This window comes from Micromonospora sp. LHW51205 (assembly GCF_003315815.1).
Classification (GTDB): domain Bacteria; phylum Actinomycetota; class Actinomycetes; order Mycobacteriales; family Micromonosporaceae; genus Micromonospora; species Micromonospora chalcea.
This window is the reverse complement of the sequence record NZ_QMEZ01000003.1, coordinates 339,575-395,522: the sequence shown is the minus strand read 5'-3', so window position 1 is coordinate 395,522 and position 55,948 is coordinate 339,575. Positions and strand designations below refer to the sequence as shown.

Annotated in this window: 55 protein-coding genes (2 of these 55 cut by a window edge); 41 read left to right on the top strand and 14 right to left on the bottom strand. The window is 74.4% G+C overall.

Annotated elements, in window-relative coordinates:
* Positions 1 to 330: the 5' portion of a rhodanese-like domain-containing protein gene (locus DQE82_RS14145; RefSeq protein ID WP_113973101.1), read on the bottom strand. Its footprint begins 15 nt before the window's first position; 330 of the gene's 345 nt are visible here — the first part of the coding sequence; it begins with the start codon at positions 328 to 330; its stop codon lies off the left edge, out of view.
* A 341-nt stretch (positions 331 to 671) separates the two neighbouring features.
* Here DQE82_RS14145 and DQE82_RS14135 point away from each other — a divergent pair, with 341 nt between their 5' ends.
* From DQE82_RS14135 to DQE82_RS14125, 3 genes are all read left to right on the top strand, one after another.
* Positions 672 to 1,322: a cyclopropane-fatty-acyl-phospholipid synthase family protein gene (locus DQE82_RS14135; RefSeq protein WP_113972923.1), complete on the top strand. Its 651-nt coding sequence runs from the start codon at positions 672 to 674 to the stop codon at positions 1,320 to 1,322.
* Positions 1,323 to 1,407: 85 nt separating this feature from the next.
* On the top strand, positions 1,408 to 2,022 hold the full coding sequence (locus tag DQE82_RS14130) for a superoxide dismutase (protein WP_064445658.1): 615 nt from the start codon (positions 1,408 to 1,410) through the stop codon (positions 2,020 to 2,022).
* Between the two features lie 4 nt (positions 2,023 to 2,026).
* Positions 2,027 to 2,293, top strand: coding sequence for a hypothetical protein (locus DQE82_RS14125; RefSeq protein ID WP_064445659.1), 267 nt, complete (start codon positions 2,027 to 2,029; stop codon positions 2,291 to 2,293).
* 16 nt (positions 2,294 to 2,309) lie between these two features.
* Here DQE82_RS14125 and DQE82_RS14120 read toward each other — a convergent pair whose 3' ends face one another.
* The 7 genes from DQE82_RS14120 to DQE82_RS14095 all read right to left on the bottom strand — a co-directional run bounded on the left by DQE82_RS14120 (position 2,310) and on the right by DQE82_RS14095 (position 8,394).
* Complete coding sequence (locus tag DQE82_RS14120) at positions 2,310 to 3,509, bottom strand: sugar efflux transporter (RefSeq protein ID WP_113972922.1); 1,200 nt, start codon at positions 3,507 to 3,509, stop codon at positions 2,310 to 2,312.
* A 92-nt stretch (positions 3,510 to 3,601) separates the two neighbouring features.
* Positions 3,602 to 3,907: a DUF2470 domain-containing protein gene (locus tag DQE82_RS14115; RefSeq protein ID WP_013286808.1), complete on the bottom strand. Its 306-nt coding sequence runs from the start codon at positions 3,905 to 3,907 to the stop codon at positions 3,602 to 3,604.
* Complete coding sequence (locus DQE82_RS31115) at positions 3,904 to 4,569, bottom strand: heme oxygenase (biliverdin-producing) (RefSeq protein ID WP_233514664.1); 666 nt, start codon at positions 4,567 to 4,569, stop codon at positions 3,904 to 3,906. Before DQE82_RS31115 ends, DQE82_RS14115 begins: the two co-directional genes overlap by 4 nt.
* A 3-nt stretch (positions 4,570 to 4,572) precedes the next feature.
* The gene (locus DQE82_RS31110; RefSeq protein WP_233514663.1) at positions 4,573 to 5,442 is read right to left on the bottom strand and encodes a heme ABC transporter ATP-binding protein; all 870 of its coding nucleotides are present in this window, start codon (positions 5,440 to 5,442) and stop codon (positions 4,573 to 4,575) included.
* Entirely contained in the window at positions 5,439 to 6,539 is a 1,101-nt protein-coding gene (locus DQE82_RS14105) for an iron ABC transporter permease (protein WP_113972921.1), read from the bottom strand. Before DQE82_RS14105 ends, DQE82_RS31110 begins: the two co-directional genes overlap by 4 nt.
* Positions 6,536 to 7,570: a hemin ABC transporter substrate-binding protein gene (locus tag DQE82_RS14100; protein ID WP_233514662.1), complete on the bottom strand. Its 1,035-nt coding sequence runs from the start codon at positions 7,568 to 7,570 to the stop codon at positions 6,536 to 6,538. The genes DQE82_RS14105 and DQE82_RS14100 overlap by 4 nt, the downstream gene beginning before the upstream one ends.
* Entirely contained in the window at positions 7,567 to 8,394 is an 828-nt protein-coding gene (locus tag DQE82_RS14095; RefSeq protein ID WP_064445663.1) for a neocarzinostatin apoprotein domain-containing protein, read from the bottom strand. The genes DQE82_RS14100 and DQE82_RS14095 overlap by 4 nt, the downstream gene beginning before the upstream one ends.
* A 193-nt stretch (positions 8,395 to 8,587) precedes the next feature.
* Between DQE82_RS14095 and DQE82_RS14090 the strand changes: the two genes are divergently transcribed.
* The 3 genes from DQE82_RS14090 (at position 8,588) to DQE82_RS14080 (ending at position 12,266) form a co-directional block, all read left to right on the top strand.
* The gene (locus DQE82_RS14090) at positions 8,588 to 10,081 is read left to right on the top strand and encodes an HtaA domain-containing protein (protein WP_113972920.1); all 1,494 of its coding nucleotides are present in this window, start codon (positions 8,588 to 8,590) and stop codon (positions 10,079 to 10,081) included.
* A 95-nt stretch (positions 10,082 to 10,176) separates the two neighbouring features.
* Positions 10,177 to 11,367 carry a WxL protein peptidoglycan domain-containing protein gene (locus DQE82_RS14085; RefSeq protein WP_113972919.1) on the top strand — a complete coding sequence of 397 codons (1,191 nt, stop codon included), beginning with the start codon at positions 10,177 to 10,179 and terminating at the stop codon, positions 11,365 to 11,367.
* Positions 11,364 to 12,266 carry a hypothetical protein gene (locus DQE82_RS14080; RefSeq protein WP_113972918.1) on the top strand — a complete coding sequence of 301 codons (903 nt, stop codon included), beginning with the start codon at positions 11,364 to 11,366 and terminating at the stop codon, positions 12,264 to 12,266. Before DQE82_RS14085 ends, DQE82_RS14080 begins: the two co-directional genes overlap by 4 nt.
* Here the strand turns inward: DQE82_RS14080 and DQE82_RS14075 are convergent.
* Entirely contained in the window at positions 12,263 to 13,837 is a 1,575-nt protein-coding gene (locus DQE82_RS14075) for an FMN-binding glutamate synthase family protein (protein WP_064445667.1), read from the bottom strand. The genes DQE82_RS14080 and DQE82_RS14075 overlap by 4 nt on opposite strands.
* Positions 13,838 to 13,877: 40 nt before the next feature.
* Here DQE82_RS14075 and DQE82_RS14070 point away from each other — a divergent pair, with 40 nt between their 5' ends.
* The 4 genes from DQE82_RS14070 to DQE82_RS14055 all read left to right on the top strand — a co-directional run bounded on the left by DQE82_RS14070 (position 13,878) and on the right by DQE82_RS14055 (position 16,383).
* Positions 13,878 to 14,489, top strand: coding sequence for an RNA polymerase sigma factor (locus tag DQE82_RS14070; RefSeq protein ID WP_069088477.1), 612 nt, complete (start codon positions 13,878 to 13,880; stop codon positions 14,487 to 14,489).
* Positions 14,482 to 15,195, top strand: coding sequence for a hypothetical protein (locus DQE82_RS14065; protein WP_113972917.1), 714 nt, complete (start codon positions 14,482 to 14,484; stop codon positions 15,193 to 15,195). Before DQE82_RS14070 ends, DQE82_RS14065 begins: the two co-directional genes overlap by 8 nt.
* A gap of 65 nt (positions 15,196 to 15,260) precedes the next feature.
* Complete coding sequence (locus tag DQE82_RS14060; RefSeq protein ID WP_113973099.1) at positions 15,261 to 15,785, top strand: hypothetical protein; 525 nt, start codon at positions 15,261 to 15,263, stop codon at positions 15,783 to 15,785.
* Positions 15,786 to 15,822: 37 nt separating this feature from the next.
* Entirely contained in the window at positions 15,823 to 16,383 is a 561-nt protein-coding gene (locus DQE82_RS14055) for a DUF5872 domain-containing protein (protein ID WP_043323404.1), read from the top strand.
* A 64-nt stretch (positions 16,384 to 16,447) separates the two neighbouring features.
* On the opposite strand, the gene DQE82_RS14050 is transcribed toward DQE82_RS14055, so the two are convergent.
* Together DQE82_RS14050 and DQE82_RS14045 are read right to left on the bottom strand one after the other, a co-directional pair.
* Positions 16,448 to 17,641 (bottom strand): endo-1,4-beta-xylanase, encoded by a 1,194-nt coding sequence (locus tag DQE82_RS14050; protein ID WP_043323406.1) that lies wholly within the window; start codon positions 17,639 to 17,641, stop codon positions 16,448 to 16,450.
* A 202-nt stretch (positions 17,642 to 17,843) separates the two neighbouring features.
* Positions 17,844 to 18,848: a LacI family DNA-binding transcriptional regulator gene (locus tag DQE82_RS14045; protein WP_113972916.1), complete on the bottom strand. Its 1,005-nt coding sequence runs from the start codon at positions 18,846 to 18,848 to the stop codon at positions 17,844 to 17,846.
* A gap of 177 nt (positions 18,849 to 19,025) precedes the next feature.
* On the opposite strand from DQE82_RS14045, the gene DQE82_RS14040 reads away from it, so the two are divergent.
* The 31 genes from DQE82_RS14040 to DQE82_RS13890 all read left to right on the top strand — a co-directional run bounded on the left by DQE82_RS14040 (position 19,026) and on the right by DQE82_RS13890 (position 54,329).
* Positions 19,026 to 20,294, top strand: coding sequence for an ABC transporter substrate-binding protein (locus DQE82_RS14040; RefSeq protein WP_223201002.1), 1,269 nt, complete (start codon positions 19,026 to 19,028; stop codon positions 20,292 to 20,294).
* On the top strand, positions 20,291 to 21,289 hold the full coding sequence (locus DQE82_RS14035) for a carbohydrate ABC transporter permease (protein WP_043323411.1): 999 nt from the start codon (positions 20,291 to 20,293) through the stop codon (positions 21,287 to 21,289). The genes DQE82_RS14040 and DQE82_RS14035 overlap by 4 nt, the downstream gene beginning before the upstream one ends.
* The gene (locus tag DQE82_RS14030) at positions 21,286 to 22,152 is read left to right on the top strand and encodes a carbohydrate ABC transporter permease (protein ID WP_113972915.1); all 867 of its coding nucleotides are present in this window, start codon (positions 21,286 to 21,288) and stop codon (positions 22,150 to 22,152) included. Before DQE82_RS14035 ends, DQE82_RS14030 begins: the two co-directional genes overlap by 4 nt.
* Positions 22,153 to 22,191: 39 nt before the next feature.
* Positions 22,192 to 24,516: a glycoside hydrolase family 3 N-terminal domain-containing protein gene (locus tag DQE82_RS14025; protein WP_043323415.1), complete on the top strand. Its 2,325-nt coding sequence runs from the start codon at positions 22,192 to 22,194 to the stop codon at positions 24,514 to 24,516.
* A 149-nt stretch (positions 24,517 to 24,665) separates the two neighbouring features.
* Positions 24,666 to 25,769, top strand: coding sequence for a glycosyltransferase family 39 protein (locus tag DQE82_RS14020; RefSeq protein WP_113972914.1), 1,104 nt, complete (start codon positions 24,666 to 24,668; stop codon positions 25,767 to 25,769).
* Positions 25,770 to 25,870: 101 nt separating this feature from the next.
* Positions 25,871 to 27,724, top strand: a complete 1,854-nt coding sequence (locus DQE82_RS14015) for a glycosyltransferase family 2 protein (RefSeq protein WP_113972913.1) — start codon at positions 25,871 to 25,873, stop codon at positions 27,722 to 27,724.
* Positions 27,718 to 28,848: a glycoside hydrolase family 26 protein gene (locus DQE82_RS14010; protein ID WP_043323419.1), complete on the top strand. Its 1,131-nt coding sequence runs from the start codon at positions 27,718 to 27,720 to the stop codon at positions 28,846 to 28,848. Before DQE82_RS14015 ends, DQE82_RS14010 begins: the two co-directional genes overlap by 7 nt.
* Before the next feature lie 41 nt (positions 28,849 to 28,889).
* Positions 28,890 to 29,771: a DUF1963 domain-containing protein gene (locus DQE82_RS14005; RefSeq protein ID WP_113972912.1), complete on the top strand. Its 882-nt coding sequence runs from the start codon at positions 28,890 to 28,892 to the stop codon at positions 29,769 to 29,771.
* Between the two features lie 154 nt (positions 29,772 to 29,925).
* On the top strand, positions 29,926 to 30,816 hold the full coding sequence (locus DQE82_RS14000) for an alpha/beta hydrolase (RefSeq protein WP_113973098.1): 891 nt from the start codon (positions 29,926 to 29,928) through the stop codon (positions 30,814 to 30,816).
* A 93-nt stretch (positions 30,817 to 30,909) separates the two neighbouring features.
* Complete coding sequence (locus DQE82_RS13995) at positions 30,910 to 33,627, top strand: LuxR family transcriptional regulator (RefSeq protein ID WP_113972911.1); 2,718 nt, start codon at positions 30,910 to 30,912, stop codon at positions 33,625 to 33,627.
* A gap of 555 nt (positions 33,628 to 34,182) precedes the next feature.
* The gene (locus DQE82_RS13990) at positions 34,183 to 36,450 is read left to right on the top strand and encodes an FAD-dependent oxidoreductase (RefSeq protein WP_233514661.1); all 2,268 of its coding nucleotides are present in this window, start codon (positions 34,183 to 34,185) and stop codon (positions 36,448 to 36,450) included.
* Positions 36,447 to 36,767: a putative quinol monooxygenase gene (locus DQE82_RS13985; protein WP_043323424.1), complete on the top strand. Its 321-nt coding sequence runs from the start codon at positions 36,447 to 36,449 to the stop codon at positions 36,765 to 36,767. Before DQE82_RS13990 ends, DQE82_RS13985 begins: the two co-directional genes overlap by 4 nt.
* Positions 36,764 to 37,990 carry a cytochrome P450 gene (locus tag DQE82_RS13980; RefSeq protein ID WP_043323426.1) on the top strand — a complete coding sequence of 409 codons (1,227 nt, stop codon included), beginning with the start codon at positions 36,764 to 36,766 and terminating at the stop codon, positions 37,988 to 37,990. The genes DQE82_RS13985 and DQE82_RS13980 overlap by 4 nt, the downstream gene beginning before the upstream one ends.
* 52 nt (positions 37,991 to 38,042) lie before the next feature.
* Positions 38,043 to 38,708 carry a TcmI family type II polyketide cyclase gene (locus tag DQE82_RS13975; protein ID WP_043323429.1) on the top strand — a complete coding sequence of 222 codons (666 nt, stop codon included), beginning with the start codon at positions 38,043 to 38,045 and terminating at the stop codon, positions 38,706 to 38,708.
* Positions 38,709 to 38,801: 93 nt separating this feature from the next.
* Positions 38,802 to 39,185 carry a DUF1622 domain-containing protein gene (locus tag DQE82_RS13970; RefSeq protein WP_113972909.1) on the top strand — a complete coding sequence of 128 codons (384 nt, stop codon included), beginning with the start codon at positions 38,802 to 38,804 and terminating at the stop codon, positions 39,183 to 39,185.
* 55 nt (positions 39,186 to 39,240) lie between these two features.
* A complete protein-coding gene (locus DQE82_RS13965; RefSeq protein ID WP_113972908.1) occupies positions 39,241 to 41,370 on the top strand; it encodes a heavy metal translocating P-type ATPase in 2,130 nt (709 codons plus the stop codon).
* Between the two features lie 94 nt (positions 41,371 to 41,464).
* Positions 41,465 to 41,863, top strand: coding sequence for a molybdopterin-binding protein (locus DQE82_RS13960; RefSeq protein WP_043323433.1), 399 nt, complete (start codon positions 41,465 to 41,467; stop codon positions 41,861 to 41,863).
* 53 nt (positions 41,864 to 41,916) lie between these two features.
* The gene (modA, locus tag DQE82_RS13955) at positions 41,917 to 42,642 is read left to right on the top strand and encodes a molybdate ABC transporter substrate-binding protein (protein ID WP_199496013.1); all 726 of its coding nucleotides are present in this window, start codon (positions 41,917 to 41,919) and stop codon (positions 42,640 to 42,642) included.
* The gene (locus DQE82_RS13950; RefSeq protein WP_069088484.1) at positions 42,639 to 43,436 is read left to right on the top strand and encodes an ABC transporter permease; all 798 of its coding nucleotides are present in this window, start codon (positions 42,639 to 42,641) and stop codon (positions 43,434 to 43,436) included. Before modA ends, DQE82_RS13950 begins: the two co-directional genes overlap by 4 nt.
* Entirely contained in the window at positions 43,433 to 44,488 is a 1,056-nt protein-coding gene (locus tag DQE82_RS13945) for an ABC transporter ATP-binding protein (RefSeq protein ID WP_069088485.1), read from the top strand. The genes DQE82_RS13950 and DQE82_RS13945 overlap by 4 nt, the downstream gene beginning before the upstream one ends.
* 104 nt (positions 44,489 to 44,592) lie before the next feature.
* Positions 44,593 to 44,856 carry a hypothetical protein gene (locus tag DQE82_RS13940; protein WP_233514660.1) on the top strand — a complete coding sequence of 88 codons (264 nt, stop codon included), beginning with the start codon at positions 44,593 to 44,595 and terminating at the stop codon, positions 44,854 to 44,856.
* 49 nt (positions 44,857 to 44,905) lie between these two features.
* Complete coding sequence (locus DQE82_RS13935) at positions 44,906 to 45,925, top strand: zinc-binding alcohol dehydrogenase (RefSeq protein ID WP_369830112.1); 1,020 nt, start codon at positions 44,906 to 44,908, stop codon at positions 45,923 to 45,925.
* A 2-nt stretch (positions 45,926 to 45,927) separates the two neighbouring features.
* The gene (locus DQE82_RS13930; protein WP_043323437.1) at positions 45,928 to 46,326 is read left to right on the top strand and encodes a 6-carboxytetrahydropterin synthase; all 399 of its coding nucleotides are present in this window, start codon (positions 45,928 to 45,930) and stop codon (positions 46,324 to 46,326) included.
* Positions 46,327 to 46,330: 4 nt separating this feature from the next.
* Positions 46,331 to 47,368 (top strand): glycosyltransferase family 4 protein, encoded by a 1,038-nt coding sequence (locus tag DQE82_RS13925; protein ID WP_113972905.1) that lies wholly within the window; start codon positions 46,331 to 46,333, stop codon positions 47,366 to 47,368.
* Positions 47,365 to 48,174, top strand: a complete 810-nt coding sequence (locus DQE82_RS13920) for a class I SAM-dependent methyltransferase (protein WP_113972904.1) — start codon at positions 47,365 to 47,367, stop codon at positions 48,172 to 48,174. Before DQE82_RS13925 ends, DQE82_RS13920 begins: the two co-directional genes overlap by 4 nt.
* Before the next feature lie 147 nt (positions 48,175 to 48,321).
* On the top strand, positions 48,322 to 49,218 hold the full coding sequence (locus tag DQE82_RS13915; RefSeq protein ID WP_233514685.1) for a lysylphosphatidylglycerol synthase transmembrane domain-containing protein: 897 nt from the start codon (positions 48,322 to 48,324) through the stop codon (positions 49,216 to 49,218).
* A gap of 69 nt (positions 49,219 to 49,287) precedes the next feature.
* Complete coding sequence (gene ribA / locus DQE82_RS13910) at positions 49,288 to 49,917, top strand: GTP cyclohydrolase II (RefSeq protein WP_030499246.1); 630 nt, start codon at positions 49,288 to 49,290, stop codon at positions 49,915 to 49,917.
* Complete coding sequence (locus DQE82_RS13905) at positions 49,914 to 50,603, top strand: RibD family protein (protein WP_043323447.1); 690 nt, start codon at positions 49,914 to 49,916, stop codon at positions 50,601 to 50,603. The genes ribA and DQE82_RS13905 overlap by 4 nt, the downstream gene beginning before the upstream one ends.
* A gap of 107 nt (positions 50,604 to 50,710) precedes the next feature.
* Positions 50,711 to 52,390, top strand: coding sequence for an extracellular solute-binding protein (locus DQE82_RS13900; protein ID WP_113972902.1), 1,680 nt, complete (start codon positions 50,711 to 50,713; stop codon positions 52,388 to 52,390).
* Positions 52,387 to 53,412, top strand: a complete 1,026-nt coding sequence (locus DQE82_RS13895) for a sugar ABC transporter permease (RefSeq protein WP_064445683.1) — start codon at positions 52,387 to 52,389, stop codon at positions 53,410 to 53,412. The genes DQE82_RS13900 and DQE82_RS13895 overlap by 4 nt, the downstream gene beginning before the upstream one ends.
* Positions 53,409 to 54,329 carry a carbohydrate ABC transporter permease gene (locus DQE82_RS13890; protein WP_043323451.1) on the top strand — a complete coding sequence of 307 codons (921 nt, stop codon included), beginning with the start codon at positions 53,409 to 53,411 and terminating at the stop codon, positions 54,327 to 54,329. Before DQE82_RS13895 ends, DQE82_RS13890 begins: the two co-directional genes overlap by 4 nt.
* Positions 54,330 to 54,338: 9 nt before the next feature.
* On the opposite strand, the gene DQE82_RS13885 is transcribed toward DQE82_RS13890, so the two are convergent.
* The 3 genes in view from DQE82_RS13885 to DQE82_RS13875 are tightly spaced (at most 38 nt apart) and all read right to left on the bottom strand, a layout consistent with a single transcriptional unit that may run on beyond the window.
* A complete protein-coding gene (locus DQE82_RS13885) occupies positions 54,339 to 55,082 on the bottom strand; it encodes an amino acid ABC transporter ATP-binding protein (protein ID WP_113972901.1) in 744 nt (247 codons plus the stop codon).
* Positions 55,079 to 55,855: an amino acid ABC transporter permease gene (locus DQE82_RS13880; RefSeq protein WP_069088490.1), complete on the bottom strand. Its 777-nt coding sequence runs from the start codon at positions 55,853 to 55,855 to the stop codon at positions 55,079 to 55,081. Before DQE82_RS13880 ends, DQE82_RS13885 begins: the two co-directional genes overlap by 4 nt.
* Before the next feature lie 38 nt (positions 55,856 to 55,893).
* Positions 55,894 to 55,948, bottom strand: the final stretch of a protein-coding gene (locus tag DQE82_RS13875; protein ID WP_113972900.1) for an ABC transporter substrate-binding protein. It continues 800 nt past the right edge of the window; only the last 55 of its 855 coding nucleotides appear in the window; its start codon lies off the right edge, out of view; it ends in the stop codon at positions 55,894 to 55,896.

The following is a 55,948-nucleotide window of genomic DNA, read 5'->3' as shown; positions in this document are numbered from 1 at the left end:
CGGCCTGCCGCCCTTGGCTCGTACCGCCAGCCCGGCGCTCGCCCACGCGCGCATGCCGCCGGTCAGGTCGTGCACCTCGTGGCCCGCCGCGGCGAGCAGCTTGGCCGCCCGCCGTGACCGCGCGCCGGACCGGCAGACGGTCACCACGGGCCGGTTCGCCGGCACCTCGGCCAGCCGCTCCGCGAGCTGGCCGAGTGGGATGTGGCGGGCGCCGGGGGCGTGTCCGGCGCGCCACTCGGCGGGCTCGCGCACGTCGAGCAGCAGCGCGCCCGCGCCGGACAGCGCCGCCGCCTGCGCCGGGCCGACCCGGGCGACGCGGGGCCCGAGCAGGCGGCGCAGCAGGCCGGTACGCGGGGCGGCTGTCGTCTCCGGCCGGGCGGTCACGGCCGGCTCCCGGCGGTCTCCCGGACGTCGATGACCGTCGCCCCGTCGGCGTGGGCGATGGCGAACGTGGTCAGGTCGACCTCGCGCATGGGCGTTCTCCTTCCGGATCGGATATACCCCCCGGGGTATCTGCTCCCGACGGTAGCGCGGCGTCCGGCCGCCTGCCAACCCCGCTCGTCCGGTTCTGCCTCTTTGCCGGAACGGCAAGGTTCCTTGCTGCCCGATGGCCCCCGGCGCACGATGGCGAGGGCCCGGGCGGGCAGACGCCCGGCGGCGAGGAGGCGGACATGACGGGGCACCACCACGAGCACCCGGAGGCGGACACCGACCCGGCCCGGTTCTGGGACGAGCGGTACGGCCAGCGGGACCGGATCTGGAGCGGCCGGGTGAACCCGGTCCTGGCCGAGGTGGCCGGCGCGCTGCCCCCGGGCACCGTGCTCGACCTGGGCTCCGGCGAGGGCGGCGACGCGGTGTGGCTGGCGTCGAAGGGATGGCGGGTCACCGCCGTGGACATCTCGTCCGTCGCGCTGGACCGCCTCGCCGTGGAGGCCGAGCGGGCCGGGGTGGCAGACCGGATCACCACCGTCCGGCACGACCTCACCCAGGGCTTCCCGCCCGGCCGGTACGACCTGGTGTCCGCGCAGTTCTTCCAGTCGCCGCTGGTCCTGCCCCGGGAGACGGTGCTGCCCCCGGCGGCCGAGGCGGTCGCGCCCGGCGGCCGGCTGCTCGTCGTCGAGCACGGCGCGCCGCCGCCGTGGGCCGGGCCCGACACCGGCCACCACCGGTTCGCCGAACCGGAGGAGATCCTGGCCGCGATGAGCCTCGACCCGGACGGCTGGGACACCGAGCGGCTGGGCGCGGCGCGGCGTACCGCCACCGGCCCGGACGGCCGGACCGGCGAGCTGATCGACCACGTGGTGCTGGTACGGCGCCACTGACCGGACGCGCGGGATGGGAGCACCGTCGGCCACCTTGTTGCACTATGTTGGCAACAGCAAAGATGCAGCAACAAGTGGAGGATCGATGGCGCTCTACACCCTGCCCGACATGCCCTACGACTACGGCGCCCTGGAGCCCGCCATGTCCGGCGAGATCCTGGAACTGCACCACAGCAAGCACCACGCGGCGTACGTCAAGGGCGCCAACGACGGCCTGGAGCAGCTCGCGGAGGCGCGTGCGAAGGGCGACTTCGGCCGGCTGGTCGGGCTGGAGAAGACGTTCGCGTTCAACCTGTCCGGGCACGTGCTGCACACGATCTTCTGGGGGAACCTGTCGCCGGACGGCGGTGACCGTCCGGACGGCGAGCTGGCCGCGGCGATCGACGAGCACTTCGGCTCGTTCGACGCGTTCGCCGGGCAGCTGTCGGCGGCCACGAAGAGCGTGCAGGGCTCCGGCTGGGGCGTACTTGCCTGGGAGCCGCTGGGGCAGCGGCTGATCGTCGAGCAGGTCTACGACCACCACGGCAACGTCGGCCAGGGCACCACGCCGCTGCTGGTCTTCGACGCCTGGGAGCACGCCTACTACCTGCAGTACCGCAACGTGCGCCCGGACTACGTGGACCGGCTGTGGAACCTGGTGAACTGGTCGGACGTGATCGCGCGCTTCGACGCCGCCCGCGCCGCGACGCCGAAGATCTGATCCGGTGAGCGGGCCCACCCCCGAGGCGGCGGAACTGGTGCAGCGCGCCGCCGGGGTGATCGCGGCCAAGCACCGGGGTGACCTCGCCGGCGCCGAGGACCTGCTCGCCGCGTTCCCCGGTGAGCAGGCCCGGACCCTCGGGTTCTACCTGCTCGCCGACCTGGCTCTCGGCCTGGTGCGGGCGAGCAGTGGGCAGAGCATGGACGACCTCGTCCGGGAGTTGTCCCTGCTGATCGCGGCCACCGCCGGCCGGCCGCCCGCCCCGAGCTGATCCCGGTGCCCGTGGGTCAGCCGCCCACGGGCACCGGTCCGGCCCGGGCCCGCGGCCGGGTCAGCAGCAGCACCAGCAGCCCGGCCGCGCACAGCGCGGTGCTCATGCCGTACGCCCACCGGTAGCCGACCTGCGCGGAGAGCCCGAGCAGCGGCCCGGCGAGCATCGCGCCGATCGGAAACGTGTTGGTGAACAGCGTGGTGGCCCGGCCCGGCTCGCCCGGCAGCAGATCCTGCACGTAGGCGATCCCGACGCCGGACACCGCGGCGATGAACAGCGCGTTCACCGGCTGCGCGAACAGCAGGAACGGCACGCTCGGCGCCAGCGCGGCGGCCGCGTAGTAGGCGACCCCGCAGCCGCCGCCGACCAAGATCAGCGGCCGCAGCCGGACCCGCGCGGTCAGCGCGCCCAGCCCGAGGATCAGCGGGATCTCCAGCGCCGCGCACAGGCCCAGCACCAGCCCGGCGCGGGAGGGGTCGTCGTGCAGTTCGGTGTCGATGAACAGCGGCATCGCCTGCACACCGACCGTCAGCGGACACTGAAGCAGCACGAACGTGAGCGCCGTCAGCGCCAGCCGCAGCCGGGACGCGCCGCGCGGGCCGGGCGTGGCGCCGTCCGGATCGGCCGCGACCGGCCGCGCCGGCAGCGGCAGCTCCTCCAGCCGGAACGCGGCCACCAGCGCGGCCAGCGCGTACATGACGGCGGCCATGCCGTAGACCAGGCGGAAGCCGCCGACGTCGAGCAGCACCGCGGCCAGCGCCGGCCCGGCCACCCAGGCGACCGAGAACACGGTACGCATGAGGCTGACGCCGAACGCGGCCCGCGCCGGATCGTCCCTGTCGAACAGCGCCCGGGTGTACGCGAACGACTGCGGGAACAGCGAGTTCGCCAGCGCGGTGGCGGTCGCGGTCAGCCCCAGCAGGATCCAGTAGTCCCGGACGTACGCGGTCAGGCCCGCGCCCAGCACGCCGGCCAGCGCGGCGCCGACCAGCAGCGCGCGCCGGATCGGCAGGCGGTCCGACAGCCGGCCGATCAGCGCGGAGGCGACCACCCCGGACAGCGGCGCGACGACCAGGAACACGGTCACCCGTACCGGACTGGCGTGGACCTCCCGGTCGAGGAACAGCGACAGGAACGGCAGCACCACGGCGGTGGACAGACCGACGGTCAGGAAGACCACACCCAGCGGGAGCAGCCGGAATCGGCCGGCGCGCACCGCCGGCCTCGTGTCCACAGCCATGCGGCGGACTGTACGCCGCGGCGGCGCGGCGGCCGACCGGGTTTCCGCGGCCCGGACGGTCCCGGCGCTCAGCCGGCCGGGCGGGGCGGTACGCCGGCCCGGTCGCAGGCCTCCCGGTACATGCGCACCACCTCCCGGCGGATCTGCGCCCGTTCGGTGAGCCGGTGGGCGAACGGGACGCGCACCGGAACCTCCGTGCCGCCGACGGTGACGGCGAAGTCGATGCCGTCGGCGTCCAGGCCGGTGGTGCGGGCCGCGGTGGCGTCCGGCCGGCCGCCGAGCGTACGGCAGATCAGCAGCGCGTCCCCGGCGTGGTCGTCGTTCATGTGCCGGCTGACGGCGGCGACCACCTCCGGCGGGAAACCGGCGCTCACGCGGCGCCCTCCCGGCTGCCCGCCGCCACCAGGCGACCCAGGTCGGTGAAGACCGCGATGTTGTGCTCGTACGCCACCAGCACCTCGTCGCGCAGCGCCGCCCGGCCGGTCTCGTCCAGCGCGAGCGCGTCCAGCCTCGCCCGGTAGGCGTCCTTGTACGACTTCGGATCGGTGATCCGCGGGAAGCGGTAGAACGACGCCCCGGCCTCGCCGGTCACCCCGTAGTACCGGGCCACGCAGCGCCCGATGTGCCGCCCGCCGGACAGGTCGCCGAGATAGCGGATGTAGTGGTGCGCGATGAACCGCTCGGGCGATCCGGCGCAGGCCGAGGTGATCCGCGCGGCGTACGCGACAGCGGCCGGGACCGGCTCCATCACCTCGCGCCAGCGCGGGCCGAGCAGGAACCGCAGGTCGGCGGCGAGCGCGGGCAGCCGGTTCAGCGCGTCGTCGACGAACGGGCCGGCCAGCGGGTCCTCGCGCATCGTCTCCGCGACGCCCTCCAGCGCCGCGTAGATGCCGTGGTGCGCGACGACGAGCGCGGTGTAGCCGGCCACGTCGAGCTCACCGGCGGTGAGCGCGGAGACGTACCGCTGGGACTCGGCGCTCTGGTGCGCGTCGCGGGTCTCGGCGCGCAGCCGGGCCGCGAACGTCTGTGTATCCATCTGCTATCTCTCCTCGTCGGCTGACGGTCTTGCGGGCCGGCCGCGTCGGGGCACGATCAGCGGCAGCCCGTCACGCGGGTGGGGGACGACGTCGATGTCGTACCGGTAGACCCCGCTGAGCAGCGGGGCGGTCAGCACGTCGCGCGGCGCCCCGGCGGCGCGGACGCGACCGTCGCCGAGCAGGGTCACGGTGTCCGCGTACGCCCCGGTCAGCGTCAGGTCGTGCAGCACCACGACCACGGCGTCCCCGGCGCGGGCCCGCTCCCGGGCGATGTGCATGACCAGTTCCTGGTGCCGCAGGTCGAGCGCGGCGGTCGGCTCGTCGAGCAGCAGCGTGGTGGCCCGCTGCGCCAGGACCCGGGCCAGCGCGGCGCGGGCCTGCTCGCCGCCGGACAGCGCGGGGTACGGCCGGGCCGCGAAGCGGGCGACGTCGCAGCGGTCGAGCACGTCGGCGACGACGGCCTCGTCCTGGTCCCGCTCGGGTCGCCCGGCCCACGGCGCCCGGCCCATCCGCACCACCTCCCCGACGGTGAACGGGAAGCTGAGCGTGTTGCGCTGGGCGAGGACGGCCCGGCGCCAGGCCAGCTCCACCGGGCTCCACGACTCGCGGGGCAGCCCGTCGACCTCGATCCGGCCGGCGGCGGCCGGCACGTCACCGCTGATCGCGCCGAGCAGCGTCGACTTCCCGGCGCCGTTCGGCCCGACCAGGGCGTGCACCTCGCCGGCGCGTACCTGAAGGTCGATCCCGTCGAGCACGGTCCGGCCGGCGCGTTCGACGCGCAGCCCGGCCACCCGGATCCGGACGTGCCCGGCGGGCGCCGGGCGCGGCGGACGGGCGGCGGCGAACCGGCGCGGTGTACGCGGAAGGCTCATCCCCAGCCTCCGGCCCGGTCGCGGGTGCGGCGCAGCAGCCAGAAGAACGCCGGGCCGCCGATGACCGCGGTGAGCACGCCGAGGGGCAGCTCCTGGTGTTCGACGAGGGTACGCGCCGCGAGGTCGGCGCCGATCACCACGACGGCCCCGCCGAGCGCGCTGGCGACCAGCAGCACCCGGTGGCCCGGTCCGGCGACCATCCGGATCAGGTGCGGCACGACCAGTCCGACGAAGCTGATGATGCCGGTGAACGCGACAGCGGCGGCGCCGAGCAGCGCGGTGACGACGATCAGCCGCAGCCGCAGGCGTTCGGTGTTCACGCCGAGGTGCCGGGCGGCGGGTTCGCCGAGCGCGAGCAGGTCGAGCCGGCGCGCGTCGGCGCAGGCGACGGCGAGGCCGACGAGCAGGCACGGCGCGGCGAGACCGACGGCCGTCCAACTGGCCTGGGCGAGGCTGCCGAGGTTCCAGAACGCGATGGCCTGCACGCCGGACTGGTCGGTGACGAACATGAGCAGCCCGATCACCGAGCCGGCGACCGCGTTGACCGCGACGCCGGTCAGCACCAGCGTCACCACCTCGGTCCGGCCGCCGGAGCGGGCCAGCGCGTACACCAGATAGGTGGTGGCGAGGCCGCCGGCGAAGGCGGCGAGCGGCACGGTCCATCCGCCCAGGACGGTGACGCCGGTGACGATGGCCAGGGCGGCGCCGACGGCGGCGCCGGCCGACACCCCGATGACGCCGGGCTCGGCGAGCGGGTTGCCGAAGACGCCCTGCATGACCGCGCCGGCGCAGCCGAGGGCGGCGCCGACGACGGCCGCCAGCAGCACCCGGGGGAAGCGGACGATCCAGAGCGCGTTCTCGCCCTGCGCCGCCGACGGCAGCGGACCGAGGTCCAGCCCGAGGCGGTGCAGCACGGAGCCGAGCACCTCGGCGGGGGAGATCGCCACCTGGCCGCGCCCGGCGGCCAGCAGGGCGACGAGCACGAGGGCGGCGCCGAGCCCGGCCACCAGGACGGCGCCCCGCCGGCCGGGCGACCGGGGCGCGCCGGTGACTGGCGCCGGGGCGGCGGGTGCGGGCCGCTTCCGTAGCGTGGTCACGACGGGTCCTCGCACGAGTAGACGGCGCGGGCCAGGGCCTGGACGACCCGGCCGGAGCGGACGCCGAAGGTGAGCAGCGTGCCGTCGGCCATGTCGACGACGCGCCGGTTCGCCCCGGCCGGCGTCTGCGCCACGCCGGGCAGCTTCACCAGGCCGTCGACGCCGCCGACGGAGGCGAGCCCGGCGCTCATCACCAGGATCACGTCGGGCGCGGCGTTGATGAGGCCCTCGCTGGTCAGCGGACGGAACTTGGACAGCCCGGCGGCGCTGCCGGCGTCGACGCCGCCGACCGCCTCGATCATCGCGTCGGACCCGGCGCCCCGGCCGCCGATCAGGTAGACCCCGGCGGTGCCGCGTAGGTAGAGGAACGCGATCCGTGGCGCGCGGCCCGCCGGGGCGGTACGCCGGGCCTCGGCGATCTCGCTCCGCACGCGGGTCACCAGCCGTTCTCCGGCCTCGGGCACGCCGAGCGCCGCCGCGATCGCGCGGATGTGCGCCGGTACGCCGTCGAGCGTCGGCTCGGCAGGTACCCGCACGACCGGGATGCCGGCGGCGCGGAGCTGGCGCAGCACCTCGGGCGGCCCGACGCCGTCGTCGACGAGCACGACGCTGGGGTCGAGGTCGAGCACCGCCTCGGCGGAGAGGTCGTGCCCGCCCGGGGTGACCACCGGCAGGTGCGCGGCGGCGGGGAACGTGGTCGAGGTGTCCCGCCCGATGACGTTGCCGCCCAGGCCGAGGCCGAAGACGATCTCGGCGATCGAGCCGTGCAGGTTCACCGGGAGGATGCGGCTGACGTCGTCGACGGTCACCGTCGTGCCGTCGCCGGAGCGTACGGTGGCCGGCAGCGCGGGCGTGGGCGTCGGGCGGACCGGCTCGACGTCGGCGTCGTCCACTGTCGCGGTGACCGGGCCGCAGCCGGCGGCGGACGGCGTACCCGATCGGCCCGGCGCGGCGCAGCCGGTCGCCGCCAGGGTCACCGCGAGCAGCGCGACGAGTGGTCCCCGGCCCGGTCGCCGGTGCGGGCGGCTCACCGGCCGGCACCGCGACGGCGCCGCCAACGGCCGAGGCCGAGCAGGACGACCAGGGCCAGCGCGGCGGCCACCACCCCGACGGTCCATCCGCGTCCGGCCCCGGAGGTGTCGCTGACCCGCGTGACGTGGAGGTCGGAGGCCGCGGCCTGCGACGGCGCCCCGGCCCCGGGCGCGGCGCCCGTCACCCCTGCCGCCCCCGCTGCGGCCGGCGGGTTGCCGGAGGCGGCCGGGGCCGGCGCGTCCTGTCCGGTGGTGGTCCGGGGCGTGGCGGCGGGCGTGGTCGCCTTCGGCGCCGGGCCGGCCTTCGGCGGGGCGCTCGTGGCGCCGGCGGCGAACGTGACCGGCACCCGCACGTCCTGGGACCGGTCGGAGGCCCGGGTGTGGTCGGCGCGGGTGACGACCGCGCACCGCCGGACGGTGCAGTCGACGTCGCCGATGGTGGGGGTCACCTTGACCGTCACCGAAAAGGAGCCGCCGGGGCCGTACGGCTCGGGCAGGCCCTCGGCGTAGGCGGGCGGGTTCGACGAGATCCACTGCGAGGCGCCGAGGCTGCCGGTGGTGTCGGCGCCGCCGCCGCACGGGGTGGCCGCCACGCCCGGTCCGTTGTCGACGCAGTACGCGACGTAGATGCCCTTGTCGACGTCGTAGCCGCGCCCGGAGACGGACACGGTGGCGCCGGAGCGGCTCAGGCCGGTGCTCGGGGTGACGGTGAGCTTCTGGCCGCCGCTGCCGGTGGCGGTGCCGGCGTGGGCCGGCGCGGGCGTGGCGACGACGGCGGCGGTGAGCAGAACGGTGGTCCAGATGGTGCGGCGCCGTGCTCGCATCGGGCTCCTCACACGACAGGTCCGGCCGGACGTGCCGGCCGAGCGGTTACTTAGGTTTGGCTAACCTAAGTGGCGAACGCGCAGGTGGCAAGGGGTCCGTTCGGCTGAAGATCTTGGGACGCTTCGTGGATCACCCGATCATCTTAGGTTTGCCTAACCTAATGCCTTCGCTTCCCCTCCCGAGAGGAACAGCATGTTCAGATCCAGAGCCGGAGCCCTCCGGTCGATGCGCTGGGCGGCGGTGCTCGCCCTCGGCGTGTCGAGTGCGCTCGTGGGCACCGGACCCGCCTCGGCGGCCGAGGCCGAGATCGCCAGCGGCAGCCTGACCTGGGGTTTCAAGGCCAGCTTCCGCAACTACGTCAAGGCCGGCAACGGGGACCCGCCGATCGCTGTCAGCAACGGCGCCACCGTCAACGCCGACGGCACGTTCACGTTCCCGTCGACCGGCGGCACGCACGACGCCGCCACCGGTACGACGAACGCCACGTACGGCGGCACCGTGGTGTTCTCGTACCCGGCGCACCTGCTGACCATCACGCTGGCCAACCCGACTGTCGCCGTCTCCGGCGGCACCGCCTCGCTGAAGGCGGACGTCGACCTGGCCACCACGATGACCGAGCCGGTCTCGGTGAAGCAGGCCACCATCGCCACCCTCACCGGCGCTCCCGCCACCAGCGGGAACACGGTGACCGGCAGCAACCTCGCCGCGGCGCTCACCAGCGTGGGAGCCGGCGCGTTCAACGGCTTCTACGCCGCCGGTGAGGCGCTGGACCCGGTGTCGTTCACGTTCACCACGGCAGGCGGCACCGCGCCAGCGACCCCGGCGGTGACCGTCGACCCGGCCCAGGGCCTCGACCCCGCCGGCGCGACTGTCACCGTACGCGGCACCGGCTTCGACCCGGACTTCAACAACGGGGCCGGCATCTACGTCTCGTTCGGACCGAAGGTCGACGAGCACTGGGCCAACGCCGGCGTCCTCCAGGTCACCAAGTGGGTCAACAAGACCAACGAGCCGACCGACGCCCGGGACCGGATGGCCGCCGACGGCAGCTTCACCACGACGCTGCCGATCAGCGCCGTCTACACCGACCGCAACGGCGACGAGGTGGACTGCACCGAGGTGCAGTGCTACGTCATCACCTTCGCCGCCCGCGGCTCGGCCGACCGCCGCCAGGACACGTTCACGCCGATCACCTTCACCCGTACCGGCGCGGGTGGGAACTCGGCCCAGCAGCGGATCACCAGCACGGTGACCGGCGGCCCGCTCAGCCTGAGCGTGGCCGGCGCGAACGTCGCCCTGCCGCCGGTCGGCAAGGGCGAGTACGCCCGGGCGCCGCTGAACACCGCCACGGTGGCCGACCTGCGCGGTGCCGGCACCGGCTGGAGCCTGGTCGGACAGGTTTCCGACTTCACCTCCGCCGCCGGTGGCGTCATCGCCGGGAACTACCTCGGCTGGGCGCCGACCGCGAACGTGGTGGACGACCCGCTGGGCGGCACCACCGGCGCCGTCACCCCGGGTGCGGTGGCCGCTCCCGGCGCCGGTCTCGGTGAGGCCCGAGCGTTGTGCACGGCCGGCGCCGGGACCAGCAACGGCGTCTTCGCCTGCGGCGCCGAGCTCAACCTCGGTGTGCCGGCGTCCGCCGCGGCGGGCGACTACGTCGCCACGCTCACCCTGACCCTCTCCTGATTCACCGACCGGGTCGGCCCTGGTGGGGCGCGGGCACGTCGCCCGTGCCCCACCAGCGGCGTCCGCCCGGCGACCACCTCGCAGCGGAGCACGGTATGCCCCTCCTCACGCCCTCCACCCGCATCCCGGCCGCCCGGATCGGCGCCGCGCTCGCCGCCGTGCTGCTCGCGGTGCTGCTCGGGTCACCGTCGCGCGGCGAGGCGGCCCCCCGGCCGGCGCCGTCCGCCGACCCCGGCGCCGCCCGCTGGGCGGTCCAGCCGTCCGGGCCCGGCGGGCCGACCGGGCGCAACTACTTCACCTACGACCTGGCGCCGGGCGCCACGATCACCGACCACGTCGGGGTGACCAACCTCGGTGACCGGCCGCTCACCTTCGCGGTGTACGGCACCGACGCGTACACCACCACCGACGGCGCCTTCGCGCTGCTGCCCTCCGACCGGGCCGCCACCGACGTCGGCGCCTGGATCGGCGTCGAGCGGCGGAACTGGACCGTCCAGCCCGGCCGGCGCGCGGACATCCCGTTCCGCCTCACCGTGCCGCGCGACGCCACGCCGGGCGACCACACCGGTGGCGTGATCGCCGCGGTCGCCCAGGACGGCGTCACCGCCGACGGGCAGCGGGTCCGCCTCGACCAGCGGATCGCCGCCCGGGTCTACCTCCGCGTGGCCGGCGAGGTCCGCCCCGCCGTGACCGTCGAAACGGTACGCGTCGACTACGACACCCCGCTCAACCCGATCGGACGCGCCGACCTCACGGTCACCTACCGGATCCGCAACAGCGGCAACGTCCGCGTCGGCGGCACCGGCGCGGTGGTCGTCGACGGCCCGGGTGGCTGGACGCTGTCCCGGACCAGCCCGGTCGACCTGCCGGAGCTGCTGCCCGGCGCCGAGTTCACCGTCACCGAGCGGGTCACCGGGGTGCCGCCCGCGCTGCGGCTGACCGCGACAGTGGACCTCGCACCCACCACCGTCGACACCGCGCTGCCCCCGGTGCGGCGCACCGCGAGCGTGTGGGCGCCGCCCTGGCTGCTGATCGCCGCTCCGGCGGCCGCGGGAGCCTGGCTCCTCCACCTGCGCCGTCGTCGACGCCGCCCCACCTCGGCCGCGCCCTCCACCACGCCCGGGCCGGCGCCGGTGTCCGAGCCTCCGGCGACGGTTGCACCCGCCGGGCCGGCGTCGGTGTCCGAGCCCTCGGCCGCTCCCGGCGGGCCGGCGGATGCGTCCCGGGCCCCCGTCGCGGGACCGGCCGAACCCCCGGCGGGCGGCACGGCGGCCGGTGCCCGGTGACCCCGGTCCTGCCGGCCGCCGCCGCGATCCTCGCGCTGGCCGTGCCGGTCCCGGCACCGCCGTCCACGCCGGACGGCGCCGCCGTCTCCGCCCCGCCCGCGCCGTCGTCCACTGCGGCCTCCGCGCCGCCGCGGCCCGCTGTCGTCGTGCCGTCCGGCCCGCTGACTGTCGGGCAGCGGGTCACCGTCACGCTGCGCGGCTGGCCGGCCGGCCCGGTCCACCTCACGGTCTGCGGTAACGACGCCCGCCGGGGCGCGCTCGACTGCGCCAACGAGCAGGCCACCACCGTCCAGGTGCCGGCGGGCACGACGGCGGCGCCGATCGCGCTGGCGGCGCCGCCGGTCGCCTGTCCCTGTGTGCTGCGGGCCGCCGACCTGAGCGGCGCCGCGCAGGTCACCGCCGCCCTGCCGCTGAGCGGCGTGACCGCCGCCCCGGCGCCCGCGCCGGCCGCCACGCCGCGACTGCACCTCGACGAGCTGCGCGTCGCCGGCCGCCGCCCGCTACGGGAATGGTTCGGGCTGCCCGAGACGCTCACCGTACGCGTCGCGCTGCGCAACCCCGGCCCGGCCGACGTGGTCGACCCGCCGTTCACGCTGCTGCTCGGCCGGCCCGGACGGGCGCACACCATCGTCGCCGCCCCGCCCCTGGGCACCATCGGCGCCGGGCAGGTCCGGACGTACGAGATCCCGGTGCCGGTGGACGTCGCCGTGCTCGGGGCACACGAACTCCACGGCCGCGTCGACCTGCCGGAACGGCCGGTCGCCTTCGTGGTCGAGACCAGCCGCCACCCCTGGGGACTGCTCGGCGCGGCGGCGGTCCTGGTGGTGGCGCCGATCGTGCTCCGCCCGCGCCCGCCGCGCCGCCGGGGGCGGCACCGCACCGGCGAGGGAACCGGCTAGCCGACGGCGGTGGGGGAGGGCGGCGCGCTGCCGCCCTGCGGCGCCTCGGCGGTCATCAGCCGCACGATCTCCGCCCGGTCCGCTGCCGACGGCATCCCCCACTCCGGCCGGTAGCCGAACGCCCGGTCCAGCGGGATCGACGAGGTGCGGCCGTCGAGGATCTCCACCGCGTCGGTGCCGATCAGCCCGGGATGCTCGACGCCGCACGCCTCGGCCACCTTGACCAGGTCGCGGCGCAGCGTACGGATGTAGTTCGCGGCCCGCACCGACTTGCGGGCCGGGTCCAGACCCCGGGCCAGCCACGCGTTCTGCGTGGCGACGCCGGTCGGGCAGGTGTCGGTGTGGCACTTCTGCGCCTGGATGCAGCCGATCGCCAGCATCGCCTCCCGCCCGACGTTGACCATGTCGGCGCCGAGCGCGAACGCCACCACGGCGTTGTCGGGCAGGCCGAGCTTGCCGGCGCCGACGAACACCACCTTCTCGTGCAGGTCGCGTTCGGCGAACGTGCGGTAGACCCGGGAGAAGCCCTGCTGGAACGGCAGCGAGACCGAGTCGCTGAAGATCAGCGGCGCGGCCCCGGTGCCGCCCTCGCCCCCGTCGACGGTCACGAAGTCCACGCCGCGCCCGGTGTCGCGCATCAGCGTGGCCAGATCCTCCCAGAACCCGAGGTCGCCGACGGCGGACTTGATGCCGACCGGCAGACCGGTCTCGGCGGCGAGCAGCTCCACCCAGTCGAGCAGGCTGTCGCAGTCGGAGAACTCGGCGTGCCGGGACGGGCTGACGCAGTCCTGACCGGCCGGGACGCCCCGGGTGGCGGCGATCTCGGCGGAGACCTTCGCCGCCGGCAGCAGGCCGCCGAGGCTCGGCTTGGCGCCCTGGCTGAGCTTGATCTCCAGCGCGCGTACCGGCGCCGACGCCACCAGGTCCTTGAGCCGCGGCAGGCTGAACCGGCCCTGCTCGTCGCGGCAGCCGAAGTACGCGGTGCCGAGCTGGAAGACCAGCTCACCGCCCATGCGGTGGTACGGCGACAGCCCGCCCTCGCCGGTGTTCTGCAGACAGCCGGCCAGCGCCGCGCCCCGGTTGAGCGCCTCCACCGCGTTGGCGGACAGCGAGCCGAAGCTCATGCCGGAGACGTTCACCACCGACTCGGGGCGGAACGCCCGCGCCCGGCCGCGCGCCGCGCCGAGCACCTTGGCGCAGGGCAGCGTCACGTCGTGCCCGGCGGTCGGGGCCGACGGCGGCACCGCCCGGCCGAACGTGCGGTGCTTGATGATCGGATAGCCGGAGGTGTGCTCGATGTCGTTGTCGGTGCCGAACCCGAAGTAGTTGTTCTCCTGCTTGGCCGAGGCGTACACCCAGCGTCGCTGGTCGCGGGTGAAGGGCCGCTCCTCGTCGTTGCCGGCCACGATGTACTGCCGCAGCTCCGGTCCGATCGACTCGATCAGGTACCGGGCCCGGCCCAGCACCGGGAAGTTGCGGCGCAGCGCGTGGTCGCGTTGCAGCAGGTCCCGCGCCGCCAGCGCGGCGACGGCGGCGACGGCTGCGGGTACGGCTCTTCTCGCCCAGCTCATCCCGCCACTCTTTCCGGCACGGTCACCGGTCAAACGCCTGATGGAACCCGGCCGCCCCGGGCGGTGTCATGGAAGCGGACCGACGGCGGAGGCTGCCCTGGACGACGACGACCTCGTCACCCGCGTACGCGCCGGCGACCGGGAGGCGTACGACGCCCTGGTCGCCCGGCACACCGCGTCCGCGTACCGGACGGCGGTGCTGCTGGGCGCCGGTCCGGACGCCGAGGACGTGGTCCAGGAGGCGTTCGTGAAGGCGTACCGGAAACTGTCCCGCTACCGGGCCGAGGCGTCGTTCCGGTCCTGGCTGCTCGCGATCGTCGCCAACGAGACCCGGAACCTGCACCGGACGCGCAGCCGGCGCGACGGGCTGACGCTGCGCGCGGCGGCGGCGGAACCGGTCGTGGCCGGCGGCGCCGACGACGGGCTCGACGCGGTGCTGGCGGCCGAGCGCCGGGCCGCGCTGGTCGGAGCGCTGCGGCTGCTGCCCGTACGCGACCGCGAGGCGATCGTCTGCCGCTACCTGCTGGACCTCGGCGAGGACGAGACGGCCACGGTGCTGGGGCTGCCCCGGGGCACCGTGAAGTCGCGGACCCACCGGGCGCTGGCGAAGCTGCGTGCCCTGCTGGACCGGGAGGTGGCGCACCGTGGATGACCTGGAGCGGGAGCTGCGTGACCTGACCGGCTGGCTGGAGCCGGCGCGGACGCCCGACGTCGCCGCGCGGGTCCGCGCCCGGCTCGACGCGCCCGCGCCGCGCCGCCGCCGGCGGTACGTGCTGGCCACCGTGCTCGCCGCGCTGCTCGTGGTGGCGCTGCCGCCGGGCCGGGCCGCGCTCGCCGACGCGGTGACCGGGCTGCTGCGGTTCTCCGGCGTGGTCATCGACTCCGCGCCCGCCCCGCCGCCGACCGGCACGCCCTCGCCACTGCCCGCGCAGCGGCACGTCGCCCTCGCCGAGGCGCAACGCCAGGTCCGCTTCCCGATCCGGGTGCCGTCCCGCCTGGGCGCGCCGGAACGGGTGCTGGTGGCCGACCCGGACGGTGCCGGCGGCCACCGGGTGGTCAGCCTGCTCTACCGGGGCGGCACGGTACGGCTGGACGCCTTCGACGGCTCGCTCGACATCGTGTTCCACAAGCGGTCACTCGGCGCGGACGTGACGCTCACCCAGGTCGGTGGCGAGTTCGCGATCTGGGTCGGCGGTCCGCACGCGCTGGCGTACGTGGACCGGTCGGGCACGGAACGGGTCGCCACCGCGCGGTTGTCCGCGGCCACGCTCATCTGGGAGCAGGGCGGGCTGAGTTACCGGCTGGAGGGCGACCTCACCCGTGAGCAGGCGCTGGACGTCGCGGCCTCGCTCCGGTGAGCGACGGGAACCCGGCGGCCCCGGCCGGTGTCCTGTTGACGAGAGCCGTCGACGGGGAGGCCGCGATGTTCGTTGCGAGAAGAGTCCTGCTGGTGCCGGTCCTGCTGCTGGCCGGGTGCTCCGGTCCGGCCACGGTCCCGGCCGGAGCGCCGGTGACCTCGGCGCCGGCGGCCACCGAGCCGGCCGCGCCGGCGGCCTGCGCCGAACGGGTGGAGACCGGCCGGTTGCCGGACTGGGCGGACGCCGGGTTCACCGGCGACACCCGGATGCGGCACGTCTTCGGCGCCCGGGGCGACATCGTGGCGATCCTGTTCGCGTACCCGCTCGTGCACGCCCGGGGCGACGGTGCGAACAACAAGATCCTCTGGGTGGCGCGTCCCGAGGAAGGCCGCTCCGAGCCGGCGCCGCGGACGCCTCTGGTGATCACCGCGACCCGGGACGGGACGGGCGCCCCGGTCGTCCGCGAGGTGGACGGCGGGCCCGGGCCGTCCATCGTCGACCTGCCGGCCGCCGGGTGCTGGCGGCTGCGACTGGACTGGTCCGGCCGCACCGACACGATGGATCTGGTCTACCGGCCGGGACCCGGCTGACCGGCATGGCCGCCGCCGGCGCGGGTAACGCTGCGTCATGGCGAAGTACACCGAGCCGGAACTGCGCGAGCGCCTCAAGGCCGAGATCCGCGCCTCCGACAAGGGCGGACGGCCGGGGCAGTGGTCGGCCCGCAAGTCGCAGCTGCTGACGAACGAGTACAAGAAGGCCGGCGGGGGATTCGAGGGCCCGAAGGACGCACGGCAGCGGTCGCTGCAACGCTGGGGCGGCGAGAAGTGGCAGACCCGCAGCGGTGACACGCGCGCCCGCAACGGCGGCGAGACCCGTCGTTACCTGCCCGAACAGGCGTGGAAGGAGCTGTCGGAGGAGCAGCGGCGCGACACCGACACGCGCAAGCGCCGCGCGTCGCGCTCCGGCCGCCAGTACGTGCCGAACACCGGCCCGGCGAAGCGGGCCCGCCGGGACGCCACCGCCGCGGAGCAGATGACCGAGCTGCCGGTGACCGAGGCGGTCAAGCTCGTGCGCGACCTCGACACCCGTCAGCTCGACGCGGCGCTGCGCCGGGAACGGCGTGGCAAGGCCCGCAAGACGCTCATCGGACGGCTGGAGTCGGAACTGGGCCGCCGCCGGGCGGCGTGAGCGTGATCCCGTGGCGTACCGCGACGCAGGGGCCGGCCCGAAGGCCGGCCCCTGCGCGCGACAGTCAGCGGCGCGGGTGCTGCGGGATGCGCGGCAGCACGTAGGGCGGACCGGAGAACATCAGGTCTGCCTTGAGCTCGTGGTAGGCGAGCTTGGGCTGGTAGTTCTCGTCGTACACGGTGGCCAGGCCCTCCGGCGGGTCGGAGAACGCGCCGGGCACCCAGGAGTGCTTGTCGGTGAAGCCCCAGAGCGTGAACGACAGGCAGTGCCGCTCGGCCAGGCACGCCTGCATCAGCACGCTGAAGCCCGCCGCGGACGCCTGCAGGCGCGGGTTGATCTCGGCGGAGTCGCCGGCCTCCACCCCGTCGGTGATCTGGCTGCGCACGTCCACCTCGGTGAGCGCCGTGGCCAGCCCGAGCCCGGCGAACTTGCGCAGGGCCGCGACCACCTGGAGCGTGCTGAAGTTGCCGTACTGGGTGCCCAGGTGGCCCTGCGCGCCCACGCCGTCGATCGGCACGCCCTTGGCCCGCAGGTCACGGACCATGTTGTAGACGAACTGCGTCTTGTCGTCGGCCGGGTTGCCGGAGCCGAACGCCTCGATGTTGTAGTCGTTGTAGAACAGCAGCGCCTTCGGGTCGGCGGCGCGGGCCCAGCGGAACGCGTCGGCGAGGTAGCCGGGCCCGAGGTTCTGCGCCCAGAATCCCTTGTAGTGCAGGGTGGACGGGGTGTCCCAGGGGTCGCTGACCGCCTCGTTCACCACGTCCCACTGCCAGATCTTGCCCTTGAAGTGGGTGACCACCGCGGTGATGTGGTTGCGCAGGATCTGGCGCAGCTCGGCCTTGCTGATCGAGCCGTCCGCGACGCCGCTGGTCAGCCACGCCGGCAGCTGGTTGTGCCAGACCAGCACGTGGCCCCGGACCCGCTGGTTGTTCTTGCGGGCGAACTCGATCAGCTCGTCGGCCGGACCCCAGTTGTAGGTGCCGCGGGTGGGCTCCAGGCTCTCCCACTTCATCACGTTCTCGGCGGTGACGGTGGAGAACTCGGACGCGGCCAGCTCGCGGTACCGCGGCTCGGCGGCGTCGTTGAGGGCCGCCATGTCCACTGCGGTGCCCACGTACAGGCCGTGGCGCTTGGCCAGCTCGCGCAGGCTCTGCGCGGCCGGGTCGTACGGGCGTCCCGCCGTCGCGGGGACGACGTTGAGGGCGGTGGCGGTCACGACGGCGACCGCGCCGGCGGCGAGCCAGCGTCTCAGCTTCATCTCGTTCCTTCCGGGCAGGTGCGCTCGGCCCGAGGGCCGGCGGTGGCGGTGCCGGGGCCGCCGCGACGTGGAACGGAGCGGCGGGTGCCCGGGCGGGCGGTGCGGCTTCCGAAACTTCCGGGGCATCTTCCGGAAGTAGCCCGAAACCTTACGGACCTCGATAGCCGCCCGTCAATCGCCGTTCGGGTAGGAGCGGGGCGTCTCAGCGCAGGGGCGCGCAGGAGGCCCGCACGACCAGCTCGGTGGGGAGCTGGATGTGGGTCTCCCGCTCGGCGCCGGCGATCAGGTCGATCAGCAGGCGCAGTGACTCGGCGCCCATGCGTTGCAGCGGCTGCCGGATCGTGGTGAGCGGCGGGTCGACCAGCGCCGACTCGGGGATGTTGTCGAAGCCGATGACCGACAGGTCGTCCGGTACGCGCAGGCCGAGGTCGCGGGCGACGTCCACGGTGGAGATGGCGGAGAGGTCGTTGCCGGCGAAGATCGCGGTCGGCCGGTCGGGGAGGGCGAGCAGTTCGGCAGCCGTGCTGGCGGCGCTCTCGGTGCGGAAGCCGCCCACCCGCACCAGCCGCTCGTCCACCGGCGTGCCCGCGTCGGCCATCGCCTTGCGGAACCCGGCCTCGCGCAGGCGGGCCGACTCCAGGTCGGGGCGGCCGCTGATGTGCGCGATCCGGCGGTGCCCGAGCGACAGCAGGTAGTCGGTGGCCAGCACCGCGCCGGCGAAGTTGTCGGAGTCGACAGTGGGCAGGCCGGACGGGCCGGTGTGCGGGTCGACGGCCACCACGTGGAAACCGTGCTTGGTCTCGACCACCGTCGGCGTCACGATCACCGCGCCGTCGATGAGCGTGCCGGACAGGCGTGCCAGCGAGCGCCGCTCCCACCCTATGGCCGCGCCCTTGCCGTCCCCGCTGGAGTAGGCGAGCAGTTGGTAGCCGCTGCCGGCGACCTCGCGGGAGGCGCCCTTGAGCAGCTCGGTGGAGAACGGCTCGAACTCGGCGACCAGGATGCCCAGCACGTTCGTCCGGTGGCTGCGCAGGCTCTGCGCCCCCAGGCTGGCCTCGTATCCGAGTTCGTGGATGACCTGCTGGACGCGCTCGACGGTGGCCTGTGCGACGCCGTACCGACCATTGACAACTTTCGATACGGTTGCCACCGAGACGCCGGCTGTACGGGCCACGTCTGACATCTTGACGCGCTGCGGGAACACCACGCCGACGATGATAGAGGGCCTTCCCGGGGTGATCGAAGACGTTTTCGAAAACGTTATCGATACCGATTGACTTCACGTTACGGCCCTGTAAAACTCCCCGGCAGGTAACCCGACTAAGTGGTCGAGGAGACATCTATGGCGATGAAGCGCCGTGCTGGCGCCGTCCTGGCACTGTTTGTGACAAGCGCTCTGCTGGCCTCCGCGTGCAGTGGAGGTGGCGACGACGACAAGGCCGCCGAGAGCGAGCTGTACAAGAACCCGGTGACGCTGACCTGGTGGCACAACGCCTCGCAGGACGGGCCCGGCAAGACGTACTGGGAGAAGGTCGCCAAGGACTTCTCCGCGGCCCACCCGACCGTCAAGATCGAGATCGAGGCGATCGAGACGAACCAGCTCCAGCGCACCCGGCTGCCCGCCGCGCTGCTGAGCAACGACCCGCCGGACATCTTCCAGGCGTGGGGTGGCGGCGAGATGCGCGAGCAGGTCGAGGCCGACTACCTCAAGGACATCACCGACCAGGTGAAGAGCGAGGTCGCCGACATCGGCAGCGCCTCCGAGATCTGGCAGGTGGAGGGCAAGCAGTACGGCCTGCCGTTCCGGATGGGCATCGAAGGCATCTGGTACAACAAGGACATGTTCGCGAAGGCGGGCATCACGGCGCCGCCGACCACCTTCGAGGAACTCAACGCCGCGGTCACCAAGCTCAAGGCCATCAACGTCATCCCGATCGCCCTGGGCGCCGGAGACAAGTGGCCGGCCGCGCACTGGTGGTACAACTTCGCGCTGCGCGCCTGCTCGGTCGACACGCTGAAGAAGGCGACCAAGGACCGGACCTTCGACGACCCGTGTTTCGTCAAGGCCGGCCAGGACCTGAAGAGCTTCATCGACACCAAGCCGTTCCAGAACAACTTCATCGCCACGCCGGGCCAGAACGACCCGACCAGCGCCAACGGTCTGCTCGCCAACGGCAAGGCCGCGATGGAACTGATGGGCGACTGGAACCGTGGCACCCTGGACACCGTCGCCACGGACAAGGCGGCCCTGGGCAAGTTCCTGGGCTGGTTCCCGGTGCCGGCGATCTCCGGCTCCGCCGGTGACCCGAAGGCGGCCCTCGGCGGCGGCGACGGCTTCGCCTGCTCGAAGAACGCCCCGGCCGAGTGCGTCGAGTTCCTCAAGTACATCGTCAGCCCCGAGGTGCAGAAGGGCTACGCCGCCACCGGCACCGGCCTGCCGGTCGCCAAGGGCGCTGCCGACGGCGTCACCGACCCGGCGCTGAAGTCCATCCTGGAGGCCACCTCCTCGGCCACCTACGTGCAGCTCTGGCTGGACACGGCCTTCGGCAGCACCGTCGGCACCGCGATGAACGACGCGATCGTCGCGATCTTCGCCGGCAACGGGACACCTGAGAAGGTCGTCTCGGCCATGAAGGCGGCCGCAAGCAAGTGACGTCCGCATCGCAGACCCGTACGCCCGCCGACGGCGCTCTCGCGCCGCCGGCGGGCCTCCGGCCCGGCGCACGAGCCGCCTCACGCCGCGCCGAGACCCGCCGCAAGTGGTACGAGATCATCGGCCTGACGACGCCGGCGGTCCTCATCTACGTGCTGTTCGTGCTGGTGCCGATGGGCTTCGCGTTCTACTACAGCCTGTTCCGCTGGCGCGGGGTCGGCCCGCCCACCGAGTACGTCGGCTTCCGTAACTACACGCTCGCGTTCCAGGACCCGATCTTCCTCGACGCGCTGCGCAACAACGCCATCATCGTCTTCGGGTCGCTGCTCATCCAGGGGCCCGTCGCGCTCGGCATCGCCCTGCTGCTCAACCGCCGCTTCCGCGGGCGCTCCGCGTTCCGCCTGCTGGTCTTCGTGCCGTACGTGCTCGCCGAGGTCACCGTCGGCATCATGTGGAAGCTGATCCTGACCGACGGCGGCACGCTCGACGCGCTGCTGCGGTCGGTCGGGCTGGGCGGGCTGGTGCAGGCGTGGCTGGCCGACCTCGACGTGGTCATCTGGACCCTGCTGTTCGTGCTCACCTGGAAGTACGTCGGCTTCGCCATCATCCTGCTGCTCGCCGGCCTGTCGAACGTGCCGCCCGAGCTGAACGAGGCCGCCGAGATCGACGGCGCGAGCTGGTGGCAGATCCAGCGTCACGTCACGTTGCCACTGCTCGGCCCGACCATCCGGATCTGGATGTTCCTGTCGATGATCGGCTCGTTGCAGGTCTTCGACATGGTCTGGGTGACCTCCGTGCCCGCGGTGCGGTCGCTCGGCGCCTCGGCCACCATGGCGACGTACATGGTGGACAACGGCTTCTTCGCCCGGCTGTGGGGCTACGGCAACGCGGTCGCCGTGATCCTGTTCGCCATCTCGTTCGTCGCGGCGCTGCTTTTCCAGCGGTTCCTGCTCAGCCGCGACATCGAGGGCGCCATCACCCGGAAGGGGAAGTGACAGTGGCCGTGAACTCCGTACCCGCCCCCTCGGCCGGGCGCCGTCCGGTGCAGTGGAGCTCGCCGCTGACGTACGCGATCGCGCTCGCGGTCGCGGCCGTGTCGATCGCCCCCGTCGTGTACGTCATCGTCGGTGGCTTCCGGACCACGCCGCAGATCGTGAACGACCCGGCCGGCCTGCCCGACCCGTGGGTCTGGGACAACTACTACCGGGTGCTCACGCAGAGCGACTTCTGGCGGCAGGCGTTCAACAGCGCGGTGATCGCTCTGGGCACCACGCTCGGCGTGGTGGTGCTCGGCATGGCCGCCGCGTTCGTGCTCGCCCGGTACTCGTTCCGGGGGCGTGAATGGCTCTACACGTTCTTCACGCTCGGTCTGCTCTTCCCGGCCGGCGCGGCGATCCTGCCGCTGTACCTCCTGCTGCGTGACCTGAGCCTGATCAACTCCTACTACGCGGTGATCCTTCCGCAGGTCGCCTTCTCGCTGCCGCTGACGATCGTCATCCTGCGGCCGTTCCTGTCGGCCATCCCGCGGGAGCTGGAGGACGCGGCCGCCATCGACGGCGCCGGCCGGCTCGGCTTCCTCTGGCGGATCGTGCTGCCGCTGTCGCGGCCCGCGATCGTCACCGTCGGTATCCTCGCGTTCGTGGCGAGCTGGAACGCGTTCCTCCTGCCGCTGCTCGTCCTCGGGGACGTCAACCTGCACACCCTGCCGCTGGGCGTGCAGAACTTCTCCAGCCAGTACACCACCGACACCGCGGGCGTCCTCGCCTTCACCTCACTGGCGATGCTGCCGGCGCTGCTGTTCTTCACCCTCGCGGAGAAGCAGATCGTGGGCGGGCTCCAGGGCGCGGTCAAGGGCTGAGCGGCAGCAGCACCAGCACAACCAATGGAAAGGCACACCATGACAGGGGTCCACGCGGTGGTGGACGGGCCGGTACCGGCCCAGGCAGATTCGGACCACGACCGGTCGGACGGGCACGACGCCGAGACGCGCGTACGGGAACTGCTCGCTCGCATGACGACCGAGGAGAAGATCGCGCAGCTCGTCGGGTTCTGGGAGAAGGAGGACGGTGAGGCGGTCGCGCCCCTGCAGGGCGAGTTCGCCGACAGCGGCCGGCTCGAAGACTTCGCCCGGCACGGGCTGGGTCACCTCACCCGTCCCTACGGCACCCGCCCGGTCGATTCCGCGGCCCGCGCGGCCTGGCTGTGGAAGTTCCAGCGGGACCTGGTGACCGGTACCCGGCTGGGCATCCCGGCCATCGTGCACGAGGAGTGCCTGACCGGCCTGTCGGCCTGGAAGGCGGCCACCTTCCCGACGCCGCTTGCCTGGGGCGCCGCGTTCGACCCCGAGCTGGTCACCGAGATGGCGGCGGCGATCGGGGCCTCGATGCGCGCGCTCGGCATCCACCAGGGACTGTCCCCGGTGCTGGACGTGATCCGGGACCCGCGCTGGGGCCGGGTCGACGAGTGCATCGCCGAGGATCCGTACCTCGTGGGCACCATCGGCACCTCGTACGTGCGGGGACTGCAGTCGCAGGGCGTGCTCGCGACGCTGAAGCACTTCGCCGGCTACTCCGCCTCGCGGGCCGGGCGCAACTTCGGCCCGGTGCACGCCGGTCCCCGGGAACTCGCCGACGTGCTGCTGCCGCCGTTCGAGATGGCGATCCGCGACGGCGACGCGCGCAGCGTCATGCACTCGTACGCCGAGATCGACGGCGTGCCGGTCGCCGCCGACCCGACCATGCTCACCGACCTGCTGCGGGACCGGTGGGGGTTCGACGGCACCGTGGTGGCCGACTACTACGGCGTCGCCTTCCTCAACCTGCTGCACCACGTCGCGGCCGACCACGCGGACGCGGCGGCGCAGGCGCTGGCCGCGGGCCTGGACATCGAGTTGCCTACCGGCGACGCCTTCCTGACGCTGACCGAGTCGGTGCGGGCCGGCACTGTCGACGAGGCGCTGGTCGACCGGGCGGTGTTGCGCGTGCTGCGCCAGAAGCAGGAACTCGGGCTGCTCGACGCCACGTTCGCCGACGAGCCGCCGGGTGCCGTGGACCTCGACTCGCCGGAGCACCGGTCGATCGCGCGCCGGCTCGCCGAGGAGTCGATCGTCCTGGTCGCCAACGAGGGCGTGCTCCCGCTGCCGGCGGGCCGCCGGGTGGCGGTGGTCGGCCCGAACGCCGACCGGCAGGGCGCGTTGTTCGGCTGCTATTCCTTCCTCAACCACGTGCTGGCCCATCACCCGGGCGTGGAGACCGGCTTCGAGGTGCCGACCGTCCTGGAGGCGGTGCGCGCCGAGTTCGGCGCCGACCGGGTCACCTTCGCGGCCGGCTGCGAGGTGGACTCGGCGGACCGGTCCGGCTTCGACGAGGCGGTCGCCGTCGCGTCCGCCGCCGACGTGGCGGTCCTCGTGGTCGGCGACCACGCCAGCCTGTTCGGCCGCGGCACGGTCGGGGAGGGCTGCGACCGGGACGACCTGGAGCTGCCCGGCGTGCAGCGCCAGCTCGTCGAGGCGGTGCTGGACACCGGCACCCCGGTCGTCCTGGTGCTGCTGACCGGCCGGCCGTACGCGCTGGGCTGGGCGCTGACCCGGTGCGCGGCGGTGCTGCAGACGTTCTTCCCGGGCGAGGAGGGCGCCGGGGCGATCGCGGGTGTGCTCTCCGGGCGGGTCAACCCGTCCGGCCGGCTGCCGGTCACCCTGCCCGGCTCGGCCGGCGCGCAGCCGTACTCGTACCTGCACCCGGAGCTGGGGGCGGGCACGAACGGCACCAACCTGCCGGCGACGCCGGTGGCGCCGTTCGGTCACGGGCTGTCCTACACCACGTTCGCGTACACCGACCTGACCGTGCCGGCCGAGGTGCCGGCCGACGGGGCGCTGCGGGTGTCGGTGCGGGTCACGAACACCGGCGCGGTCGCCGGTGACGACGTGGTGCAGCTCTACGGCCGGGACCTGGTCGCCTCGGTGACCCGGCCGGTGGCGCAGCTGCTCGGCTACCGGCGGGTGCGTCTGGAGCCGGGGGCCTCGGTCACCGTCGAGCTGAGCGTGCCGACCACGCGGCTGGCCTTCACCGACCGCACGCTCACCCGCGTGGTGGAGCCCGGGGAGGTCGACGTCTGGGTGGGTACGAGCGCCCGGCGCGACGTCCAGGCGCGGACCACGCTGACCGGCGACACCGTCGAGATCACCGCCGCCTCGCCCCGCTGGACGACCACCGACCTCCGCTGAACGGGGTCCGCCGGTCGTCCACGGGGCGGACGGCGGACCCTTTCAACCCATATTGGCGTTATGTCGATTTTGGCTCAGTAGGCTCCAGGATGTCATCCAGCCCCGGCTGGATCCCGGTCGCCGGCACCCACAGGGATGCGTGAGTCACGATGATGGACGCGGACACCATGGTCCTGCCCCGGATCGGGGACGCCGCGGTCGAGGACCCCTGGGGCGAGGACCGTCCGCGCCGCTCCACCGCCCGCGCCGCGACCGCCGCCGTGAACCGGTGGCGGATCGCGGCGTGGCTGCTGCCCGCGGTCCTGACCGGCGCGCTCGGCGCGACCCGGATCGCGACAGCGGGTCCGAGCGCCGGGGAGTCGGCGGCCCGCCGGGCGGCGACGTCGCCCTGGCAGGGGATCGGGCTCACCGGCGACGACATCGCGCTCGGGCCGTACCACCTGCTCCTGCGCGGCTGGGCGGAGCTGTTCGGCGCGACGGACCTCGCGCTGCGCGTACCGTCACTGCTGGCCATGGTCGGGGCCGCGGCGCTCGTCGGCGCGCTCGCCACCCGGATCGCCACGCCCGCCGCCGGCCTGCTGGCCGGCCTGATCTTCGCGGCGCTGCCGACCTCGATCCGGTACGCGCAGCAGGCGCAGCCGTACGCCCTGGCGGTGTTCGCCGCCGTGCTCGCCACCTGGCTGCTGGCGTCCGCGCTCGACCGGCCGCGCCCGCGGCGGCTCGTGCCCTACGCGGGCGCGGTGCTGCTGCTCGGTCTGTGCCAGCCGGTGGCGTTGCTGCTGCTCGCCGCGCACGGCTGGGTCGTGCTGGCGTTCCGCCGCCGGGACGCCGTCCGGTGGCTGGCCGCAGTGGCCGTCGGGCTGCTGCCGGTCGCCGCGCTGCTCGCCGTCGGCGTGCGTGACGGCGGGCGCCTGGCGTCCGGCGCGTGGCCCGGCGCCACCGTGCTGGCGGCCACGCCCGGAGAGCTGTTCGGCGTCGTCGCGCTCGGCGGCGTGCTGGCCGGGCTGGCCCTGTTCAGCCTCCCGCTGCGGTACGCGGCCGCGATCTGTACCGCCTGGGCGCTGGTGCCGGCGCTCGGGCTGCTGGCGCTGGCGCAGGCCGCGCCGGTCTGGTCGGCGGTGAACCTGCTGTTCACGGTGCCGGCCTGGGCGGTGCTCGGCGGGGTCGCCCTGGCCCGGGCGCGTGCCGCCGGCGCGCTCGCCGTGCTGGCTCTCGTGGCGCTGCTGGCGGCGGCGGCCCAGCTTCCCGCCTGACCGTCGACGAACGGGCGACGTCTGCCTGATTCGCCCTTTTTGTAGTTGATTGTCGGCTTAGCATTCGGTCGGCTCCTGAGCCTGCAGACCATGGGGGAAACGTGGCCGTCGCCGCCGATACACGCCCGTCCCGCGCCACGACGGCCGGGCCGCCGGGCGGCCGCCCGATCGCGCCCGTCCCGCCCGGGACGCCGGCCGATCCGGACCGCCGGCAGCGCAACGTCCGCGCCCGCCTGGCGTACGCCCGGTGCGGCGCCGTCGCCGGTCCGCTGCGCCCGCCGCGCGGCCCGGACGCGGCGGTCGAGTTCCGCCCCACCGCCTCGGTGGCCGCGCGGGTCGTGCTGACGCTGCTGGTGCTCGTCAACAGCGCCGCCGGGCTCGTCTTCGTCGGCTGGCTGCTGCTGCCCCAGCACGTGCCCGGCCCCGGCGTGGTCGGGCTCGGCGGGTGGCAGACCGCCGCCGCCCGGCTCGCGTTCTGCGTCGTCGTCGGCGTCGAACTGATCCGCCTGGCGCAGAACGTGGTGGTCTGGGTCTTCGCCTTCCACGCCCGGGACCCGGTGCCGGTCGACCCGCCGGTCGGCCTGCGGGTCGCGCTGCTCACCACCATCGTGCCGAGCAAGGAGCCGCTGGACGTCGCGGAGCGGACGCTGCGCCGGCTCCGGGAGATCGTCTACTGCGGGCACGTCGACGTGTGGATCCTCGACGAGGGCGACGACCCGGCGGTCCGGGCGATGGCCGCGCGGCTGGGCGTACGCCACTTCACCCGCAAGGGCCGGCCCGAGTACAACCGGCCCGACGGCGAGTTCCGGGCCCGGACCAAGTCCGGCAACCACAACGCCTGGCGGGCCGAGCACGAGCACCGCTACGACGTGGTCGCGAACGTCGACCCGGACCACGTGCCGCTGCCGAACTTCCTGGAACGCACGCTCGGCTACTTCCGCGACCCGGATGTGGCGTTCGTGGTGACGCCCCAGGTGTACGGCAACATGCACCAGAACTTCGTCGCCCACGGCGCCTCCGTGCAGCAGTACCTCTACAACGGCCTGATCGCCCGCGGCGGCAACGGCCTGGACGCGCCGCTGCTCACCGGCACCGGGCACCTCTACCGCCCGGCGGCCTGGCGGACCATCGGCGGCTACCAGGACTCGATCATCGAGGATCACCTCACCAGCATCCGCGTGCACGCCGCCGTCAACCCGGCCACCGGCCGCCGGTGGAAGGGCGTCTACACCCCGGACGTGGTGGCGCTCGGTGAGGGGCCGACGTCCTGGGCGGACTACTTCAACCAGCAGAAGCGCTGGGCCGCCGGGATCTGCGAGATCCTGCTCCGCCGCGAGATGCGTACGCCGCGCGACCTGCCGTCGCGCCGTCGCTGGCAGTACCGCCTGCTCCAGTTCTACTACCCGAGCGTCGCGGTGAGCCTGTTGCTGGGCAACGCCGCCACCGCGCTCTACCTGCTGACCGGCGTCGACGCGGGCCGGCTCGACCCGCAGGTGTGGGCGACGCTGTGGGGCACCACCGTCGGCACCTGGTTCCTGCTCTGGCTCTGGCTGCGGCGCTTCAACATCGCCCCGCACGAACGCGAGGAGGTGGGCATGGCCGGCATGGCGCTCGCCCTGTTCGCCGGGCCGGTCTACGTGGCCGCGGCGGCCGGCGCGCTGCTGCGCCGCCGGCTCGGCTTCGTGGTGACCGCCAAGGGGGCGCTGCGCACTGTGGAGTCCCTGCGCACGTTCCGGCTGCATCTGTGCTGGGCGCTGGCGGCGGCCGGGCTGCTCGCGGCGAGCTTCGCGCTCGGCCACGACTATCCGCTGCTGCGGATCTGGCCGGCGCTGACGCTGCTGACCGGGCTCGCGCCACCGCTGATCGCCTGGGTGGAGGGCCTGCGGGACCGCCGGCGCCGGTCGGCGGAGGCGGCGTGGAAGCAGCCGGCGGCTGAGGGCGGTGTCCCGTGCTGAGGCCGACCGCGCCCCGGGTGGGCCTCGCGCTGGCCGGGTTGCTGCTGCTCGCGTACGCCTTCGTGGTGGCGCCCGGAGCGTGGCGCGACCCGGGCACGGGCGCATCGGCGCACGGGCGCGTCCCGGCGACGCCGCAGGCGAGCGCCGGCGCGCCGGGCGGCCTGTTCCCCCCGGCCGGGCAGGCGTTCTTCGGGGTGATGACCGACAAGGGACCGCACGACTTCGCGCCGGTCGACCGGTTCGTCGAGGCGGCCGGGCGGGCGCCGCAGGTGATGCTCTTCGGCGCCGACTGGGCGTCGGCCGAGTTCGACCGGAGCCTGTTCGACCGGATCGCCGAGCGGGGCATGATGCCCATGCTCGGCTGGGAGCCGTGGGACCACACGGTCGACCTGGCGGCCCGGCGCACCGGCCTGGCGGTCCGGCAGATCGACCGGCTCCGGGCCACCCAGCCGGACTACCGGCTGGACCGGATCGCGCGCGGCGACTTCGACGCCTACCTGCGGTCCTGGGCCGAGGGGGTCCGGTCGCTCGGCTACCCGGTCGCGATCCGCTTCGCGCACGAGATGAACGGCGACTGGTATCCGTGGTGCGAGCGGGCCAACGGCAACCGCCCCGGCGACTACGTGCGGGCCTGGCGGCACGTGCACGACCTCTTCGCCCGGGCCGGCGCCACGAACGTCACCTGGGTGTGGAGCCCGAACGCCCGCTGGGACAAGACGACAGCCGGGCTGACCGGGCTCTACCCGGGTGACGACTACGTCGACTGGGTCGGCGTCACCGGCTACTACGGCACCGGCGCGTTCACCAAGACGTACTGGTCGTTCGACCAGATCTTCGGCCCGACCATCGCCGAGATCCGCAAGGTCACCCGCAGGCCGCTGGTGGTCACCGAGACCGGCGCCGCCGACACCGCCGGACGCAAGGCCCGGTGGATCCGGGAGACGTTCGGCTCCCTGCCCCGGTACCCGGACCTGATCGGGCTGATCTGGTTCGAGGTGGACAAGGAGCAGGACTGGCGCATCGCCGGGTCACCCGCCGCGGCGACCGCGTTCGCCGAGGCGGTGGGCGGCGCGCGCTACGACGTGACCTGGTCGGCGACATCGAGGCCGCGCGCCGGGCCCTGACCCACCCTCCATGTCGGACGGTGCCGCTACTCTCCACGATCATGGATGAGAGAGAGCAGTTCCGGCGGGCGGCGATCGCGCAGGGCGTGCCCGAGGGCGAGGTGGCCCGCTTCGCGGAGCTGATCCGGTTCCGGATCCACGCCTGGCGGCGTGAGGACGGCGTGCACGCCGGGCGGCGGGGCGGGCGGCCGCGGCTGCCGGTGGGCGTGCCGTGGCCCACGTGCCCGGAGGGCTCTCCGTTGCCGTTCCTGCTCCGGCTCGACTGCGCGGCGCTGCCCCGGGTGCCCGACCTCGCCCTGCCGGCCGACGGCACGCTGCTGTTCTTCCTCGACCAGGAGGGCGCACAGGACGTCTGCGGCATCGAGAACGAGAAGGCGTACGCGCGGGTCGTGTACGTCCCGGCCGGCGCCGAGACGGTGGACGGTGTGGACGTCCTACCCGCCGGGACCGACCTGGGCCGTTTCCTCGCCCCCGAGCACGAGATGTACGCCGGGCTCCAGGCGGAACTGCCGGACTGGCTGGACCGCTCGGAGGAGTGGCTGTGCGACACCCAGATCAAGCTGCTGCGCGACCTGCCGCACCGCAAGGAGATGGGCGCGCTGCTCGAGCAGCTCTGGCCGGAGCGGGACGGGTGGATTCAGCACGACGTCTTCGTCGGCGGCTACACCATCTCGGCGCAGGATCCGCCCGAGACGTTCATGACGGACCGGGAGCGGATGCAGCAGGCGAGCTCCCTGCCCCGCGCGGAGCGGCTGGTGGCTCAGTACGAGGAAGAGCAGCGGGTGGTGCGCGAGTGGGTGCCGCTGGCCCAGTTCGGCGTACCGGACGAGGAGTACGTCAACGCGCGGTTCCTGATCCGCCACGACGACCTCGCCGCCGGGCGGTTCGACGGGGTGCTGTCCTTCTGCGAGTTCACCGAGTGACAGCCGGGCCGGTTCAGCGTGCGGACCGCCCGCAGTGCCGCCTCCACGTCCTGCCCGCCGCCCGCGCGGACCGGTGATTTCGCCGATGCGCGCCGCGCCGAAGGCATCGATGCTGACCCATGTCGATGTAATTCCGGCGCAAGGAGTGACCGACGTGCCCACCACCATCCGTTCCCGTACCCCCGTCCGTGCCCTGGCCCGGTTCGCCGTGGCGGCGCTGCTCGCCACCGGCGGCGCGCTCGCCGCCCCGGTCTCGGCGAGCGCCGCCAGCCCCTACGAGCGCGGCCCGGCGCCCACCAGCGCCATCCTGGAGGCCAGCCGCGGCCCGTTCGCCACCTCGTCGATCAACGTCTCCTCGCTGAGCGTGACCGGCTTCGGCGGCGGCGTCATCTACTACCCGACCAGCACCGCCGAGGGCACCTTCGGCGCGGTCGCCATCTCGCCCGGCTACACCGCCTCCTGGTCCAGCCTGAGCTGGCTCGGCCCGCGGATCGCCTCACACGGCTTCGTGGTGATCGGCATCGAGACCAACACCCGGCTGGACCAGCCGGCCAGCCGGGGCCGGCAGCTCCTGGCCGCGCTGGACTACCTGACCGAGCGCAGCTCGGTGCGCGGCCGGATCGACTCGTCCCGGCTCGCGGTGGCCGGTCACTCGATGGGCGGCGGCGGCAGCCTGGAGGCCGCGGCGGCGCGGCCGTCGCTGCAGGCCGCCGTTCCGCTGGCGCCGTGGAACCTGGACAAGACCTGGTCCGATGTACGGGTGCCAACGCTCATCATCGGCGGCGAGACCGACAGCGTCGCGCCGGTGGCGACCCACTCGATCCCGTTCTACAACAGCATCCCGGCGTCCTCGGAGAAGGCGTACCTGGAGCTGGACGGCGCGAGCCACTTCTTCCCGCAGACGACGAACACGCCGACGGCGAAGCAGATGGTGGCCTGGCTGAAGCGGTTCGTCGACGACGACACCCGCTACGAGCAGTTCCTCTGCCCCGGCCCGAGCGGGTCGGCGATCCAGGAGTACCGCAACACCTGCCCCAGCGCCTGAGCCCGCCCGCTGCCGGGGTGGTCGTCGCGACGACCACCCCGGCAGCATGTCCGCCTCTTTTCCGACGGGTTGCCCATCTGTGACACTGCATGCATGCTTTCTGCATCGACAGTGCATATTGCTCTGCGGGGCCGGGACGACGAGTGCGACGCGATCCGCCGGCTCCTCGACCGGGACTCCGGCGGCGCGCTGCTGTTCCACGGGCCGCCCGGCGCCGGCCGCAGCGCCCTGCTGGCGTACGCCCGCCGGTGGGCGACGGGACGCACGGTGCTCACCGGCGCCGGCCTGGCCGACGAGTCGACGCTGCCCTACGCCGGCCTGCACCGCCTGCTCGACCCGGTGCTGGACGCGGACACCGCACTGCCGGTGCGGCAGCGCCGGCTGCTGCGCCGCGTGCTCGGCGGCGACGGCTGCCCGGCCGACCAGCGGCTGGCCCTCGCCGCGGCGGTCCGCTCCCTGCTCGCCGCCGTGGCCGCGGACCGGCCGCTGCTGTGCACGGTGGACGACCTCGACATCGGCGACCGGCAGAGCGCCTGGACGCTCGCCGTCGTGGCGCGCCGGCTGCGCCGGCTGCCGGTGGCGGTGCTGCTGACCGCCACCGCCCCGGCCACTGTCGACGGCGTGCCGGCGCACCGGCTGCGCCCGCTGGACGCCGACGAGTGCCACGCGATGCTCACCGACCGGGGGCACCGGCCGTCCGCGCCGGTGGCCGCCGCGCTGGCCACGCTCAGCGGCGGCAGCCCGGCGGCGCTGGCCGACCTGGCCGGCAGCCTCACCCCGGCCCAGTGGCGGGGCGAGGCGCCGTTGCCCGGCACGCCGCCGGTGGACGGCGCGCTCGCCGCCGCGTACCGGGCCCGCCTGGACCGGCTGCCGGCGCCGACCCGGCGGATGGTGCTGCTCGCCGCGCTCGACCACGCCGCCGACCCGGGCACGCTGGTACGCGCCGCCTGGTCCGCCGGTCTGACCGTGGAAGCGCTCGCCCCCGCCGAGGCGGCCGGGCTGCTGCGGACCGGGCCCGACGGGGTGACGTTCCCGCACCCGCTCGCCCGCACGATGATCACCGCCGTCGCGCCGCTGGCCGACCTGCGCGCGGCGCACCTGCTGCTGGCCGGCACGCTCGCCGGCGGCCCGCTCGGCCGCGCGCTGCGCCACGCCACCGCCCCCGACTGCCCGGCCGACGTGCTCGCCGCCGAACTGACGGCGGCGGTGGACGGGGCGTCCGACCGCGCCGCCGCGGCCTCCGCGCTGCGCCGCGCCGCCGAGCTGACCGCCGATCCCGGGCGGGCCGCCGAACTGACGGTGGCGGCGGCCCGCTGCGCCTGGACCGCCGGCGACCCGGACCAGGCCCGGGGGCTGCTACGGCACCTGACCGCCGCGCCGCCCGCACAGGACCGGGCCGACCTGCTCCGCGGCGAGATGCAGCTGCGCTGCGACGCGCCCGCCGCCGCGGTCGCCACGCTGCTGGCCGCCGCCGACGCGGTCGCGCCGGCCGACCGGCGCTCCGCCCTGCTCGCGCTGGTCCGCGCGGGCGAGGCCATCTGCGTCACCGGCGACCAGTTCCGCTACGCCGAGGTGGCCCGCCGCGCGGAGGCGCTGCGGCGGCCCGGCGACTCGCCCGACCTGGACCTGCTGGCCACCTTCGCGGTGGGCGTCGGGGCGACCCTGCGCGGCGACCATGCCCGTGGCGGTCCGGCGCTGCGCCGGGTCGTCGTCCTCGGCGGCCGGCTGTCCGGGCCCGCGCTCACCCCGGGCGCGCTGGTCTGCGCCGCCGCGGCGGCGCTGCTGGTGGCGGTGGACGGGCCCGCGCACCGGCTCGCCGGCCGGGCGGTCGACGTGGCCCGCTCGCGCGGCGAGCTGTCCCTGCTGCCCCGGGCGCTGGAGCTGCGCGCCGTCGCCGAGTACTGGCTGGGCCGGCACGAGGCGGCGGCGGAGACCGCCCGCGAGGGCGTGCGCGCCGCCCGCGACACCGGCCAGCACGCCTGCGCCCAGGTGCACCTCGGCATCCTCGCGGTGCTGGCCGCGGTACGCGCCGACCGGGCCGGCGCGCTGGCCCGGATCGCCGAGATCGGTGACGGGGCCGCGCCCGGGAGCCGGCCGGACGCGTACGCCAGGTGGGCGCTCGGTGTGCTGGACCTCATCGACGGCCGGTACGCCGACGCGGTCGCCCGGCTGTCCACGCTGGCCCGCACCGGCACCGGCCGGGGGCAGGTGCTGGTGCAGGTGATGGCCACGCCGTACCTGGTGGAGGCCGCCGCCCACGACGGCAGGCGCCCGGCCGCCGCGCTCGCCGTGTTCGACCACTGGGCCAGCAGCACGGCCAGCCCGTCGCGGCGGGCCCTGGCGGCGCGCTGCCGCGCGCTGCTCGCGCCCCGGGGCGGCCCGGAGGCCGAACGGGAGTTCCACGCGGCGCTGCGGCTGCACCCGGCCGACACCGACCGGTTCGAGCGCGCCCGCACCGAACTGCTGTTCGGCCGCGAGCTGCGCCGCCGGCGCCGCCCCCGCGACGCCCGGGCCCACCTGCACCGGGCGCGGGAGACGTTCACAGTGCTCCGCGCGACCGTCTGGGCCGACCGGGCGGGCGAGGAGCTGCGCGCGGCGGGGGAGTCGGTCGGGCCGGCGCCGAACGGCCCGGAGCAGTTGCTGACCGGGCAGCAGCTGCACATCGCCCGGTTGGTCGCGCAGGGGGCGACCAACCGGGAGATCGCCACCCGGATGTCGTTGTCCACCCGGACCGTCGACCACCACCTGCGCAACGTGTTCCACCGGCTGGGTGTGCGCTCCCGCACCGAACTGGCCCGCTTGCTGGCCTGACCACCGGCCGCGCCGGGCCGCGCCGCGACCGTCGTCGGGCCGGGCCGCAGGCACGTCGCTCCGCGCCGGCCCGCGACCGGCACGCCGTGACCGTGCACACCCGCCACCCCTCCCCACCCCCGGTCGCGGAGAGTCACGGGAGTGTCCGGCGAGGCGTGCGCACATGGCCGCCTTTGCTCTGCAGCCGCGTACGCATCGATCACTGACAGTGCTCGTTCGGGATCTTGCCGAAATCGGGCTGACCGTCCGGGCCGCAGGTCAGTGCAGTGATGCGCCGATGGCTGCAGAGCAAAGGCGGCCGAAAGGCCCGCCTGCCCGACCTCGACGCTCTCACGCTCGGTGAGGTCTACGCAGAGTGAGGCAGGTGGGGAATCCGTCTGCCGGCTGCGCCGGTCGCACGGCATCAGCACGCTCCCGACCGTCGTGCGCGCCGTCCCGGCGGCGTCACCGGGGCCGGACCTCCGGCGGGTCGACGGTGACGAGGTGGTGACGCGGGCTGCGGCAGGGTCGCGGCACGACGACGGCACGGTTCGAGGGGGCTGCATGATCAGGACGATGCTCCGGCTGCGCGCGCGCCCCGGGTGCGAGCCCGCCGTCGGGCCCGCGTTCGAGACCGTGGCGGGACAGCTCGGCGCGCTGGCCGGCAACCTGCGGCACGAGCTGCTGCGCGACGCCCTCGACCCGCGCGGCTTCGTCGTCGTCACCGAATGGGCCGACGAGGCGGCGCTGCGCGCGTACCGGCGCGGGCCGGTGGCGGCCCGCCTGGCCGGCCTGCTCCAGCCGCTGACCGAGCCGGCCGACGGCCCCGGCTACCCGCTGCTGCGCGAGACCGGGGACGGCGAGGGCCCGGTCTACGTGGACGTCGAGCTGACCGTGCCGCGCGACCGGCTCGCCGAGTTCCACCGGGGCTACCCCGAGGTGGTACGGCGGATGACCGCGATACCCGGCTACCGCCGCGAGCAGCTGCTGCGCGAACCCGGCTCGGACATCCACCACATCTTCGCCGAGTGGGACGGCGCCGCGCCGTTCCTCGCCTGGATCAGCGACCCGGCCCACGCCTCCGCGCAGGCCGGACCGATCGCACCGTTCCTTCTCGACATCCGGCGCCGCCTGTTCCACGTCGTGCCCGACGCGGACGGCAGCAGTCACCCCACCACGGGCTGGGAGGCCGACGTGCACAGGACAACAGACGTACTCGTCGTCGGGGCGGGGCCCACCGGGCTGACCGCCGCCGTCGAACTGGCCCGGCGGGGCATCGACTGCCTGGTGATCGACAAGCAGGCCACCCCGCCCGGCCACGCCGACAAGGCGATCGGCGTGCACTGCCGCACCATGGAGATCTGGGAGGAGCAGGGCGTCGTCCGGGAGGCGATGGACGCCGGCATCTGGCTCACCGGCAACATGGTGTTCGTCAACGGCGCGCAGACCCACCGGATGAGCTGGGAGCTGCCCGGCCTGCCGTACGCCCACCTCGGCCTGCCGCAGTACGAGACCGAGCGCATCCTCACCGACCGGCTCGCCGCCCTCGGGGTGCGCCCGCGGCGCGGCGCCGAACTCGCCGACCTCACCCAGGACGCCGACGGCGTGACCGCCACCGTCCGCACCGCCGACGGCGGCACCGAGACGGTACGCGCCCGGTACGTCGTCGGCGCCGACGGCGCGCACAGCCGCGTCCGGGAGCGGCTCGGGCTCACCTTCACCGGCGGGCTCGGCCGGTTCCCGCAACTGTTCATGCTGGTCGACGTCGACGTGAACTGGGACATGCCGGACGGGCACCTGCTGCGGTTCCTGCACATGACCGACGGGCAGATGGACGGGATGCTGGTCTGCGTACCGCTGCGCGGCGAGCACCGCTACCGCATCGCCACCCTCGCCCCGCCCCGGTTCTTCGCCCAGACCGGCGGACGCGACGCCCCGCCCGGGTTCAGCGAGGAACTCGACGAGCCCACCATCGAAGACGTGCAGGCCGCGCTGGACCGCCTCGCGCCACCCGGCACCCGGGCGAGCAACCTGCGCTGGTCGTCGGTGTTCCGGATCAGCCACGGCATCGTCGACCGCTACCGCGACGGCCGGATCTTCGTCGCCGGGGACGCCGCCCACCTGCACCCCCCGGCCGGCGGCCAGGGCATGAACACCGGCATCCAGGACGCCTGGAACCTGGCCTGGAAACTCGCGCTCGCGGTACGCGGGCTCGCCGCGCCCGGCCTGCTGGACAGCTACGAGACCGAGCGGCGGCCGGAGGGCGAGGAGATCGTCGGCCGGGCGGTACGGATGGCCGGCACCGAGGAGGTGGACCGCGCCGACCTGGAACGGCAGTTCCTCCAGGAGATGTCCATGCTGCTCAGTTACGCCGGCAGCCCGCTGGTCGGGGAGACCGTCGCCGACCCGGCCGCGCTCGGCGACGCGCCCCGCCCCGGCGACATCGCGCCCGACGTCGACGGGCTGCGCCGCCGCGGCGTCGGCCACCCGCTGCGCCTGCGTGACCTGACCCGGGGCACCCGGCACACGCTGCTGCTCTACGCCGACCGCACGGCCGGCGCGGAGGAACTCGCCGCGTTCACCGGCCTGTGCGCCGACGCGCGGCGGCTCGCCGGCGGGGAACTCGACGCGTACCTGCTGCTCGACCCGGACGCCGACGAACCGCGACTGCTGGACCCGCCGGTGGTGCGCGACGCCGAGCGCCGCTTCCGCGCCGGGTACGGGCTGGACGGCACCGGCCTGTACCTGATCCGCCCGGACGGGCACGTCGGGTTCCGGGGCGCGCCGGTCGACCCGGACGCGCTGCGCAAGCACCTGCACCTGGTGTTCGGGAGCGCGCGGTGAGCCGGGTCCGGACCGTGCTGGCGATGCGGACCCGGGAGGGGTGCGCGGAGCGCTTCGAGGCCGAATGGCTCAGCGCCGCCGAACAGATCCGCACCCTGGACGGCTGCCTGCACCAGGACCTGGTCCGTGACGCCGACGACCCGCGCAGCTACCTGGTCATCAGCGACTGGGCCGACCGCGAGCGGCTGGACGCGTTCGGCCGCAGCGAGCAGCGCGACCGGCTGCTGCGCGTCATCCGGGAGCTGCGCGAGTCCGCGGACCGGCACACCTACCAGGTGCTGCACAGCGTGGCCGGCGAGCCGGGGGAGGGGCGATGACCGACGACGTGATGCCGGCGAGCGAGCTGTACACCGACTCGTTCGCTGCCGACCCGTACCCCGCGCTGGCGCGGCTGCGCGCCGAGCGGCCGGTCTGCCCGGTCGGCTCGCCGCGCTTCGACTCCTGGCTGATCACCCGCTTCGACGACGCCCGCACCGCGCTGACCGACCCGCGCCTGTCCAAGGACCTGTACGGCCCGGACCAGCACTACCTGAAGATCTTCGGCCCGAACTCCGAGGGCCTGAACCGCAACATGCTCAACTCCGACCCGCCGGAGCACACCCGGCTGCGTCGCGTGGTGTCGCAGGCGTTCGCGCCGCGGCGGATCGAGGCGCTGCGCCCCCGGGTGGCGTCGATCGTCGACCAGCTGATCGACAAGATGGCGCCGCACGGCGAGGCGGACCTGATGCACGAGTTCGCCATCCCGCTGCCGATGACTGTCATCTGCGAACTGCTCGGCGTGCCGCCGGCCGACCACGACCGGGTGCTCGACTGGACCCAGGTCATCCGCACCTCCGGCTCCACCAGCCGGCCGCCGGCGCAGGAACGGGCCGCGGTGCAGGAGGCCCAGTTGCGGCTGCACCACTACCTGGCCGGGCTGGTCCGGGCCAAACGCGACGACCCGGCCGACGACATCATCGCCGCGTTGATCCGGGCGGTCGACCAGGACGGGACGCTGTCCGAGGCGGAACTGGTCACCACCACGTTCCTGCTGCTGTTCGCCGGGCACCAGACCACCGCCGACTTCCTCGGCAACGCGGTGCTGGCGCTGCTCACCCACCCCGAGCAGATGGAACTGCTGCGCGCCACGCCGCGCCTGCTGCCGGCCGCGATCGAGGAACTGCTCCGGTTCGACGGGCCGCTGCCCGTGGCCAGCCCGCGCATCGCCACCGAGGACGTCGACTACCAGGGCGTACGCATCCCGCGCGGCGCGATCGTCGGAGTCGCGATCAACGCGGCCAACCACGACCCGGCGCACTTCGCCGACCCGGACCGGCTGGACCTGCGCCGCGTCCGGGGCCCGCACCTCGGGTTCGGGCACGGCGTCCACTACTGCCTGGGCGTCTCGCTGGCCCGGATGGAGGCCGAACTCGCGCTCGGCGCGCTGCTGCGCCGGCTGCCCGGACTGCGCCTGGGCGTGCCGCTCGCGCAGGTGCGCCGGCTCCCCGCCGCCTCGCCGTTCCGCGGCCTGCTGGAACTGCCTGTCACCTTCACCGCCTGACGGCGCCGCCGCCTCGCGCCGCCGCCCCCGTCGCAATCATCAAGGAGCAGTCATGGTCTTCCGCAACGTGATCGTCTGTCACATGGTCCCCGGCAGCGAGCAGATCGTCGGCGACGTGTTCGGCCACTACGACCAGGCCACCCGGCCGCAGGACCTGGGCGTCATCGGCCGGTACCTGCTGTCCCACCACGACCTCTACCTGCACGTGATCGAGCGGGAGCAGGACCCGCGGATCTCCGGGCAGACGCGCGGGCTGCCCGCCTTCCAGAAGATCGCCGAGGAGATCGGCCCGTACGTGACCCCGTACCCGCGCTACTGGAAGAACCCGTCGGACTCGGTGGCGAAGGAGTTCTACCACTGGGCGCCCGAGGGCGAGCCGCCCGCCGACACCACGCTCACCGTCATCGTCGGGCGGATCAAGCCCGGCGCCGAGCCGGACGTGGCGCGGGTCTTCGCCGAGTCCGACGCCGGGTCGCTCCCGGCCGACCTCGGGGTCACCGGCCGCTGGCTCTACTCGATCGACGACGTCTACGTGCACCTGCTGGAACAGGAGACGTCGGCGGCCGAGGCCACCCGCGACCGGCACGGCGACAAGCCCGCCTTCGGCAAGGTGATGCAGGACCTCGGCCCGTACATCGAGCCGTACCGGCCGGAGAAGTGGCAGGGCCCGCAGGACTCCCTGGCCACCGTCTTCTACCGCTGGCAGGCCCAGGACTGAGCACGCCTCCGCGCTCCCGCCCTCCGGGTGGCGGGAGCGCGGAAACGCCGCCCCCGCGACCGGCCGTACGCCAGGCTGGTGCGGGGGTGCCGGGTGCCGACGAAGGAGATCGTCCAGCACGTCGGGGCGCTGCTGGACCTGGCCGGGGTGCTGGTGATCGCGGTCGGCGTCGCGGTCGCCACAGTCGTGTTCGCGGTGCGCTGCGCCCGGACCCGGCAGGTGGTGGCGCACTACCGGGCGTACCGGCAGGGGGTCGGCCGGGCCATCCTGCTCGGCCTGGAGTTCCTGGTCGGCGGCGACATCATCCGGACCGTCGCGGTGTCGCCCACGTTCACCAGCGTCGGCGTGCTGGCGCTGATCGTGCTGGTCCGTACGTTCCTCAGCTTCTCCCTCGAGGTGGAGCTGGACGGCCGGTGGCCCTGGCAGGGCCGCCCTCCGGCGGACCGGCCGAGCGTCGGCGCCCGCCCCCAGCGCTGATCGCCCGTTACGTATTACCCCCAGGGGGTATGGTGGTCGGCGGAGGTGACGCCCGATGGAGCACTCACCCGCTCACCACGGCGACCACGGCGACCACGGCACCGATCATGGCGGCGGCGCGCACGCCGGGCACGACCCGGAGCAGTTCCGCCGCCGATTCTGGCTGAGCCTGGCGCTGACCCTGCCGATCGTCGCCACCAGTCACATGGTGATGGACTGGTTCGGCTACTCGCTCGAGTTCCCCGGCGTGCGCTGGGTCGGCCCGGTGCTCGGCACCGTGGTCTTCCTCTACGGCGGCTGGCCGTTCCTCACCGGCGGCCTGCGTGAGCTGCGCGAACGTACCCCCGGCATGATGCTGCTGATCTCGATGGCGATAGTTGTCGCCTACCTCGCCTCGGCCGCCACCAGCATCGGCCTGTTCGACCTGGACTTCTGGTGGGAGCTGGCCGCGCTGGTCACCATCATGCTGCTCGGCCACTGGCAGGAGATGCGGGCGGTCGGGCAGGCACGCGGCGCGCTCGGCGCCCTCGCGGCGCTGCTGCCCGACGACGCCGAGCGCCTGGACGACGCCGGGCGGCCGCATCCGGTGCCGGTCGGCGAGCTGCGGGTGGGCGACCTGGTGCTGGTGCGCCCCGGCGGACGGGTGCCGGCCGACGGCCGGATCGTCGAGGGCGCCGCCGAACTGGACGAGTCGATGATCACGGGGGAGTCGCGGCCGGTGGCCCGCGCCGCCGGGGACCGGGTGGTCGCCGGCACCGTGGCCACCGACTCCACCCTCCGGGTACGCGTCGAGGCGGTCGGCGCGGACACCGCGCTGGCCGGCATCGGGCGGCTCGTCGCCGAGGCGCAGGCCTCCGGCGGGCGCGCACAGGTGCTCGCCGACCGGTTCGCCGCGCTGCTGTTCTACCTGGCGGCGTTCGCCGGCCTGGCGACGTTCGCGGTGTGGGCGCTGCTCGGCGACCCCGACCAGGCGGTGGTACGCACCGTGACGGTGCTGGTGATCGCCTGCCCGCACGCGCTCGGCCTGGCCATTCCGCTGGTGGTGGCGCTGTCCACAGCGCTGTCGGCCCGTGCCGGCATCCTGGTCAAGGACCGGCTCGCGCTGGAGCGGATGCGCACCGTCGACACCGTCCTGTTCGACAAGACCGGCACGCTCACCACCGGCCGGCACACGGTGACCGGAGTGGCCGCCACCGGGGGGCTGGACTCCACGGCCGCCCTGGCCCTGGCCGGCGCGGTCGAGGCCGACAGCGAGCACCCGCTGGCCCGCGCGCTCGTCGCCGCCGCCGACGCGCGGCCGACGTCCGACGCCGGGCCGACGTCTCCCGGGCCGACGTCTCCGACCGGGGCCGACGCCGAGCCCGGCCCGGCGCGTCCGGTCGCGCGCGGCTTCCGGGCGCTGACCGGCCGGGGCGTGCGCGCCACGGTGGACGGCGTGGACTGGGCGGTCGGCGGGCCGGCCCTGCTGCGCGAGCTCGACGCCCCGGTGCCGGACGACCTGGCCCGGGCCGCGCAGGAGTGGTCGGGCCGGGGCGCCGCGGTGCTGCACCTGGTCCGCCTGCCCGAGGGCGGGCCGCCGGAGGTGACCGCCGTGTTCGGGCTGGAGGACCAGGTCCGCCCGGAGGCGCGGGCCGCCGTGGCCGAGCTGCGCGACCTCGGCGTACGCAAGATCGTGATGATCACCGGCGACGCGCGCCCGGTGGCCGAGGCGGTCGCCGCCGACCTCGGGTTCCGGCCCGGCGTCGACGAGGTCTTCGCCGAGGTGCTCCCGGCCGACAAGGACAAGGCGGTCGCCGAGCTGCGCGGTCGGGGACTGACGGTGGCCATGGTCGGCGACGGCGTGAACGACGCCCCGGCGCTCGCGCGCGCCGACGTCGGGCTGGCCATCGGCGCCGGCACCGACGTGGCGATCGAGTCCGCCGGGGTGGTGCTGGCCGGCTCCGACCCGCGCGGCGTCGGCGGCGTGATCCGGCTGTCCCGCGCGTCGTACCGGAAGATGCGGCAGAACCTGGCCTGGGCGGCCGGCTACAACGTGGTCGCGATCCCGCTGGCCGCCGGTGTCCTCGCCTGGGCCGGGATCGCGCTCAGCCCGGCGCTGGGCGCGGTGCTGATGTCCGCCTCCACCATCGTGGTGGCGCTCAACGCCCAACTGCTGCGCCGGGTCCGGATCACCCCGGCCGACTGACCCGCAGCTCCGGTTCCCGAGCCGCCTTGAGGTTCGCGGATGCGAGCCACCATGCCCCTTCCGGCTTGCATGTGCGGGCCGCTAGGGTGAGCGCGTGACGGTGTTCCGGATCGGTGAGGCAGCCGAACTGCTCGGGGTCAGCGCGGACACGGTCCGCCGTTGGATCGACGCCGGCAAGCTGCCGGCCACCCGCGACGAGCACGGTCACCGGGTGCTCGACGGCGCCGACGTCGCAGCGTTCGTCCGCGCTCCCGGCCACCCCGAGCTGTCCTCGGCCCGCAACCGGCTGCGCGGCATCGTCACCGCCGTGGTCAAGGACACCGTGATGGCCCAGGTGGACATCCAGGCCGGGCCGTTCCGGGTGGTGTCGCTGATGAGCCGCGAGGCTGTCGACGACCTCGACCTCCAGGTCGGCGCCGTCGCCGTCGCCGTGATCAAGTCGACCACCGTCGTGGTCGAGCGAGCCACCCCCAGGGGAAGGACCAGCCCGTGACCGTACGGTGGATTCGCGCCGCCTTCGCCGGCGCGCTGGTGGCGGCGCTCGGCATGACCGGCTGCGGCGACGCGGACGCCCCGGCCGGGCCCGACGGCGCCGGCCCGGTGACGGTGTTCGCCGCCGCCTCGCTCACCGAGTCGTTCACCCGGCTCGGCAAGGACTACGAGGCCGCGCACCCGGGCCGCACCGTCCGGTTCAACTTCGGCGGCAGCTCCGGGCTGGCCACCCAGATCACCCAGGGCGCGCCCGCCGACGTGTTCGCCGCCGCGTCCCCGGCCACCATGAAGACGGTCACCGACGCCGGTGACGCCGCGGGCGAACCGGCCGTGCTGGCCCGCAACCAGCTCGTCGTGGCCGTACCCCGGGGTAACCCGGCCCGGGTCGGCGGCCTGGCCGACCTCGCCCGCCCCGGCGTCAAGGTGGCGCTCTGCGCCGAGCAGGTGCCCTGCGGCGCCGCCGCGCGTACCGCGCTGGACGCGGCCGGTGTTCGGCTCACGCCCGCCACGCTCGAACAGGACGTCAAGGGCGCGCTGGCCAAGCTGCGCCTCGGCGAGGTCGACGCCGCGCTGGTCTACCGCACCGACGTCCGCGCCGCTCCCGGGCTCGACGCCGTCGAGTTCCCGGAGTCCGCGCGCGCGGTGAACGACTACCCGATCGTGGTGCTGCGCGCCGCCGGGAACCCGGCCGGCGCCCGCGCCTTCGTCGACTTCGTCCGCTCCGACGCCGGGCTCGCCGTGCTCACCGCCGCCGGGTTCCAGGCGCCGCCCGGCGCATGAGCCGCACGGTACGCCGGCAGCGGGTGCCGGTCGCCCTGCTCGTGCCCGCCGGGCTGGGACTGGCCTTCCTCGTCCTGCCGCTGGCCGGTCTGCTGCTGCGAGCCCCCTGGACGACGCTGCCCGGGCGGCTGACCGAACCGGGTGTGCTCACCGCGCTGCGGCTGTCGCTGGTGACCGCCACCGTCGCCACGCTGCTCTGCGTGGCGCTCGGCGTACCCCTGGCGTGGCTGCTGGCCCGGGTGGAGTTCCCCGGGCGGCGGCTGGTCCGGGCGCTGGTCACGGTGCCGCTGGTGCTGCCGCCGGTGGTAGGCGGCGTGGCGCTGCTGCTGGTCTTCGGCCGGCGCGGGCTGATCGGCTCGTGGCTGGACGAGACGTTCGGGGTGACGCTGCCGTTCACCACCGCCGGGGTGGTGCTGGCCGAGGCGTTCGTGGCCATGCCGTTCCTGGTCATCGCCGTCGAAGGGGCGCTGCGCGGCGCCGACCCCCGGTACGAGGAGGCCGCCGCCACGCTCGGCGCCGGGCGGTTCACCACGTTCACCCGGGTCACGCTGCCGCTGGTCGCCCCGGGCGTGGCGGCCGGGGCGGTGCTCTGCTGGGCCCGCGCGCTCGGCGAGTTCGGCGCCACCATCACGTTCGCCGGCAACTATCCGGGCCGCACCCAGACCATGCCGCTGGCTGTCTACCTTGCGCTGGAGACCGACCTCCAGGCCGCGATCGTGCTGAGCCTGATCCTGCTCACCGTCTCCGTGGTCATCCTCGCCGCGCTGCGCGACAAGTGGGTCGGCAGCACATGACCGCGCTGCTGGACGCGCATCTGGCCGCCGAGCGGGACGGCTTCAGCCTCGACGTGCGGCTGCGCATCGCCGCCGGTGAGGTGGTGGCGCTGCTCGGCCCCAACGGCGCGGGCAAGACCACCGCGCTGCGGGTGCTCGCCGGGCTGCACCCGCTCACCGCCGGGCACCTCACGCTCGACGGCGCCGACCTGGACCGGCCGGACCGCCGGATGTGGACGCCGCCGGAACGGCGGCCGGTCGGCGTGGTGTTCCAGGACTATCTGCTGTTCCCGCACCTGAGCGCGCTGGACAACGTGGCGTTCGGGCCGCGCCGCCGGGGCGCCGACAAGCGGGCCGCCCGCGCCCGTGCCCAGGAGTGGCTGGACCGGGTCGGCCTCGGCGACCAGGCCCGGCGCCGGCCCCGGCAGCTCTCCGGCGGGCAGGCGCAGCGGGTCGCGCTGGCCCGCGCGCTCGCTGTCGACCCGGCCCTGCTGCTGCTCGACGAGCCCCTGGCCGCGCTCGACGCGCGGACCCGGCTGGACACCCGCGCCGAACTCCAGCGCCACCTCGGCGCGCATCCCGGCGCGACGCTGCTCGTCACCCACGACCCCCTCGACGCGCTGGTGCTCGCCGACCGGCTGGTCATCGTGGAGCACGGCCGGGTGGTGCAGGAGGGTGACGCCGCCACCGTCACGGCGCGGCCACGCACCGACTACGTGGCCCGGCTGGTCGGCCTGAACCTGCACCGCGGCCGCGCCGACGGGCACACGGTCACCGTCGGTGAGCTGGCACTCACCACCGCCGACACCGTCCACGGTGACGTGTTCGTCGCCTACCCACCGGCCGCTGTGGCGCTGCACCCGTCCCGGCCCGAGGGCAGCCCGCGCAACGTGTGGGCGGCCACCGTCACCGGCGTGCAGCGCCACGGCGACAACCTGCGCGTGCAGCTGGCCGGCCCGGTCGAGGTCGCCGCCGACGTCACGCCCGCCGCCGCGGCCCACCTCGGGCTGATCCCCGGCCGGCCGGTCTGGGCGGCGGTCAAGGCAGCGGAGACGCGCGCCTATCCGGCGTGACAAACACCGCTGGTCGCGGCATGTGCGCAGGTGAGAGGTTTGATCTGCGCTCAACCGGTCACTGGGACGGTAGCGACGACGCAAAGGGGGACACGGTGCCCGACATGATCCGCAACAGGTCCAGTCAGGACGCCGACCTGCCACGGGGAGTCACCGACCCGTTGCTCTGGCGGGCCGCGTACGACGTGGCCGTCGCGCACCGGCCCGACGAGTCCGGCCGGTGCGAGAGCCTGCTGTGTGACGGTCAGGTCGCGCCGTGCAACGCGCTGACGGCGGCCCACCGGGCGATGGAGCTGGCCGGGGACCGGCACGCCGACCGGGCCGAGCCGGAAACGTGGCGTACGGAGCAGCGGCGGCGCGCCGCCTGAGCACCGGGTCGCGGGCGGTTCGAACCTTTGACGCCCCGCTTCCGTGTTTATGATCGACAACTCGGTCGGAATGCGGGGAAGAGGAGAGTTCGTGACGGTAGACGCCCAGGCGTTCTGGCTCCGCGCTCCCGGCGAGGGCGAGATCCGGCCGGTGCGCGTCGCCTCGCCCGGCCCGGGTGAGGTGCTGGTGCGTACCCGCTTCTCCGGCGTCAGCCGCGGCACCGAGACGCTCGTGTTCACCGGCCGTGTCCCGGCCGACCAGCACGCCGCCATGCGCGCGCCGTTCCAGGAGGGCGACTTCCCCGCCCCGGTGAAGTACGGCTATCTGAGCGTCGGCACGGTCGAGGCCGGCGACGAGCGGCTGCTCGGCCGTACCGTCTTCTGCCTCTACCCGCACCAGAGCGCGTACGTGGTCCCGGCCGACGCCGTGACCGTCGTGCCGGACGGCGTGCCGGCGCAGCGCGCGGTGCTGGCCGGCACCGTGGAGACCGCGGTGAACGCGCTGTGGGACGCCGCGCCGCTGGTCGGCGACCGGGTCACGGTGATCGGCGGCGGGATGGTCGGCTGCGCGGTCACCGCGCTGCTGGCCCGCTTCCCCGGCGTCCGGGTCGAGCTGGTCGACGCCGACCCGGCCCGCGCCGACGTGGCCGCCGCGCTCGGCGCCGACTTCGCCGCGCCCGCCGACGCGGCCGGCGGTCGCGACCTGGTGGTGCACGCCAGCGCCACCGCCGACGGGCTGCAGCGCGGCCTGGAGCTGCTGCGTCCCGAGGGCACCGTGCTGGAGCTGAGCTGGTACGGCGACCGGCCGGTCACGCTCGCGCTCGGCGGCGCGTTCCACTCCCGACGGCTGCGCATCCGCAGCAGCCAGGTCGGCACGGTGTCGCCCCGGCGCGCCGACCGCAGCTACGCCGACCGGCTCGCCCTGGCCCTGGACCTGCTCGCCGACCCGGCGTTCGACGCGCTGCTCACCGGCCGGTCCCGCTTCGACGACCTGCCCGACGTGCTGGACCGGCTCGCATCGGGCCGTCTTCCGGCGCTGTGCCATCTCATCACCTACGGCGAGGAGTGAACGTGTTCAGCGTGACCGTCCGGGACCACATCATGGTCGCCCACAGCTTCCGCGGCGAGGTGTTCGGCCCGGCCCAGCGGCTGCACGGCGCGACGTTCGTCGTCGACGCCACGTTCCGCCGGCCGGAACTGGACGACGACGGGATCGTGGTCGACATCGGGCTGGCCACCGAGCAGCTCAAGGCCGTGCTCGGCGAGCTGAACTACCGCAATCTCGACGACGAGTCCGCCTTCACCGGGGTGAACACCACCACCGAGGTGCTGGCCCGTACGGTGGCCGACCGGCTCGCCGACGCGGTGACGGCCGGCCGGCTGGGGGAGGGGGCGCGCGGCCTGACCGGGATCACCGTCACCCTGCACGAGTCACACATCGCCTGGGCGAGCTACGAGCGGTCGCTCTGACCGGATGAGCGTCGTCCACGTGGTGCTGCCGGGTGACATCGACGACCAGGCGGACCCCAGCGGCGGCAACGCCTACGACCGGCACGTCTGTCGTGGCCTGGCCGGACGCGGCTGGACGGTCCGGGAACACCAGGTGCCCGGCGGCTGGCCGCACCCGGGGCCACGCGAGCGCGCCGACCTGGCCGGACTGCTCGGCGGGCTCCCCGACGGCGCGACGGTGCTGCTCGACGGCCTGGTCGCCTCCACCGTGCCGGACGTGCTCGCCCCGCACGCCGCGCGGCTGCGCCTGGTGATCCTGGTGCACCTGCCGATCGAGGGGGAGACCGAGGCACGGGCGCTGGCGGCGGCCACCGCAGTGGTAGCCACCAGCGAGTGGACCCGCGGCCGGCTGCTCGACCGCTACCGGCTGCGCCCCGAACTGGTGACGGCCGCCCCACCCGGCGTCGACCCGGCGCCCGTCGCCCCCGGCACGCCCGGCGGTGGGCGGCTGCTCTGCGTCGCCGCCGTCACGGCGGTCAAGGGCCACGACGTGCTCGCCGCCGCGCTCGCCGAGGTGGCGGACCTGAACTGGACCTGCGACTGGGTGGGACCGCTGGAGCGGGACCGGCCCTTCGCCGACCGGATGCGCGGGCGGCTCGCCGCCGCCGGTCTGGGCGCCCGGGTCCGGCTCACCGGCCCCCGTACCGGGCCGGACCTGGCCGCCACCTACGCCGCCGCCGATCTGCTGGTTCAGCTCTCGCGACAGGAGACGTACGGGATGGTGGTCACCGAGGCGCTGGCCCGGGGCGTACCGGTGCTGGCCAGCGACACCGGCGGCCTGCCGGCCACGCTCGGGCACGCGCCCGGCGGCGAGCGGCCCGGCCTGATGGTGCCACCGGACGATCCGGGCGCGACCGCCGCGGCGCTGCGCCGCTGGCTCACCGACCCCGGCCTGCGGGACCGGCTGCGCCGCGCCGCCCGGCAGCGGCGGGACACCCTCACCGGCTGGCCGGTCACCGTGGACCGGCTGGCGACGGCGCTGAAGGAGGCGACCGCGGCATGACCACCTCACTCCCGCCCGGCTTCGCGGACTGGCTGCGGCTGCGAGAGCCCGCCGACGCGGCGGCCCGCAGCGCCGAGCTGGCCGACGCGGTCCGCGACCGGATGCCCGCCGGCCGGCCGCTCGTCGTGCACGACCTGGGCAGCGGCACCGGTTCGATGGCCCGCTGGCTCGCGCCCCGGCTGCCCGGCCCGCAACGCTGGGTGCTGCACGAACGCGACCGGGACCTGCTGGCGCTGGCCCGCTCGGCGCGGCTCACCGCCGCCGACGGGGCCGAGGTCACCGTGACGACGCTCGACTCGGACATCACCCGGCTGACCGCCGCCGACCTGGCCGGCGCGCACCTGGTCACCGCGTCCGCGCTGCTGGACATGCTCACCGCCGAGGAGCTCGGGCGGATGGCGGCGGCCTGCGCCGGGCACCCGACGCTGTTCGCGCTCACCGTCACCGGGCGGGCCGAGTTCACCCCGCCCGACCCGCTCGACGCCGAGCTGACCGCCGCGTTCAACGCCCACCAGCGGCGCACCGTCGACGGCCGGGCGCTGCTCGGGCCGGACGCCGTGGACGCCGCCGTGGCCGCGTTCTCCCGTCACGGCGTCGAGGTCGTGGTGCGCCCCACCCCGTGGCGGCTCGGCCCGGAGCAGGCGGAACTGGCCGCCGAATGGCTCACCGGCTGGGTCGCCGCAGCGGTCGAGGAACTACCGCATCTGTCCGGGCCCGCCGGGACGTATCAGAAGTGGCGGCTCGCCGAGGCCGCCGCCGGCCGGCTCGACGTGGTGCTGCATCACGCCGACCTGCTCGCCGGCTGAACCGTACCGGCTGCTGGCACGTGACAACCGGTGGGAACAAGGGAGGACCGTTTGTCACACGTCGCCGTCGCCGTCGCCGGACCCGTACCGGCTGTCACGCCCGCGCCGCCGCGCCGGGCCCGGACGCGCCGGACCTGGGTACGTCCGCTGCTCGGGCTCGCGGTGCTCGCCGTGCTCGTCGCGTCAGTGGGCACCGGTCCGTTCCTGGCCGGGCTGCGCCTGATCGACGCGCCGGCGCTGGCCGCCGCGCTCGGCATCGGCGTGATCACCACCGTCTGCTGCGCCTGGCGCTGGTCGCTTGTCGCCGGCGGGCTGGGCGTACGGCTGCCGATGCGCGCCGCGGTGGCGCACTGCTACCGGGCGATCTTCCTCAACTCGACGCTGCCCGGTGGCGTGCTCGGCGACGTGCACCGGGCGGTCCGGCACGGCCGCGACGCCGGGGACGTGGCCCGGGGCGTACGGGCGGTGGTCTGGGAGCGCACCGCCGGTCAGGTGGTGCAGGTGGTCATCGCGGTGGCGCTGCTCGCCGCGTTCCCGTCACCGGTGCGCCGGTACCTGCCGTGGCTGGCGGCCGGCCTGGCCGTGCTGGCGCTGGCGCTGGCGCTGGCCGCCCGCGCGGTGCCCCGCTCCGGGGCGTCCCGCTGGGCGCGGGCGGCCCGGACCGTGGTCGTCGACGTGCGCTCCGGCGTGCTGGGCCGCCGGACCTGGGCCGGTGTGGTGATCGCCTCGACTGTGGTGTTCGCCGGCCACCTGGCCACGTTCGTGGTGGCCGCCCGCACCGCCGGGACGGACGCCCCGCTGTCCCGCCTGCTGCCGTTGACGCTGCTCGCCCTGCTGGCCATGGCGGTGCCGCTCAACGTGGGCGGGTTCGGCCCGCGCGAGGGAGTCGCCGCGTGGGCGTTCGCCTCGGCCGGGCTGACCGCCGCGCAGGGTGTGGCGACCGGCACGGTGTACGGCGCGCTGGTGCTGGTGGCCAGCCTGCCCGGCGCCGCGGTGCTGCTGGCGCGGCGGATGCCCCGGCGGGAGCCCGGCAACTGTCGGTGATCCCGCCTACGGTGGGGGAGCGAGGTGTGCGTCGCCGGGTCCGCCCGGCGACCGGACGACAGGAGAACCATGGACGAAACCCTGCCCACCGCGACGGTCCGGACCCGCGTGACGGTCCCGCTACGGTTCCCCGACGGTTACGTGACGACCGCGCGCGTGCACACCTTCCACGGTCTCGTCGACGGGCGCGAGCACCTGGCGTTCGGGCTCGGTGAACACGTCGACGCCGACCCGCCGCTGGTCCGCCCGCACAGCGAGTGCCTCACCGGGGACGTGTTCGGCAGCCAGCGCTGCGACTGCGGGCCGCAGCTGCGCGAGGCGGTCGAGCGCATCGCCGAGGCCGGTGGCTACCTGCTCTACCTGCGGCAGGAGGGGCGGGGCATCGGCCTGTACGCCAAGCTCGACGCGTACGCGCTGCAGGACGACGGCCTCGACACGTACGAGGCGAACCTGGCGCTCGGGCGCGGTGCGGACGAGCGTGACTACACGGTGGCCGCGCAGATGCTCGGCGCGCTGGGCGTGGACCGGGTGGCCCTGCTCAGCAACAACCCGGACAAGGCGGCCCAGCTCGAACGGCTGGGCGTCACGGTGGCCGACCGGGTGTCCACCGGCGTGCACCTGTCGCCGGCGAACGCCGGTTACCTGGCGGCCAAGGTGACCCGCGCCGATCACGCCCTCGACCTGCCGTTCGTGCCGTGACCACCCGCCCGTACGTCCTGCTCAGCTGCGCGATGTCGATCGACGGATACATCGACGACGCGACCACCGACCGGCTGCTGCTGTCGAACGACGACGACCTGGACCGGGTCGACGCGACCCGGGCCGGGTGCGACGCGATCCTGGTGGGCGCGGCCACCGTACGCCGCGACGACCCCCGCCTGCTGGTGCGCAGCGAGCGGCGGCGCGCCGAGCGGGTGGCGCGCGGCCTGCCCCCGTCGCCGGTGAAGGTGACAGTCACCGGCAGCGGCGACCTCGACCCGGGGGCGCGCTTCTTCACCATGGGTGACGGGCTCAAGCTGGTGTACTGCCCGAGCGGAGTGGTGGACAAGGCCCGTGAGCAGGTCGGCGCCGTGTCCACGGTGGTCGACGCGGGCGATCCGGCCACCGCGGAGGCGGTGGTGGCCGACCTGGCCGGGCGCGGCGTGACGCGCCTGATGGTGGAGGGCGGCGGCTCGATGCACCGCCAGTTCCTCACCGCCGGCCTGGCCGACGAGCTGCACCTGGTGGTCGCCCCGTTCTTTGTGGGGGACCGTCGGGCGCCGCGCTTCGTCGGGGACGGCCGCTTCCCGTGGCACCCGGGCCGTCGGGCCCGGGTGGTCGAGGTGCGCCAGATCGGCGACGTGGTGCTCACCCGCTACGCGTTGTCCGACCGCTGCCCGGCCTGACCCGTCGTCCCGCCCGGTCCACCCTTGTGCAAGCTCACGGTCGTGATTAGTTTGTTGACCATCCATACGAACTAATCCACTGCGCATCCCTTCCCGAAGGGGGACCGATGACCGCGCACCACCCCGACCCGGGCTCCTCCCGCCGTCGCTTCCTCGGCCTGGTCGGCCTCGGCGTGGCCGCCACCACCGCCGGCCCGCTGCTCGCCGGCTGCTCGGAGAAGCCGGCCGGCACCGGCGCCGCCCAGAACCTCGACGCCGTCTCCGGCCTGCTGCCCAACCACAAGGACCTGCCCGGCGGCATCAAGCCCGACATCGTCGGCACCCGGCCGGTGCCCGACGGCTACACCCGCTACCCGGCCAGCCTCGTCGACGCCGTCACCGACAAGCCCGGCACCAGCGGCAAGCAGGTCACCGCCATGACCCCCGCCTGGGGCCCGGCGCCGCCCGGCGTCGCGCAGAGCGCCTACCTCCAGGCGGTCAACGCCGAGCTGGGCACGCCCGTCAACTTCACCATCCAGGACGGCAACACGTACGCCGACAAGCTCAACGCGATGCTCGGCGCGCGCGACGTGCCGGACCTGCTGTGTGTACCGGGGTGGGAGGTGGAGAAGATCCCGCGCTTCGCCGAGGCCATCAAGGTGCTCTTCGAGGACCTGACCGACCACCTCAGCGGCGACGCCGCCGCCGCGTACCCGATGCTGGCGAGCTTCCCCACCGGGGCCTGGCGGCGGGCGGTCTGGAACGAGCGGCTCATGTCCGTGCCCAACCCCACCGACGGGCCGTTCCCGTGGGCGCTGTTCACCCGCAAGGACATCCTCGACGCGCGCGGCCTGGCCGTGCCGGCGAACCTGGACGACCTGCTCGCCGTGGCCAAGCAGGTGACCGACCCGGCGCGCAAGGTGTGGGCGTTCAACGACGTCTTCGCCATGATCCAGATGTTCCACAAGGTGCCGGGTCACAAGGGCGGATGGCGGGTCAAGTCCGACGGCACCCCCGAGTTCAAGTACGAGACCCCGGAGTTCCGCCGCGCGCTGGAGGTGATGGCCAAGATCTACGCGGACGGCCTGGTCCACCCGGACATCGTGGCCAGCAGGGGCGCGGACGCCAAGCAGCTGTTCGCCAAGAACGGCGCGATCGTGTTCCTCCAGGACGGCGTCGGCTTCTGGCAGGGCGCCCAGGCCGAGCACCAGAAGACCAACCCCAAGCTGAACATCCAGCCGGTGCCGATCTTCTCCGCCACCGGCGGCGACCCGCTGGTCTGGGGCGACGACGAGCCGATCTCCTACACGTTCGTCAAGAAGGGCCTCGGCAAGGACCGGGTCCAGGAGCTGCTGCGGATCATCAACTGGTGCTCCGCGCCGCTGGGCAGCCAGGAGGCGCAGCTGCGGGACTTCGGCGTCGCGGGCAAGCACCACAACCCGTCGCCGAACGGGCCGGTCAAGACCGACCTGGCGTTCAAGGAGATCGCCAACCAGTACTTCTTCATCAGCGGCCGCAACCCCACCATCGGGCCGTTCCCGGACACCCCGCGCTTCGTGCCGGACGTGCTCGCGTACTCCAACGAGATGGTCAAGCACATGCAGCCCAACCCGTGGGCCGGGGTGAAGCTGGAGATGCCCGCCGCGTACAAGGCCAACCAGGTGCCCACCGAGGACAAGTTCACCGACGTGCTGCGCGGCCGCCGACCGCTGAGCGACGTGGACGCCATCGTCAAGGAGTGGAAGGCCGCCGGCGGCGAAGAGGCCCGGAAGCTGCTCGCCGACGCGCTGCCCAAGGCGGGCCGATGAGCGAGCCGGCCGTCCTGGCCGGGCCCGAGCGGGCCCGGCCGGACGCCCCGGCCTCGCCCGGCCGACCGCCCGGCCGACCTCCCCGCCGCCGCCGGGTGCCGCTGCGCACCCGGCTGCGGCGGGACTGGCAGCTGCTCGCCATGGTGGCGCCCGGCTTCGGAATCCTGCTGGTCTTCAGCTACCTGCCGATCGCCGGCAACGTCATCGCGTTCCAGGACTACAACCCCTACCTCGGCGACAACCCGTGGCAGGCGTTCGCGCACAGTGACTGGATCGGCTTCGGCCAGTTCCAGCTGCTGTTCTCCGACCCGGCGTTCTGGGACGCGTTCCGCAACACGCTGGCGATCACCGCGTTCCAGCTCGTCTTCTTCTTCCCGCTGCCGATCCTGCTGGCCATCGCGCTGCACAACCTGCTGTCCAGCCGGCTGCGCGGGCTCATCCAGACCATCGTCTACCTGCCGCACTTCTTCAGCTGGGTGCTGGTGGTCACGTTCTTCGTGGCGATGCTCGGCGGCGCGGGGCTGCTCGCCCAGAGCATGCGCGACGCCGGGATGCAGCCGTGGAACGTGATGACCAACCCGGACACGTTCATCGTGCTGGTCACCGTCGAGGCGGTGTGGAAGGACGTCGGCTGGGGCACCATCGTCTTCCTGGCCGCGCTGTCCACCATCGACCAGAACCTCTACGAGGCCGCCGCCGCCGACGGCGCCGGCCGGTGGCGGCGGCTGTGGCACATCACGCTGCCCGGTCTGCGACCGGTGATCGTGCTGCTGCTCATCCTGCGCCTGGGCGACGCGCTCTCAGTCGGCTTCGAGCAGTTCCTGCTGCAACGCGACGCCGTCGGCCGGCAGGCCGCCGAGGTGCTCGACACCTTCGTCTACCACTTCTCCATCGCCACCGGGAACTACGGGTACGGCGCCGCGGCCGGACTGTTCAAGGCCGTCATCGGGCTGGTGCTGATCCTGGCCGCCAACCGGGTGGCGCACATGCTCGGCGAACGAGGGATCTACTCCAAGTCATGACCACGCTGATCCGCCGGGTCGCCGGCGACCGATCCCGCCGGCCGGTGTGGCAGGAACCGCCCACCCCGGTCGGGCAGGGCCTCAAGGCCGTCGTGCTCACAGTGCTCGTGGCGGGCGTGCTGTTCCCGCTCTGGGTGATCCTGGTGACCAGCCTGTCCTCGCGGGAGACCATCGCGCGGGCCGGCGGCCTGGTGGTCGTGCCCCGGGGCATCGACACGTCCGCGTACGAGACGATCTTCGCCGGGGGTGCTGTCACCCGGGCCCTCTGGATCAGCACGCTCGTCACGGTGATCGGCACCGCCATCGCGCTGACGGTCACCGTGCTCGCCGCGTACGGGCTGTCCCGGCCGGGCTCGCTGGGGCACCGCTGGCTGCTGGCGTACTTCCTGATCCCGTTCCTGGTCTACCCGCCGCTGGTGCCCCGCTACCTGGTGGTGACCGGGCTGGGCCTGAAGGACACCATCTGGGCGCTGGTCCTGCCACCGGCGATCAGCGTGTTCAACCTGGTCGTGGTGCGCGGGTTCTTCCAGGGCATCCCGTCGGAGCTGCTGGACAGCGCCCGCATCGACGGCGCGAGCGACTTCCGTACGCTGGCGCGCATCGTGCTGCCGCTGTCCCGCGCGGTCATCGCCGTGGTCGGCCTGTTCTACGCGGTCAGCTACTGGAACGTCTGGTTCGACGCGCTGCTGTTCATCGACCGCAACGACATGTACCCGATCCAGCGGGTGCTGCAGAGCTACCTGCTGGCCGGGCAGGCCCCGCACACCTCCGGCGGCAGCAGCGGGGTGACCATGCCGCCGACCGAGGCGGTCAAGATGGCGGTGGTGGTGCTGACCGTCGCGCCGATCGTCGCCGTCTACCCGTTCATCCAGCGGCACTTCGTCAAGGGCGTGCTGATCGGCGCGGTGAAGGGCTGAGGCGGCCGGTCACAGAACCTGGGACAGGAAGCGTCGCAGCCGCGGGTGCTCCGGCGCCTCGAACACCGCCTCCGGCGGGCCGGACTCCAGCACCACGCCCGCGTCCATGAACGCCACCGTGTCGGCGACGCTGCGCGCGAACCCCATCTCGTGCGTCACCACGACCATCGTCATGCCGGCCGCGGCCAGGTCCGCCATCACCGCGAGCACGCCCTTGACCAGCTCCGGGTCCAGCGCGCTGGTCGCCTCGTCGAAGAGCATCACCTGCGGGCGCAGCGCCAGCGCCCGCGCGATCGCGACGCGCTGCTGCTGCCCGCCGGAGAGCTGCGCCGGCCGCGCGTCCGCCTTGCCGGCCAGGCCGACCAGGTCGAGCTGGGCGCGGGCGAGCGCCACCGCCTCGTCCTCGTCGAGCTTCTTCAGCTTGCGCAGCGCCAGCGTGATGTTGCGCAGCACGCTCAGGTGCGGGAAGAGGTTGAACTGCTGGAACACCATGCCGATGCGCTGGCGCAGCGCGTCCGGGTCGTCGCGCAGCACGCTGCGGCCGTCCAGCAGCACGTCGCCCCGGTCCGGCTCGATCAGCCGGTTGATGGTGCGCAGCAGCGTCGACTTGCCGGAGCCGGACGGACCGATCACGCACGCGGCGCCGCCGCGCGCCACGTCCAGGTCCGCGCCGCGCAGCACCCGGTGCGCGCCGAAGGCCAGGTGCACGTCGCGGACGGCCAGGCTGACCGAGGTGGTGGTGGTGGTGGTCATCGCGGGTCCTTTCCGGACGGGGTGAGGTCGACCGGCTCGGCGTCCGGCTCCGGCTCGGGCGGCGCGGCCGGGCGGCCCTGCCGCAGCCGCCGGTCCAGCCAGTTCACCGCGTGGGTCAGCGGCACGGTCAGCAACAGGTAGAACAGCCCGGCCAGCAGCAGCGCGGACTGGTTGCCGGTGTTCGCGGCGTAGTCCTGCCCGATCCGGAACAGCTCCCGCTGGCTGGCCAGCAGGCCGAGGAAGTAGACCAGGCTGGAGTCCTTGATCAGCGAGATGAGCTGGTTGACCCAGGCGGGCAGCACCCGGCGTACGCCCTGCGGGATGATCACCAGGCGCATCGCCTCGCCCCAGGAGAAGCCGAGCGCCCGCGCGCCCTCCAGCTGGGCGGCCTCCACGCTCAGGATGCCGGCCCGGAAGATCTCGCCGAGGTAGGCGGCGGCGATCAGGGACAGCGCCAGCACGCCCAGGGGATAGGGGTTCGGGCCCCAGACCTGCATGCCCAGCGGCGCCAGGCCGACGCCGATGAGCAGGATGGTCGCCGCGGCCGGCAGGCCGCGGAACACGTCGGTGTAGATCCGCGCCGGCCAGCGCAACCACCGGGTACGCGAGATGCCGGCGACGGCCAGCAGCATGCCCAGCACCGAGCCGAGCAGGGCGGCGGAGACCGCCAGGGTGAGCGTGTTGGGCAGCCCGACGGTCAGCATCTCGGGCAGCGCCTCGCGCATCGACTCCCAGTCGAAGAACGTCTCCCAGAGGGTGCTCAGTGGGTCCATGTCCGCTCCGTCCGCCCTGCTCGTGCTCGGTTACCGGCTCAGGAGGCGGCCGACGGCGCCGGCGCCGCCACCGACCCGCTGCCGGGCTTGAAG

What these genes read in the sequence shown, in the direction of transcription:
- DQE82_RS14135 (WP_113972923.1), top strand. Translation starts at nt 672, where the DNA reads ATGACGGGGCACCACCACGAGCACCCGGAGGCGGACACCGACCCGGCC.
- DQE82_RS14130 (WP_064445658.1), top strand. Translation starts at nt 1,408, where the DNA reads ATGGCGCTCTACACCCTGCCCGACATGCCCTACGACTACGGCGCCCTG.
- DQE82_RS31115 (WP_233514664.1), bottom strand. Translation starts at nt 4,569, where the DNA reads ATGGATACACAGACGTTCGCGGCCCGGCTGCGCGCCGAGACCCGCGAC.
- DQE82_RS31110 (WP_233514663.1), bottom strand. Translation starts at nt 5,442, where the DNA reads ATGAGCCTTCCGCGTACACCGCGCCGGTTCGCCGCCGCCCGTCCGCCG.
- DQE82_RS14095 (WP_064445663.1), bottom strand. Translation starts at nt 8,394, where the DNA reads ATGCGAGCACGGCGCCGCACCATCTGGACCACCGTTCTGCTCACCGCC.
- DQE82_RS14090 (WP_113972920.1), top strand. Translation starts at nt 8,588, where the DNA reads ATGTTCAGATCCAGAGCCGGAGCCCTCCGGTCGATGCGCTGGGCGGCG.
- DQE82_RS14085 (WP_113972919.1), top strand. Translation starts at nt 10,177, where the DNA reads ATGCCCCTCCTCACGCCCTCCACCCGCATCCCGGCCGCCCGGATCGGC.
- DQE82_RS14075 (WP_064445667.1), bottom strand. Translation starts at nt 13,837, where the DNA reads ATGAGCTGGGCGAGAAGAGCCGTACCCGCAGCCGTCGCCGCCGTCGCC.
- DQE82_RS14070 (WP_069088477.1), top strand. Translation starts at nt 13,878, where the DNA reads ATGGAACCCGGCCGCCCCGGGCGGTGTCATGGAAGCGGACCGACGGCG.
- DQE82_RS14060 (WP_113973099.1), top strand. Translation starts at nt 15,261, where the DNA reads ATGTTCGTTGCGAGAAGAGTCCTGCTGGTGCCGGTCCTGCTGCTGGCC.
- DQE82_RS14055 (WP_043323404.1), top strand. Translation starts at nt 15,823, where the DNA reads ATGGCGAAGTACACCGAGCCGGAACTGCGCGAGCGCCTCAAGGCCGAG.
- DQE82_RS14050 (WP_043323406.1), bottom strand. Translation starts at nt 17,641, where the DNA reads ATGAAGCTGAGACGCTGGCTCGCCGCCGGCGCGGTCGCCGTCGTGACC.
- DQE82_RS14025 (WP_043323415.1), top strand. Translation starts at nt 22,192, where the DNA reads ATGACAGGGGTCCACGCGGTGGTGGACGGGCCGGTACCGGCCCAGGCA.
- DQE82_RS14020 (WP_113972914.1), top strand. Translation starts at nt 24,666, where the DNA reads ATGATGGACGCGGACACCATGGTCCTGCCCCGGATCGGGGACGCCGCG.
- DQE82_RS14005 (WP_113972912.1), top strand. Translation starts at nt 28,890, where the DNA reads ATGGATGAGAGAGAGCAGTTCCGGCGGGCGGCGATCGCGCAGGGCGTG.
- DQE82_RS13995 (WP_113972911.1), top strand. Translation starts at nt 30,910, where the DNA reads ATGCTTTCTGCATCGACAGTGCATATTGCTCTGCGGGGCCGGGACGAC.
- DQE82_RS13990 (WP_233514661.1), top strand. Translation starts at nt 34,183, where the DNA reads ATGCTCCGGCTGCGCGCGCGCCCCGGGTGCGAGCCCGCCGTCGGGCCC.
- DQE82_RS13980 (WP_043323426.1), top strand. Translation starts at nt 36,764, where the DNA reads ATGACCGACGACGTGATGCCGGCGAGCGAGCTGTACACCGACTCGTTC.
- DQE82_RS13975 (WP_043323429.1), top strand. Translation starts at nt 38,043, where the DNA reads ATGGTCTTCCGCAACGTGATCGTCTGTCACATGGTCCCCGGCAGCGAG.
- DQE82_RS13965 (WP_113972908.1), top strand. Translation starts at nt 39,241, where the DNA reads ATGGAGCACTCACCCGCTCACCACGGCGACCACGGCGACCACGGCACC.
- modA (WP_199496013.1), top strand. Translation starts at nt 41,917, where the DNA reads ATGACCGGCTGCGGCGACGCGGACGCCCCGGCCGGGCCCGACGGCGCC.
- DQE82_RS13950 (WP_069088484.1), top strand. Translation starts at nt 42,639, where the DNA reads ATGAGCCGCACGGTACGCCGGCAGCGGGTGCCGGTCGCCCTGCTCGTG.
- DQE82_RS13945 (WP_069088485.1), top strand. Translation starts at nt 43,433, where the DNA reads ATGACCGCGCTGCTGGACGCGCATCTGGCCGCCGAGCGGGACGGCTTC.
- DQE82_RS13940 (WP_233514660.1), top strand. Translation starts at nt 44,593, where the DNA reads ATGATCCGCAACAGGTCCAGTCAGGACGCCGACCTGCCACGGGGAGTC.
- DQE82_RS13935 (WP_369830112.1), top strand. Translation starts at nt 44,906, where the DNA reads ATGATCGACAACTCGGTCGGAATGCGGGGAAGAGGAGAGTTCGTGACG.
- DQE82_RS13925 (WP_113972905.1), top strand. Translation starts at nt 46,331, where the DNA reads ATGAGCGTCGTCCACGTGGTGCTGCCGGGTGACATCGACGACCAGGCG.
- DQE82_RS13920 (WP_113972904.1), top strand. Translation starts at nt 47,365, where the DNA reads ATGACCACCTCACTCCCGCCCGGCTTCGCGGACTGGCTGCGGCTGCGA.
- ribA (WP_030499246.1), top strand. Translation starts at nt 49,288, where the DNA reads ATGGACGAAACCCTGCCCACCGCGACGGTCCGGACCCGCGTGACGGTC.
- DQE82_RS13900 (WP_113972902.1), top strand. Translation starts at nt 50,711, where the DNA reads ATGACCGCGCACCACCCCGACCCGGGCTCCTCCCGCCGTCGCTTCCTC.
- DQE82_RS13895 (WP_064445683.1), top strand. Translation starts at nt 52,387, where the DNA reads ATGAGCGAGCCGGCCGTCCTGGCCGGGCCCGAGCGGGCCCGGCCGGAC.
- DQE82_RS13890 (WP_043323451.1), top strand. Translation starts at nt 53,409, where the DNA reads ATGACCACGCTGATCCGCCGGGTCGCCGGCGACCGATCCCGCCGGCCG.
- DQE82_RS13885 (WP_113972901.1), bottom strand. Translation starts at nt 55,082, where the DNA reads ATGACCACCACCACCACCACCTCGGTCAGCCTGGCCGTCCGCGACGTG.
- DQE82_RS13880 (WP_069088490.1), bottom strand. Translation starts at nt 55,855, where the DNA reads ATGGACCCACTGAGCACCCTCTGGGAGACGTTCTTCGACTGGGAGTCG.